At 72.4% G+C, this 56268-nt stretch carries 56 protein-coding genes (2 of these 56 cut by a window edge); 39 read left to right on the top strand and 17 right to left on the bottom strand.

Annotated elements, in window-relative coordinates:
• The 9 genes from Q9R26_RS04910 to Q9R26_RS04950 all read left to right on the top strand — a co-directional run.
• Positions 1-588, top strand: the 3' portion of a protein-coding gene (locus Q9R26_RS04910) for a hypothetical protein (protein WP_311226694.1). The gene continues 186 nt to the left of window position 1, outside the view; only the last 588 of its 774 coding nucleotides appear in the window; its start codon lies beyond the left edge, outside the window; the stop codon is at positions 586-588.
• 34 nt (positions 589-622) lie between these two features.
• Entirely contained in the window at positions 623-817 is a 195-nt protein-coding gene (locus Q9R26_RS04915) for a hypothetical protein (protein ID WP_017887924.1), read from the top strand.
• 54 nt (positions 818-871) lie between these two features.
• Positions 872-2557 carry a bifunctional 3'-5' exonuclease/DNA polymerase gene (locus Q9R26_RS04920; RefSeq protein ID WP_311226695.1) on the top strand — a complete coding sequence of 562 codons (1686 nt, stop codon included), beginning with the start codon at positions 872-874 and terminating at the stop codon, positions 2555-2557.
• Between the two features lie 23 nt (positions 2558-2580).
• Positions 2581-2889, top strand: a complete 309-nt coding sequence (locus tag Q9R26_RS04925) for a hypothetical protein (protein ID WP_311226696.1) — start codon at positions 2581-2583, stop codon at positions 2887-2889.
• 79 nt (positions 2890-2968) lie between these two features.
• Positions 2969-3790, top strand: a complete 822-nt coding sequence (locus tag Q9R26_RS04930; RefSeq protein ID WP_209132396.1) for a phosphatase PAP2 family protein — start codon at positions 2969-2971, stop codon at positions 3788-3790.
• A gap of 132 nt (positions 3791-3922) precedes the next feature.
• On the top strand, positions 3923-5518 hold the full coding sequence (locus Q9R26_RS04935; protein WP_311226697.1) for a protein kinase domain-containing protein: 1596 nt from the start codon (positions 3923-3925) through the stop codon (positions 5516-5518).
• Positions 5519-5577: 59 nt separating this feature from the next.
• Positions 5578-8790, top strand: coding sequence for a GH92 family glycosyl hydrolase (locus Q9R26_RS04940; RefSeq protein ID WP_311226698.1), 3213 nt, complete (start codon positions 5578-5580; stop codon positions 8788-8790).
• Positions 8791-8824: 34 nt separating this feature from the next.
• Positions 8825-9055 carry a hypothetical protein gene (locus Q9R26_RS04945; protein WP_311226699.1) on the top strand — a complete coding sequence of 77 codons (231 nt, stop codon included), beginning with the start codon at positions 8825-8827 and terminating at the stop codon, positions 9053-9055.
• Positions 9056-9119: 64 nt separating this feature from the next.
• On the top strand, positions 9120-9332 hold the full coding sequence (locus Q9R26_RS04950) for a hypothetical protein (protein WP_311226700.1): 213 nt from the start codon (positions 9120-9122) through the stop codon (positions 9330-9332).
• Between the two features lie 93 nt (positions 9333-9425).
• Here Q9R26_RS04950 and Q9R26_RS04955 read toward each other — a convergent pair whose 3' ends face one another.
• From Q9R26_RS04955 to Q9R26_RS04965, 3 genes are all read right to left on the bottom strand, one after another.
• Positions 9426-9953 carry a GNAT family N-acetyltransferase gene (locus Q9R26_RS04955; protein WP_311226701.1) on the bottom strand — a complete coding sequence of 176 codons (528 nt, stop codon included), beginning with the start codon at positions 9951-9953 and terminating at the stop codon, positions 9426-9428.
• A 22-nt stretch (positions 9954-9975) separates the two neighbouring features.
• Positions 9976-10914 carry an aldo/keto reductase family oxidoreductase gene (locus Q9R26_RS04960; RefSeq protein WP_182064430.1) on the bottom strand — a complete coding sequence of 313 codons (939 nt, stop codon included), beginning with the start codon at positions 10912-10914 and terminating at the stop codon, positions 9976-9978.
• Positions 10915-11005: 91 nt separating this feature from the next.
• Positions 11006-11761 carry an SDR family NAD(P)-dependent oxidoreductase gene (locus Q9R26_RS04965; protein WP_262139498.1) on the bottom strand — a complete coding sequence of 252 codons (756 nt, stop codon included), beginning with the start codon at positions 11759-11761 and terminating at the stop codon, positions 11006-11008.
• Positions 11762-11795: 34 nt separating this feature from the next.
• Between Q9R26_RS04965 and Q9R26_RS04970 the strand changes: the two genes are divergently transcribed.
• Positions 11796-12662, top strand: coding sequence for a putative RNA methyltransferase (locus Q9R26_RS04970; protein ID WP_311226702.1), 867 nt, complete (start codon positions 11796-11798; stop codon positions 12660-12662).
• 13 nt (positions 12663-12675) lie between these two features.
• Here Q9R26_RS04970 and Q9R26_RS04975 read toward each other — a convergent pair whose 3' ends face one another.
• Together Q9R26_RS04975 and Q9R26_RS04980 are read right to left on the bottom strand one after the other, a co-directional pair.
• A complete protein-coding gene (locus Q9R26_RS04975; RefSeq protein WP_311226703.1) occupies positions 12676-13209 on the bottom strand; it encodes a hypothetical protein in 534 nt (177 codons plus the stop codon).
• 91 nt (positions 13210-13300) lie between these two features.
• Complete coding sequence (locus tag Q9R26_RS04980; RefSeq protein WP_311226704.1) at positions 13301-13720, bottom strand: VOC family protein; 420 nt, start codon at positions 13718-13720, stop codon at positions 13301-13303.
• A 62-nt stretch (positions 13721-13782) separates the two neighbouring features.
• On the opposite strand from Q9R26_RS04980, the gene Q9R26_RS04985 reads away from it, so the two are divergent.
• The 7 genes from Q9R26_RS04985 to Q9R26_RS05015 all read left to right on the top strand — a co-directional run bounded on the left by Q9R26_RS04985 (position 13783) and on the right by Q9R26_RS05015 (position 22757).
• Positions 13783-14727: a WYL domain-containing protein gene (locus Q9R26_RS04985; RefSeq protein WP_311226705.1), complete on the top strand. Its 945-nt coding sequence runs from the start codon at positions 13783-13785 to the stop codon at positions 14725-14727.
• Positions 14728-14978: 251 nt separating this feature from the next.
• Positions 14979-15068 carry a potassium-transporting ATPase subunit F gene (locus Q9R26_RS04990; RefSeq protein WP_017887940.1) on the top strand — a complete coding sequence of 30 codons (90 nt, stop codon included), beginning with the start codon at positions 14979-14981 and terminating at the stop codon, positions 15066-15068.
• Positions 15068-16750 (top strand): potassium-transporting ATPase subunit KdpA, encoded by a 1683-nt coding sequence (gene kdpA, locus Q9R26_RS04995; RefSeq protein ID WP_311226706.1) that lies wholly within the window; start codon positions 15068-15070, stop codon positions 16748-16750. Before Q9R26_RS04990 ends, kdpA begins: the two co-directional genes overlap by 1 nt.
• Positions 16747-18843: a potassium-transporting ATPase subunit KdpB gene (kdpB, locus tag Q9R26_RS05000; protein WP_311226707.1), complete on the top strand. Its 2097-nt coding sequence runs from the start codon at positions 16747-16749 to the stop codon at positions 18841-18843. The genes kdpA and kdpB overlap by 4 nt, the downstream gene beginning before the upstream one ends.
• A gap of 2 nt (positions 18844-18845) precedes the next feature.
• Positions 18846-19448 carry a potassium-transporting ATPase subunit KdpC gene (gene kdpC, locus Q9R26_RS05005; protein ID WP_311226708.1) on the top strand — a complete coding sequence of 201 codons (603 nt, stop codon included), beginning with the start codon at positions 18846-18848 and terminating at the stop codon, positions 19446-19448.
• 121 nt (positions 19449-19569) lie between these two features.
• Positions 19570-22062 carry an ATP-binding protein gene (locus Q9R26_RS05010; RefSeq protein ID WP_262139484.1) on the top strand — a complete coding sequence of 831 codons (2493 nt, stop codon included), beginning with the start codon at positions 19570-19572 and terminating at the stop codon, positions 22060-22062.
• Positions 22059-22757, top strand: a complete 699-nt coding sequence (locus Q9R26_RS05015) for a response regulator (protein ID WP_182064419.1) — start codon at positions 22059-22061, stop codon at positions 22755-22757. Before Q9R26_RS05010 ends, Q9R26_RS05015 begins: the two co-directional genes overlap by 4 nt.
• On the opposite strand, the gene Q9R26_RS05020 is transcribed toward Q9R26_RS05015, so the two are convergent.
• Positions 22741-23586: a LuxR C-terminal-related transcriptional regulator gene (locus tag Q9R26_RS05020; RefSeq protein WP_182064418.1), complete on the bottom strand. Its 846-nt coding sequence runs from the start codon at positions 23584-23586 to the stop codon at positions 22741-22743. The genes Q9R26_RS05015 and Q9R26_RS05020 overlap by 17 nt on opposite strands.
• A gap of 110 nt (positions 23587-23696) precedes the next feature.
• Between Q9R26_RS05020 and hxlB the strand changes: the two genes are divergently transcribed.
• The 4 genes from hxlB (at position 23697) to Q9R26_RS05040 (ending at position 26831) form a co-directional block, all read left to right on the top strand.
• The gene (gene hxlB, locus Q9R26_RS05025) at positions 23697-24260 is read left to right on the top strand and encodes a 6-phospho-3-hexuloisomerase (protein ID WP_311226709.1); all 564 of its coding nucleotides are present in this window, start codon (positions 23697-23699) and stop codon (positions 24258-24260) included.
• 11 nt (positions 24261-24271) lie between these two features.
• On the top strand, positions 24272-24895 hold the full coding sequence (gene hxlA, locus Q9R26_RS05030; RefSeq protein WP_182064416.1) for a 3-hexulose-6-phosphate synthase: 624 nt from the start codon (positions 24272-24274) through the stop codon (positions 24893-24895).
• 128 nt (positions 24896-25023) lie between these two features.
• Positions 25024-26112, top strand: a complete 1089-nt coding sequence (locus tag Q9R26_RS05035; RefSeq protein WP_311226710.1) for a bifunctional GNAT family N-acetyltransferase/class I SAM-dependent methyltransferase — start codon at positions 25024-25026, stop codon at positions 26110-26112.
• Positions 26109-26831: an alpha/beta hydrolase gene (locus Q9R26_RS05040; RefSeq protein ID WP_311226711.1), complete on the top strand. Its 723-nt coding sequence runs from the start codon at positions 26109-26111 to the stop codon at positions 26829-26831. The genes Q9R26_RS05035 and Q9R26_RS05040 overlap by 4 nt, the downstream gene beginning before the upstream one ends.
• 71 nt (positions 26832-26902) lie before the next feature.
• On the opposite strand, the gene Q9R26_RS05045 is transcribed toward Q9R26_RS05040, so the two are convergent.
• Positions 26903-28258 (bottom strand): APC family permease, encoded by a 1356-nt coding sequence (locus tag Q9R26_RS05045; RefSeq protein WP_311226712.1) that lies wholly within the window; start codon positions 28256-28258, stop codon positions 26903-26905.
• Between the two features lie 157 nt (positions 28259-28415).
• Here Q9R26_RS05045 and Q9R26_RS05050 point away from each other — a divergent pair, with 157 nt between their 5' ends.
• From Q9R26_RS05050 to Q9R26_RS05060, 3 genes are all read left to right on the top strand, one after another.
• The gene (locus Q9R26_RS05050) at positions 28416-29180 is read left to right on the top strand and encodes a beta-phosphoglucomutase family hydrolase (protein ID WP_311226713.1); all 765 of its coding nucleotides are present in this window, start codon (positions 28416-28418) and stop codon (positions 29178-29180) included.
• Positions 29181-29253: 73 nt separating this feature from the next.
• Positions 29254-31764, top strand: a complete 2511-nt coding sequence (locus Q9R26_RS05055; protein WP_311226714.1) for a glycosyl hydrolase family 65 protein — start codon at positions 29254-29256, stop codon at positions 31762-31764.
• A gap of 179 nt (positions 31765-31943) precedes the next feature.
• Entirely contained in the window at positions 31944-32711 is a 768-nt protein-coding gene (locus Q9R26_RS05060; protein ID WP_311226715.1) for an SDR family NAD(P)-dependent oxidoreductase, read from the top strand.
• 12 nt (positions 32712-32723) lie between these two features.
• On the opposite strand, the gene Q9R26_RS05065 is transcribed toward Q9R26_RS05060, so the two are convergent.
• Positions 32724-33239 (bottom strand): DUF1697 domain-containing protein, encoded by a 516-nt coding sequence (locus Q9R26_RS05065; RefSeq protein WP_259578860.1) that lies wholly within the window; start codon positions 33237-33239, stop codon positions 32724-32726.
• A gap of 26 nt (positions 33240-33265) precedes the next feature.
• Positions 33266-33526 carry a hypothetical protein gene (locus tag Q9R26_RS05070; RefSeq protein WP_259578861.1) on the bottom strand — a complete coding sequence of 87 codons (261 nt, stop codon included), beginning with the start codon at positions 33524-33526 and terminating at the stop codon, positions 33266-33268.
• Between the two features lie 136 nt (positions 33527-33662).
• Here Q9R26_RS05070 and Q9R26_RS05075 point away from each other — a divergent pair, with 136 nt between their 5' ends.
• The gene (locus tag Q9R26_RS05075; RefSeq protein WP_017887957.1) at positions 33663-34115 is read left to right on the top strand and encodes a hypothetical protein; all 453 of its coding nucleotides are present in this window, start codon (positions 33663-33665) and stop codon (positions 34113-34115) included.
• Positions 34116-34149: 34 nt separating this feature from the next.
• Here the strand turns inward: Q9R26_RS05075 and Q9R26_RS05080 are convergent, their stop codons facing one another.
• Entirely contained in the window at positions 34150-35625 is a 1476-nt protein-coding gene (locus tag Q9R26_RS05080) for an NCS2 family permease (protein WP_111023334.1), read from the bottom strand.
• Positions 35626-35782: 157 nt separating this feature from the next.
• On the opposite strand from Q9R26_RS05080, the gene folE reads away from it, so the two are divergent.
• From folE to Q9R26_RS05105, 5 genes are all read left to right on the top strand, one after another.
• Entirely contained in the window at positions 35783-36394 is a 612-nt protein-coding gene (folE, locus tag Q9R26_RS05085) for a GTP cyclohydrolase I (RefSeq protein WP_311226867.1), read from the top strand.
• Entirely contained in the window at positions 36391-37371 is a 981-nt protein-coding gene (gene folP, locus Q9R26_RS05090) for a dihydropteroate synthase (RefSeq protein WP_311226716.1), read from the top strand. Before folE ends, folP begins: the two co-directional genes overlap by 4 nt.
• Positions 37368-38117, top strand: coding sequence for a pyrimidine reductase family protein (locus Q9R26_RS05095; RefSeq protein ID WP_311226717.1), 750 nt, complete (start codon positions 37368-37370; stop codon positions 38115-38117). Before folP ends, Q9R26_RS05095 begins: the two co-directional genes overlap by 4 nt.
• A 24-nt stretch (positions 38118-38141) precedes the next feature.
• Positions 38142-38795 carry an HAD-IA family hydrolase gene (locus tag Q9R26_RS05100; RefSeq protein ID WP_311226718.1) on the top strand — a complete coding sequence of 218 codons (654 nt, stop codon included), beginning with the start codon at positions 38142-38144 and terminating at the stop codon, positions 38793-38795.
• Positions 38796-39043: 248 nt separating this feature from the next.
• Positions 39044-39586, top strand: coding sequence for a type 1 glutamine amidotransferase domain-containing protein (locus tag Q9R26_RS05105; protein ID WP_182064402.1), 543 nt, complete (start codon positions 39044-39046; stop codon positions 39584-39586).
• Positions 39587-39624: 38 nt separating this feature from the next.
• Here the strand turns inward: Q9R26_RS05105 and Q9R26_RS05110 are convergent, their stop codons facing one another.
• Positions 39625-40221, bottom strand: a complete 597-nt coding sequence (locus Q9R26_RS05110) for a molybdenum cofactor biosysynthesis protein (RefSeq protein WP_311226719.1) — start codon at positions 40219-40221, stop codon at positions 39625-39627.
• An 89-nt stretch (positions 40222-40310) separates the two neighbouring features.
• Between Q9R26_RS05110 and Q9R26_RS05115 the strand changes: the two genes are divergently transcribed.
• Genes Q9R26_RS05115 through Q9R26_RS05130 form a run of 4 tightly spaced genes read left to right on the top strand, consistent with a single transcriptional unit; the run spans position 40311 to position 42955 of the window.
• Entirely contained in the window at positions 40311-41900 is a 1590-nt protein-coding gene (locus Q9R26_RS05115) for an AlkA N-terminal domain-containing protein (RefSeq protein WP_311226720.1), read from the top strand.
• Entirely contained in the window at positions 41897-42409 is a 513-nt protein-coding gene (locus Q9R26_RS05120; RefSeq protein WP_182064400.1) for a methylated-DNA--[protein]-cysteine S-methyltransferase, read from the top strand. The genes Q9R26_RS05115 and Q9R26_RS05120 overlap by 4 nt, the downstream gene beginning before the upstream one ends.
• Before the next feature lie 28 nt (positions 42410-42437).
• A complete protein-coding gene (locus Q9R26_RS05125; protein ID WP_071250100.1) occupies positions 42438-42698 on the top strand; it encodes a type II toxin-antitoxin system prevent-host-death family antitoxin in 261 nt (86 codons plus the stop codon).
• A complete protein-coding gene (locus Q9R26_RS05130) occupies positions 42695-42955 on the top strand; it encodes a type II toxin-antitoxin system RelE/ParE family toxin (protein ID WP_071250103.1) in 261 nt (86 codons plus the stop codon). Before Q9R26_RS05125 ends, Q9R26_RS05130 begins: the two co-directional genes overlap by 4 nt.
• Before the next feature lie 4 nt (positions 42956-42959).
• Here the strand turns inward: Q9R26_RS05130 and Q9R26_RS05135 are convergent, their stop codons facing one another.
• Together Q9R26_RS05135 and Q9R26_RS05140 are read right to left on the bottom strand one after the other, a co-directional pair.
• Complete coding sequence (locus tag Q9R26_RS05135) at positions 42960-43553, bottom strand: TetR family transcriptional regulator C-terminal domain-containing protein (RefSeq protein ID WP_311226721.1); 594 nt, start codon at positions 43551-43553, stop codon at positions 42960-42962.
• 9 nt (positions 43554-43562) lie between these two features.
• A complete protein-coding gene (locus Q9R26_RS05140; protein WP_262139463.1) occupies positions 43563-44129 on the bottom strand; it encodes a hypothetical protein in 567 nt (188 codons plus the stop codon).
• Between the two features lie 210 nt (positions 44130-44339).
• Between Q9R26_RS05140 and Q9R26_RS05145 the strand changes: the two genes are divergently transcribed.
• From Q9R26_RS05145 to Q9R26_RS05155, 3 genes are all read left to right on the top strand, one after another.
• Complete coding sequence (locus Q9R26_RS05145) at positions 44340-45161, top strand: alpha/beta fold hydrolase (protein ID WP_182064396.1); 822 nt, start codon at positions 44340-44342, stop codon at positions 45159-45161.
• An 18-nt stretch (positions 45162-45179) separates the two neighbouring features.
• A complete protein-coding gene (locus Q9R26_RS05150; RefSeq protein WP_182064395.1) occupies positions 45180-46052 on the top strand; it encodes a hypothetical protein in 873 nt (290 codons plus the stop codon).
• Positions 46053-46296: 244 nt separating this feature from the next.
• Positions 46297-47772 carry an APC family permease gene (locus Q9R26_RS05155; RefSeq protein ID WP_182064394.1) on the top strand — a complete coding sequence of 492 codons (1476 nt, stop codon included), beginning with the start codon at positions 46297-46299 and terminating at the stop codon, positions 47770-47772.
• Positions 47773-47881: 109 nt separating this feature from the next.
• Here Q9R26_RS05155 and Q9R26_RS05160 read toward each other — a convergent pair whose 3' ends face one another.
• Positions 47882-48613, bottom strand: coding sequence for a LysE family transporter (locus Q9R26_RS05160; protein WP_311226722.1), 732 nt, complete (start codon positions 48611-48613; stop codon positions 47882-47884).
• A 69-nt stretch (positions 48614-48682) separates the two neighbouring features.
• On the opposite strand from Q9R26_RS05160, the gene Q9R26_RS05165 reads away from it, so the two are divergent.
• Positions 48683-49615 carry a LysR family transcriptional regulator ArgP gene (locus Q9R26_RS05165; protein ID WP_311226723.1) on the top strand — a complete coding sequence of 311 codons (933 nt, stop codon included), beginning with the start codon at positions 48683-48685 and terminating at the stop codon, positions 49613-49615.
• Here Q9R26_RS05165 and Q9R26_RS05170 read toward each other — a convergent pair.
• Complete coding sequence (locus tag Q9R26_RS05170) at positions 49588-50367, bottom strand: DNA-formamidopyrimidine glycosylase family protein (RefSeq protein WP_311226724.1); 780 nt, start codon at positions 50365-50367, stop codon at positions 49588-49590. The two genes, Q9R26_RS05165 and Q9R26_RS05170, sit on opposite strands and share 28 nt — an antisense overlap.
• A 50-nt stretch (positions 50368-50417) precedes the next feature.
• Positions 50418-55199, bottom strand: coding sequence for a DEAD/DEAH box helicase (locus Q9R26_RS05175; RefSeq protein WP_311226725.1), 4782 nt, complete (start codon positions 55197-55199; stop codon positions 50418-50420).
• Positions 55200-55359: 160 nt separating this feature from the next.
• On the opposite strand from Q9R26_RS05175, the gene Q9R26_RS05180 reads away from it, so the two are divergent.
• A complete protein-coding gene (locus tag Q9R26_RS05180) occupies positions 55360-56034 on the top strand; it encodes a PadR family transcriptional regulator (RefSeq protein WP_027466765.1) in 675 nt (224 codons plus the stop codon).
• A gap of 71 nt (positions 56035-56105) precedes the next feature.
• Here the strand turns inward: Q9R26_RS05180 and Q9R26_RS05185 are convergent, their stop codons facing one another.
• A protein-coding gene (locus Q9R26_RS05185) for an alpha/beta hydrolase-fold protein (RefSeq protein ID WP_311226726.1) crosses the window boundary here: on the bottom strand, positions 56106-56268 show its final stretch. Its footprint extends 458 nt past the window's final position; only the last 163 of its 621 coding nucleotides appear in the window; its start codon lies beyond the right edge, outside the window — the gene reads right to left on this strand; it ends in the stop codon at positions 56106-56108.

Here is a 56268-nt window from a genome sequence, read left to right on the forward strand (position 1 = left end):
GCTGACGCCCTCGCGGAGCGGGGCCTCCCGCGCGCACTCGCCGAGGCCTCCGTCGCGGACGTCGACCGCAAGCTCGCGCGCTACGGACTGCACGGCACCGGGCTCGAGTGGCTCGTCGCCGTGGTGACCGGGCGCGTGGTGGCCGTGGGGCGCCTCCAGTTCGAACTCGGCGACCACCTGGCGGACGGCACGCCGGCCTGGGGCGTGCACGTGCCGGAGACCGGGCCGCTCGACCCGGTGGCCTGCCACCGCTCGTTCGCCCGTGCACCCGAGGTCCTGCGCGGCCTCGCACCGCAGCTCGCTGCCGACCGGTGGCAGTGCCGCTCCTGGATGCTCGATCCGGGTCTGCCGGCCGCGCTCGGTCCCGACGCCAACCTCGTGCGGTTCGCCCGGCGCTTCCGTCTCGTCCCGCCGGGGGAGCACGATGCGTCCGAGGGGGACGCCAGCGTCGCGAAGTTCGTCTTCGGGGTGCCGCTGGCGACCGCTCGGTCCGCGGCGCCGTCCGGTCGGTTGCGCGCGGCCGTGCTCGACCGGTGGGCGAGCGGTGGGCACTGGACCGAGCGGACCGGCACGGCGCCGGTCACGTGACCGCCCGCAGCCGCGGCCGCGTACCGTGCACGGCATGACGAAGCCCGATCACGACCACCTCGACGACGGCGTCGACATGACGTTCGAGGAACGACGACAGGACACGTTCCGCCGCATGTCCGGATCCGACGAGCACGACGCCGATCCGAGGGTCGAGGTCTCCCGTGCCGAGGACGGCGACGTCCGCATCGACGTCGCCGACACCGCGGCGGTCCGACCCGGCGAGTGACCCCCGTTCCGGCCCTGGTCCGCCGGGGTCGGTGGGGCACGGCATGATCGTGTCGTGCACCTCGTCCTCCGCCGCGTCGACGGCGGCGTCCTCGCGACGCCCCTGACCGACGCGGGGACCGCCCGGGGTGAGCCGACCCGCCTGGACGAGCCGGGCCTCCCGGCCTTCGTCGCGGCGCACGATGCACCGGGCGTGCGCTGGGTGTGGGACGACACCGCGCGCTGGTACCCGGCCGTGCTCGCCGCGGGTGGTCGGGTCGGTCGCTGTGTCGACCTGCGCCTCGGTCGTCGTGTCCTGCGGGCCGCGCTCGCGGCGCGGGGATCGGCGCTCGCCGCTCGGCCGGCCGACGCCCTGGACGCCCCGGTCGCGGAAACCCGCGTGGTCCGGCCGACGCAGGCCCAGCTCTTCGACGACGCCCTGTTCACGGCTTCCGTGCCCGACGACGAGGTCGATCCGGTGGCGGAGTTCCGCTCCCAGCTCGCCGCGGTGGCGGGGTCGAGCGCTCCGGGTGCGCTCCGCCTGCTGCTCACCGCGGAGTCGGCCGGTGCGCTCGTGGCGGCAGAGATGCTGCACGCCGGACTGCCGTGGCGTGCCGACGTGCACGAGCGGCTGCTCGAGGACGCCCTCGGGCCGCGCGTGCCCTACGGGGTGCGGCCGCGACGCCTCGAGGAGATCGCCGCCGTCGTGCGCGAGCGCCTCGACGACCCCGGTCTCAACCCGGACTCACCCGCCGACGTCCTGAAGTCGCTGCGCCGGGCCGGCCTGATGGTCACGAGCACGCGGAAGTGGGAGCTGCAGGAGATCGACCACCCCGTCATCGAGCCCCTGCTCGAGTACAAGCGCCTGGCGCGACTGCTCACCGCCAACGGCTGGACCTGGCTCGACGACTGGATCCGCGACGGACGGTTCCACCCGAAGTACGTCGTCGGCGGGGTCGTCACCGGGCGCTGGGCGGCCGACGGCGGGGGAGCGATGCAGTTGCCGAAGGGCATCCGCGGGGCGGTCATCGCCGACCCCGGGTGGAAGCTCGTGGTGGCGGACGCCGCGCAGCTGGAGCCCCGGGTGCTCGCCGCGATGTCCGGCGACCGGGCGATGGCCGCTGCCGGCGACGGGCGCGACCTGTACGACGGCGTGGTGGCCTCGGGTGCGGTGGAGACCCGGCAGCAGGCCAAGGTGGCGATGCTCGGTGCGATGTACGGGGCGACCCAGGGCGAGGGCGGGCGGCTCGTGCCACGCCTGGTGCGGGCGTTCCCGCAGGCACTCGACATGGTCGAACGTGCCGCTCGTGCGGGGGAGCGCGGTGAACCCGTGACGACGCTGCTCGGGCGGACGTCCCCGGTGCCGGAGGACTCGTGGTTCGAGGCCCGCAACCAGGCGTACACGGTCGAGGGCACCCCGGCGATGCAGCGTGCGGTGGAGTCCCGTGCCCGAAGTTGGGGGCGGTTCACGCGCAACTTCGTGGTGCAGGGGACCGCGGCGGAGTGGGCGTTCGCGTGGATGGGGTCGTTGCGGTCACGGTTGCTCGCCCGGTTCCCCGGGGCCGTGACCGACGGGCCGCACCTGGTGTTCTTCGTGCACGACGAGATCGTGGTGCACGCCCCGGCGGAGCACGCCGAGTGGGTGGCAGAGCAGATCCGGGAGGCCGCCGTCGATGCCGGGCGGCTGTTGTTCCAGGACTTCCCGGTGACGTTCCCGCTGTCGGTTGCGGTGGTCGGGGCGTACTCCGACGCGAAGGACTGAGCCGCGTCTGGTTCCCTAGGTTCGTGACGAACACCCCCCGACGCTCCGACCACCGAGGCGCCGCCGTGCTGCTCGTCGTCCTGGTGGTGGTCGCCTGGGCCGCCAGCGTCGCGCTGCCCCTGTACGCGTGGTCGCTGATGCTCCGTGTCGACGCTCCGGAGGAACGGGCCGTGCCGATCGTCCTCGCGTGGTTCGTGACACCGTTCATCGCCGCCGTCGGCCTGACGGTGGGGCTCGTCGTCCTGCAGCGGGCGCGGCGGGGTGCTCGAACGGGGCGCTCGAGCGGGGCGCTCGAACCGGACGCTCGAACGGGGCGCTCGAGCGGGGCGTGACGTGGCCCCGGGTCGGTGACCCCCGCTCCGCGTGGCGGCTGCCAGGGCGGCTCCCGGGCGGTTCGGGCACTGTGGACCGATGCACACCGAACGCAGCGCCGCCGCCGCCGACCGGCACGTCGGCGACGTCGACCTGACCCACTGGCGGTCCCGGGCCGGACGCAGGATCGCCGGAGCGTGGGCTGCGCTCGGCAAGCGGTACGGGGCGATGCCCCTCCTGCTCCTCACCCTCGCCGTCGGGGTCGGCATCGCCGTCCTCGCGACCTGGATCGCCTCCGAGGTCTACGACGCCGTCCGGGAAGCCGACGACGTCGCCGTGCTCGACCGACCGGTCCTCGACTGGGCGCTCACGCTCCGATCGCCCGCAGCGGACACGCTCGTCACCTGGTGGACCGACATCGCCGGCACGATCGGGATGCCGATCGTCGCGCTCGGCTTCCTGGTCGGCTTCACGATCCAGCGCCGTGCGTGGACGCCACTGGTGCTCCTGGTCGCCGCGAGCGGTGGTTCGCTGCTCATGACGATCGCGGGCAAGGACCTGATCGGTCGCGCCCGTCCGCCGCTGTCCGACGCGGTGCCGCCGTACGAGACGTCGCCGTCGTTCCCGTCGGGGCACACGCTCAACTCCACGGTGATCGTGGGAACGATCGTGTACCTGCTGCTCCTGCGGCAGTCGCGCGTCGTCACCCGGGTGTGGACGATCGTCGTGGGCACCCTGTTCGTGCTGTCGGTCGGGGCGTCCCGGGTGTTCCTCGGGCACCACTGGCTGACCGACGTCCTGGCGGCGTGGGCGCTCGGACTCGCCTGGCTCGCCCTCGTGATCACGGCGCACCGGTTGTACCTGACGGCGCTCCACCACGGTGCCGAGCCCGCGCCGGACGTCGACCGAATCACTTCGTGAGCAGAAGAGGTCGGGTCGTTCGCCCGCACCCGACGTCTTCTGCTCACGAAGTCGCAGGGCCCCGCTCCGCCCCGCCAGGCCCCGCGCTCGAACGGCAGAGCGCCGTCAGCCGCGACCGGTAGGTTGCCGGGCATGGAAGAACGGGTCTTCGGCGGCAGGTACCGCGTCACGGGCACGCTCGGACACGGTGGCATGGCGTCCGTGTACCGGGCGGTCGACGAGCAGCTCGGCCGCGAGGTCGCGGTCAAGGTGTTCCGCATCGGCCCCGTCGACCGCGGTGAACGCGCCCGCGCCGAGGCGGAGATCCAGACCCTCGCGACGCTGCGCGCGCCAGAGCTCGTCACGCTCTACGACGCCGCACTCGACGACGTCGACGGCGACTCGTACCTCGTCATGGAACTCGTGCCGGGCAGTGACCTGGCGACCCGTCTGCGCGAGGGCCCGCTCGACCCCGCGACCGCCGCCCGCCTGGGTGCGCAGGTCGCCGACGGCCTGGCCGCCGTGCACGTGCAGGGGATCGTCCACCGTGACGTGAAGCCCGCGAACGTCCTGCTCGAGAGCGACGGCCGGCACGTCAAGCTCGCCGACTTCGGGATCGCCCTGCTCCGTGACGCCTCACGGGTGACGGGTACGGGGACCGTGATGGGGACGGCCGCGTACCTGGCCCCGGAGCAGGTCCTGGCGAAGGAGATCACCGGCAAGGCCGACGTCTACTCGCTCGGGCTCGTGCTGCTCGAGTGCATGACCGGCCGCCAGCCGTTCCCGGGCAGCGCCGTCGAGTCGGCCACCGCCCGGCTCACCCGTTCGCCCGAGATCGACCGGCAGCTGCCCACGGCCTGGCGCACGCTGCTGCACGTGATGACCGCGCAGGACCCGGCGGAGCGACCGACGGCAGCCGAGGCGGCCGAGCGCCTGCGCGCGCTGGGCCGCGACGAGCCGACGAACGCGACGCAGCTGCTGCCCGGCGCACCCGGTGCGGTGACGGCTGCGGCCGCCGGCGCTGCGGGGGCCGCGGTCGGCGCCGGTGCTGCCGCAGCGGCGAACGCGGACGACCGGACGCAGGCGATGCCGGCGAGCGAACTGCCGAACGGCGGCGCGCGTCCGGGCGACGACGCCACCCGCGTCCTCGACACGCAGCGTCCGCACCCCGCCGACGACGTCTCGACGACCGTCCTCGGCGCCCAGGCGAACGGCCGCGGCGCATCGGGCCCGAGCGGGCCGACCCCGCCGCCGGTCACGCCCCGCCCGGTCCGGGGCGACCAACCGGAGGACCAGCCGGGGAAGAAGAAGCGCGGACCGCTCATCGCCGCGATCATCGTGATCGTCCTGGTGCTCATCGGCATCGGGGTCGCGGTGTTCGCTCTGAACGGCGACGACGACGGCACCCCGGCCCCGACGGACACCACGTCGACCGCCCCGACCGAGCAGCAGCCGTCCGAGGACCCGGGCGAGGAACAGCAGCCGAGCGAACCGGCCGAGCAGCAGCCGTCGCAGGAGCAGCAGCCGTCGCAGCCCGCCGAGGAACCCAGCGACGAGCCGAGCGAACCGACCGAGCCGGAGCAGCCCACGCAGGACCCGCCCGTCGGCCCGGAGCCGAGCACCCCGGCCTCGAACCCGGTGCAGGAGCCGCAGGACGGCACCGGCGCCGCCGACACCGGCGCGATCGACACCACGTCGGACACCGCTCCCGGCAACTCCGGCAGCGCCCCGGGACACAACAAGGGCTGACGAGCGGCACGGACACGCCGGGGTTTTCGTCCAGTCCCTGGAGCAAATAGGCTCGATCCGTGCGAGAACTGCAACGGAGCGGTGGTCCGACGACGGCCGTGGCCGCTCGGAACGGTGTCGGCTTCGGTTCCGCCGAGGCCTGGCTCGTCGAACGACCAGCGGATGCGTGCGTGGCCGAGGCGATCGTCCCCGGGTTCGCCGCGCGCACCATCGCCGCCGGTGACGAGCTGTCCTGGGTCTGGTTCCCGGAGCGGACCCTGCCCGACGGGGCGTCGGAACCGACGGAAGCGGACCTGCCGCACTTCTGGGATGCCACGGCCTTCGCCGTCGACGTCGTCTTCACCGACGGCTCGCGGCTGGGTGACCACGCCGGGGTCCGCGACCAGTACGGCGACGCGGTCACCCCGCACGCGCAGGACGCGGCCCGCAAGCTGTGGGTGGACCAGTGGAACCGTCGCGCGGTCGACCTCACGCCGTTCGCGGGGCTGGTCGTCGACCGCCTGGAGGCCCGGCTCGGCTCCGACGCACCGGCTGCGGCCACCGACGCCGAGCGTCCCGCACTGCGTGGCTGGCTCGACGCCGTCCGGATCGGTCCCGCGAGGCCGACCCCGACGTCCCCGCTCGGCCACGTCCGGACGACCCGTGGTACCCAGGCCTCCTCCCGGTTCTCCCGCGGCAACAACGCCCCGCTCGTCGGTGTCCCGCACGGCGGGGTGTTCGGCCTGCCGATGACGGACGCCTCGAGCAACCGCTGGCCGTACGCGTACCAGGAGCACGACCGGCTCGACGACCAGGGGCGGCTCCGCCCGGCGATCCAGGCCTTCGCGACGAGCCACATCCCGTCGCCGTGGATGGGCGATCGCGGGGTGTTCCAGGTGATGCCCTCGCCACTCAGCACCCCCGACGTCGAGCGGGCCGCCCGGGCGCTCGGGTTCGACCACGAGGACGAGCAGGACGGCCCACACCGCTACCGGGTCGCCCTCGACCACGGTGTGACCGCCGAGCTGACCGCGGGCGAGTTCGCCCTCGGGTTCCGGTTCACCGGTACCCGCAGCGTCGTGCTCGACCACCACGGCCGGGTGTCCGACGTCTCCGTGACGGTCACCGACGGTACCGCCGTGGTCGAGGCGCTCCTGGACGACCGCCCCGGCACCCCGCCGCACCACGTGCACCTGCGGGTCGCCGGGGTCACCGCCGACCACACGACGGTCGGCGAGCACGAGCTGCGCGGCTGGCTGTCCGTGGGGGAGGCCAGGGGCACGGACGCCCCGGTCGACGTCCTGCTCGGCATCTCGACCGTCTCGATGGAGGACGCCCGCGCGAACCTCGACGACGCCGGGTCGTTCGACGCCATGCGCTCTGGTGCCGAGGCGCTGTGGACCGAGAAGCTCGCGACGCTGACCTTCGACGGCGCGACCCCCGACCAGCTGACGAGCCTGTACTCCGGCCTGTACCGGTTGTTCCTCTACCCGAACCGCGCCGGGGAGACCGCCCTGACCGGCACCCCGCGGCACCGCTCCCCGTACGGCGCCGTGCTGGCGGACCCGATCCGGGACGAGCCCGGGCCGGAGATCGTCGAGGGCCCGTTCACCACCACGAACGGCTTCTGGGACACCTACCGCACGGCCTGGCCGCTCCTCGGACTCCTGACCCCCGAGACCGCGGGCGAGCTCGCGCAGGGCTTCGTCGAGCACCACCACGACGGCGGGTGGACGCCACGCTGGAGTGCTCCCGGCGCCGAGGACTGCATGACCGGCACCACGAGCGACACCGTCTTCGCCGATCTCGCGGTGAAGGGCGTGCGCGGCTTCGACCTGGCCGAGGCGTACCGGAGCGCGGTGCGGAACGCGACCGTCCCGCCGCGTGACGAGCGCGTCGGGCGCAAGGGGAGCCTCCCGGGCGCCTTCCGCGGCCACGTCGACACGGCGACCCACGAGGGGATGTCGTGGACCCTGGACGCGGCCATCAACGACTGGGGGCTGGCCGTCATGGCGGGCCTGCTCGCGTCACGGGCGCGGACGCCCGCCGACCTGTCCCGCTACGAGGCCGAGGCCGAGTGGTTCGCCCGCCGGTCGCTGCAGTACCGGCACGTCTTCGACTCCGAGCGCGGGTTCTTCATCGGCCGCGAACCGGACGGCTCGTGGCGGGTCGGCACCGAGTTCGATCCGCGCGACTGGGGCGACGACTACACGGAGACGAACGCGTGGGGCACCGCGTTCACGGCACCGCACGACGGCGCCGGCATCGTCGACCTGCACGGCGGGCCGGAGCGGTTCGACGCGGCCCTCGACGCGTTCTTCGCGACCCCCGAGACCGGCGCCCTGGCGCGGTCCGGCTCGTACGGGTTCCCGATCCACGAGATGACCGAGGCCCGCGACGTCCGGATGGGCATGCTCGGGCTGTCGAACCAGCCGGCGCACCACATCCCCTTCTTCCCGATGTTCACCGGGCGGCACGACGACGCGCACCGCATCGTCCGCGAATCGCTCGAGCGTCTGTTCGTCGGGTCCGACCTCGGCCAGGGCTACCCGGGCGACGAGGACAACGGCGAGATGAGCGCCTGGTACGTCTTCGCGACCATCGGCCTGTACCCGCTGGCGCCGTCGACCGGTACCTACGTGCTCGTGCCGCCGTCGGTCCGCAGGACGGTGCTGCGGCAGCCTGGGCCCACGCCGCCGGTTCCTGACCGACGCGCCAGCGGCGGGCAGGCCGTGCCGGTGGGGAGAGGATCGCCTACCGTCATCGAGATCGCCGCCGGCTCCGCAGGCGGGTACGTGGCGTCGGTGACGGTCGACGGCTCGCCCTGGACCTCGGTCACCATCCCGCACAACGTGGTCGTCGCCGCGTCGCGGATCGAGTTCACCCTGTCCGACGAGCCGCAGGGATGGGCGTCGGACACCCGTCCCGTCTCGGCCTCCGACGTGCACGGCCACCGGGACGCCCCGGTGGACGTCCTGCCGGTCGGGGCCTCGGCGCTCACCGACGACACCGGCCGCACCGTCACGGCGCTCGCCGTGGGGGAGTCCGTGTCCTTCGACGTGACGTGCCCGGCCGCGTCGTTGTACACCGTGACGGCGGCAGCGCCGGGGTCCTACTCGTGGCAGGTCGGCCTCGACGACGCCGTCACCGCTGTCGACGGCGCCGAGTTCACGTGGGCCGGCCAGACCCGGGTGTTCCGGATCCTCGGCGGTGGGTCGTCGTTCACGTTCACCGCCGGCACCGACCTGGCGCTGACGCAGCTCGAGCTCATCGCGGCCGACGGACAGCGTTGACCCGACGTTCACCGAGCGGGAGCATGCTCGCCCCATGTCGATGAGCGCACCGTTCGATCCCGAACAGCAGGGCCGGTCCATCCCCGTGGACGGCAGTGACGAGTCCGAACTCGAGATGGAGGCGGACCGCGGCGCGGACGTCGGCGACGACTCCGCCGACCCGAGCGTCTCGCCCGTCAGCCACCACGACGAGGACGAGGCTGGCGGCGGCCCGGTGTTCCGGCGTCCGCACGCCGGCGAGCGGCTGCACCCGGACGACCTCTGACCGTTCCGGGGCTCCTCCGGGGTTTCTTGGGCGATTGCCAAGCGGCTCGGGCATGCTCGTGCGCATGTCGATCGCGAACTCGTGGGACCCGTCCGGTGGCCGTGCAATCCCGGAGGACCAGGCGAAGGAGGACGGGCTCGAACTCGACGAGGACCCGGCGATGCTCGGGATCTCGTTCGACGTCGTGGGCGGTGCCTCCGCGGACCCCGCCGGGGTGTCCCCGGTCGACGTAGACGTGCCGATACCGCGGTCTGCGGACTCCGCCTCCGACGACTAGCGCGCGCCTGGTCGAATCGGGCGTACCTGGTCCGGAGTTTCGACCAGGTACGCCCGGAAGCGCCTTGCATCGCGCGCGTTCTGGGAAGGAACGTCAGCGTGCGCCGACGCCGGGGATGCGGTACTTGAACCCGACGTGCGAGCCGGTGAAGCCGAGGCGCTCGTAGAACCGGTGCGCATCGGTCCGTGCAGCGTCCGAGGTGAGCTGCACGATCGGCGTCCCGAGCTCAGGCGCCGCGACGTCGGTGACCCAGCGCATCAGGGCACTGCCGATGCCGCCGGAGCGGAGTGCACTGCTGACCCGCACCGCCTCGACGAGCAGCCGCGTCGAACCGCGGCGGGCCATCCCCGGGATCCGGGTGAGCTGCAGCGTGCCGACGAGCCGACCGTCGGTGTCCTCGGCGACGAGCAGCGCGTTCGCCGGGTCGTCCGCGATCGATCGGAGTGCCGCGGCGTACTGCGGGCGGTCCTCCGGGGCGGCGACGTCCCCGCGGGCCGCACTGATCGGGTCGTCGGAGAGCAGCGCCATCAGTGCGTCGAGGTCGCTGTCGACCGCGTTCCGCACCACCACCGAACCGGCGCGGGCGGACAGGCGGACGGGCAGGGTGAGGTCGTGGAGCACGACCCCACCCTGCCCGATCGACTCACGGAACGGTGTGCCCCGCGGCGGTGAAGATGCGGTACCACTCCTCGCGCGAGAGTTCGACGTCCGAGCCGGCTGCCGAGTCCCGCACGCGCTGCGGGTTCGTCGTGCCGAGGACGACCTGGAAGTGCGCGGGGTGGCGGGTGATCCACGCGACCGCAATGCCGGTCGGGGTGACACCGTGTGCGGCGGCGACCTCTTCGAGCACGTCGTTCAGCTCGGCGTACTGCTCACGGTCGCCCAGGAAGACCCCGTCGAAGAAGCCCTTCTGGAACGGCGACCAGGCCTGCAGCGTGATGTCGTTGATGCGCGAGTAGTTGAGGATGTCGTTGTCGCGGGAGATCGACTGCTCGAGGCCGCCCATGTTCGCGGTCAGGCCCTGCGAGATCACGTTGGCGTGCGTGATGCTCAGCTGCACCTGGTTGAACGCGAGCGGCTGGCGGACGTGCTTCTTGAGCAGGTCGACCTGGCCGGGGGTGTGGTTCGAGACGCCGAAGTGGTGCACCTTGCCGGCGGCGTGCAGCTCGTCGAAGGCCTTCGCGACCTCTTCCGGCTCGACCAGGGCGTCGGGGCGGTGCAGCAGCAGGACGTCGACGTACTCGGTCTGCAGTGCCTCGAGCGACTCGTGCACGGACTCGAGGATGTGCTCGTACGAGAAGTCGAAGTAGGCGCCCTTCGGCGTCGGTCGGATGCCGACCTTGGTCTGCAGCACGATCTCGGCGCGCTCCGCGGGCGACAGCGTGACGGCCGCGCCGAACCGCTCCTCGCAGCCGTGCCATTCGCCGTAGACCGCCGCGTGGTCGAACATGTTCACACCCGCATCACGCGAGGCGCTGTAGAGCGAGCGGATGTCCTCGTCGCTCATGTCGTTGATCCGCATCAGTCCGACGACGACGTCGGAGGCGGTGAGGTCTGTCTGTGGCAACTCCAGTGTCTTCACGCCGTCGATCCTGCCAGCCGGTCCCCGGCACAGGCAGGCCCTGCCAGTACCTCAGGCGCGTTCGGACCCCCGCCGTCGGCACACGTCGACCTCAGTGGACGGAGAACCCGCCGTCGACCGCGATGGACTGCCCCGTGACGTAGGCCGACCCGGGCCCGGCGAGGAACACCGCCGCCGCGGCGAAGTCCGACGCCAGCCCGTTCCGGCCGACCAGCGTCCGTGCGGCGAGGGCCGCCACCGTCGCCGGGTCGGAACCGAGCCGCTCGTTGAGCGGAGTGCGCACGAAACCGGGGACGAGGACGTTGGAGGTGACCCCCTGCGCGGACCAGGCCTCTGCCTGGGACCGGGCCAGCGCCTCCAGGCCGGCCTTGGAGACCCCGTACGCGCCGCTGGCGGCGAAGGGGCGGTGGGCCTGCTGTGAACTGATCGACACGATCCGTCCGTACCCACGGGCCGCCATGCCGGGTGCGAGCCGCTGCCCGAGCACGAACGGCGCGTCGAGGTTGACGGCCATCGTGGCGTCCCAGGTGGCCTCGTCGAGTTCGGCCATCGGTGGCCGGAGGTTGATGCCGGCGGAGTTCACGAGGACGTCGACGTCGCCGGCCGCATCGGCGAGCGCGTGTGCTCCGGCGCGCGTGGACAGGTCCGCGACGACGCCGTCGGCGGACCCGCCAGCAGCGCGGACGTCGTCGACCGTCGCGTCGATGGCGGACCTGGTCCGGGCGGCGACGAGCACGTGGGCACCCGCGTCCGCGAGCGCGGTGGCGATGGCTCGGCCGATGCCGGAGCTGCCTCCCGTCACGAGTGCGGTGCGTCCGTCGAGGCCGAAGAGCTGCTGCAGCGACATCCGGTCAGGCTACCGAGGCCCGTACGCTGGGCCGGTGCGTGACGACCTGCTGCCGATGCTCGCCTGCCCCGTGTGCGCCGAGCCCCTCGGTCGCGTCGACGGCGGCCAGGTCGGCTGCTCGAACGGTCACCGGTTCGACGAGGCGAAGCAGGGCCACCTGACGCTCCTGCCCGCGAAGCGGCGGGCACTCACCGCGGACACCACCGAGATGGTCGACGCGCGGCTGCGGTTCCTGGGGCGCGGGCACTACGCGCCCGTCGAGCGGGCGCTCGCCGCGATCGTCGCGGACGCCACCGCGCCCGGCATCGTGCTCGACGTCGGTTCGGGTCCGGGGACCTACCTGGCGCATGCGCTGCGCGCGGCGGACGGGAGGCCCGTGGTCGCGCCGGACGCGCTTGCACCTGTCGGCTGTCAGCCGACTCGACGACTGGGGGTGGCGTTGGACCTGTCGGCCGTCGCGATCCGACGTGCGGCACGCATCCACGAGCGGGCGGGGGCCGTCGTCGGTGACGTGACCGAGCGCCTCCCGGTCGTCGACGGCGCCGCCGCGGTCGTGCTGGACGTCTTCGCACCCCGCAACCAGACCGAGTACGCCCGCGTCCTGCACCCCGACGGCGTGCTCGCGGTGGTGACCCCGCGGACCGGCCACCTGGCGGAGCTCGCCGAGGCGACGATCAGCGTGGACCCGGAGAAGGAGCGCCGGCTGCACGACTCCCTGACGCCGTCGTTCGTGTTGCGGTCCTCCGAGGACCTGACGTGGACGATGGAGCTGTCGGCGGAGGACGTCCACGACGTCGTGCACATGGGACCGAGCCACCACCACGTCGCGGCGGAGCAGGTGTTCGCGCCGACGAGTGTGACCGCGACCGTGACGGTCAGCACGTGGAGCCGCTCGGGCTGATCCTCCGACCTGATCAGCGCTCGCCGACGTCCCGCGGACTGCCCTGTTCGGCCCACCGACGGGCGGTGTGGGCTCGCCCGCGCGCACGGTCGACGGCCATCCCGGTCCGGGCGAGCAGGAGCACGGCGCCCACGCTCCCGGCTCCGATCGGCGTCACGAACAGTCCGAGGTCGATCCCGGGCATCCGCCACCAGTCGATCGACCAGGCGGCGACGAGTGCGAACCCGAGCAGGAGCGCGCCCGTCCACCACCACCGCCCGGGGATCCGGACGGTACCGAGCCCGGCGAGCACGAGGAGCGCCCAGCACCCCTCGGGCGCGAAGGACCGTGGGTCGTTCGTACCGCAGCTGGACACCGCGCACTGCCACTCGACCTGGTCGGCCACGCCCGCGTACCAGTGGAACAGCAGCGCGGCAGCGACGACGGCGATGAGTGCGACCGGTGGCCCGGCCCACCGCCACGCGCTGCCGACCCGGGAGCGGCGTCGGCGGGCGGCCGTCCATCCGTCCCCGAGCTCGTAGCCGGGCATCGGACGGAACTCGGGCATGCCAGCACGCTACCGGCGGCCGGTTTCCGTGGGGAAGCGGTTCACAAACCGAGCGTCGGTGCGGCCGGGCCGTCCCGACCGCACCGCCGCGTCACTCGGTCGGGGCCGCGACGTCGAGCTGCCAGACCACGCCGAACCGGTCGCACAGCTGCCCGGCCAACGGTGCCCAGGCCGAGGGCTCGAGGGGCTGCCGGACCTCGGCGCCGTCGGACAGTGCGGCCCAGTACCGCTCGATCTCGGCGGTGTCGTCGCCGTGCACGAACACGTAGAAGGCGTTCGATCCCTGGTCGTAGGGCTGGCCGGGCCAGACGTCGAAGGCCATGATCCGGAAGCCGCCGTCGGTGGACACCTGGCCGAAGACGATGCGGTCGGCCCAGGCCGGGTCGTCCAGGGCGCCCATCTGCCCGTACGTGGCGGCGGTGACCTCGCCGCCGAAGACCGATGCGTAGAAGTCGAGCGCCGCGCGGGCGTCGCCGTCGAAGTTGAGGTGGGTTGTCGTTTCGATGCTCATGGGACGAGGATGACGGGCAATGCGGTCAGATCGTGTCCGCTTCTCGGACGAAGATGGACGACATGGCCGGACCCTCCGCACGCATGCTCGCGCTGCTCTCCCTGCTGCAGGTGCACCGTGACTGGCCGGGCGACGAGCTGGCCGGACGGCTCGAGGTCAGCTCCCGCACCGTCCGCCGCGACGTCGATCGGCTCCGCGGCCTGGGGTACCGGGTCGAGGCGCTCCGCGGCCCGGCCGGTGGCTACCGGCTCGAGGCCGGCTCCGACCTGCCCCCGCTGCTGTTCGACGACGACCAGGCGGTGGCGATCGCCCTGGCGCTCGCCGTGGCGCCGGCATCGGGGGCGGACGTCGCCGAGTCGGCGGCCCGTGCCCTCGCGACCGTTCGGCAGGTGATGCCCGCGCGCTTGCGGTCCCGGGTCGACGCGGTGCAGGCCGTGACCGCGACGAGCCGGACCATCACCGACCCGGAGGTCCTGGTGGCGGTGAGTGAGGCCGTTCACCTTCGCGAGGTGTTCCGCTTCGGGTACGGCGAGGACGAGACCCCGCACCGGGTGGAACCGCACGCCGTCGTCGTCCGGAACGGTCGCTGGTACCTGCTCGACTGGGATGCCGACCGCGACGACTGGCGCACCCACCGCATCGACCGGATCACGCCGCGGATGCGCACCCGTGTCCCCTTCACGCCGCGACCGATCCCCGGTGGCGATGCGGCGGCGTTCGTGTCTGCGCGGTTCAAGGGGTCCGCGGTCGACGACGTGTGGCCCTGCACCGGTTCGGTGTCGATGACCGCGGGCGATGCTCGGACGATCGCGCCGTACCTGCCCGAGGACGCCGTGGTCGAGCAGCTCGAGGGCGACCGCGCCCGCGTCACCCTCGGGTCGTGGTCGTGGGACGGACTCGCTGGCGTCGTTGCGGGGTTGATCGTGCCGGTGCGGGTCGAGGGGCCGGACGAGCTGCGCGGTGCGGTCTCCGAGCTGTCGAGACGACTCGCGACGGCGGCCGGTTGAGCTGGGTCGGTCGCGCGCGTTAGGGCGGCGCATGCGTCGGCCAGGGCGGCGTGAGGGAACCGTTAGGAGCGGTCTGGAGGCGCGGCGCAGGACCCAGCATCGGTTCGGCACCACTCGTGGTGCCGGTCCGCGTCACCCGGCGCGGACACCGCAGATCTTCTGGAGTCCCTCGTGTTCGACGTGTTCGTCGTCGCCGGTGTCCTCGCCGTGTTCGGCGTGGTGGCACTGATCGCCAAGGGGGTGGAACGGCTGTGATCGGCATCACCATCGCGGCCGCCGTCCTCGGCATCGCCGCAGTCGTGTACCTCGTCTGGGCGCTCGTGCGTCCGGAGCGCTTCTAGTGGGCGCCGCGGACGTCTGGGCGGGCATCGCCCAGGTCGCCACCCTCGTCCTGCTGCTCGTCGTCGCGTACCGCCCGCTCGGTGACTGGATGGCGAAGGTCTTCACGCCCGTCCGTCACAACCGGGTCGAGCGCGGGGTCTACCGGCTGATCGGGGTCGACCCGGACGCCGAGCAGTCCTGGCCCGTGTACCTGCGGGGCGTGCTGCTCTTCAGCGTCGTCGGGCTCCTGCTCGTCTACCTGCTGCAGCGCATCCAGGTCGTGCTGCCCGGCGACCTCGGGCTGCCGGCCGTCGGACCCTCGCTCGCGTTCAACACCGCGGCGTCGTTCGTCGCGAACACGAACTGGCAGTCCTACTCGCCGGAGGTCACCGTCGGCTACGCCGTGCAGATGGGCGGCCTCGCGGTGCAGAACTTCCTGTCCGCCGCCGTCGGCCTCGCCGTCGCCGTCGCCCTGGTGCGCGGGTTCGCCCGCCGGAAGTCGGGCACGCTCGGCAACGTGTGGGTGGACGTCGTCCGCGGACTCGGCCGACTGCTGCTGCCCGGGGCGTTCGTCTTCGCGATCGTGCTCGTCGCCGGCGGAGTGATCCAGTCGTGGGGGAGCGGCACCGACGTCACGACGCTCGTCGGTGGCACGCAGCACATCCCGGACGGGTTCGTCGCCTCGCAGGAGGCGATCAAGGAGCTCGGCACGAACGGTGGCGGCTACTTCAACGCGAACTCGGCGCACCCGTTCGAGAACCCGCAGGCGTGGACGAACCTCGTCGAGGTGTTCCTCATGCTCGTCATCCCCTTCTCGCTGCCCCGCACGTTCGGCCGGCTGGTCGGCGACGACCGCCAGGGCTACGCGATCCTCGCCGTGATGGGCGCGATCTTCCTGGTGTCCCTGTCGGTGATGTCGATCGCGGAGCTCGGTGGCGCCGGTGCCGCGACGCACGCCGCAGGGGCCGCGATGGAGGGCAAGGAGACCCGGTTCGGGATCCTCGGCACAACGCTGTTCGGCACGACCTCGACCGCGACCTCGACCGGTGCGGTGAACGGCATGTTCGACAGCTTCACGCCCATCGGCGGCATGATGGCGATGCTCAACATGATGCTCGGCGAGGTCACCCCCGGCGGCGTCGGCTCCGGCCTGTACGGCATGCTCGTGCTCGCCGTCATCACGGTGTTCATCGGCGGTCTACTCGTCGGTCGCACGCCCGAGTACCTCGGCAAGAAGATCCGCGCGAAGGAGATGACCTTCGCGGCGCTGTACATCCTCGTCACGCCGACGCTCGTGCTCGTCGCCACCGGGCTCTCGCTCGTGATCCCCGGCGTCCGCGAACAGGTGCTCGGCACGTCGATCTACAACCCCGGCAACCACGGACTCTCCGAGTTGCTCTACGCCTTCACCTCGGGTGCGAACAACAACGGCTCGGCCTTCGGCGGGCTCACCGCGAACACGACCTGGATGAACTCCTCGCTCGGCGTCGTGATGCTGCTCGGCCGCTTCGTGCCGATGGTGTTCGTCCTGGCGCTCGCCGGGTCGCTCGCCGCCCAGGACCGCGTGCCGGAGACCGCGGGCACGCTGCCCACCCACCGCCCGCTGTTCATCGGGCTGCTCGGCGGCGTCGCCGTCATCGTCACCGCACTCACCTACTTCCCGGTGCTCGCACTGGGTCCGCTCGCAGAAGGACTGTCATGACCACCGTGACCTCCGAGCACGAGGCGACCACCGCCCCGGAGCCGGCCACCCGCTCGTCCGCGTTCGGGCCCCGCCAACTGGTGGCGGGCCTCCCGGGCGCCCTGCGGAAACTCGATCCGCGACTCATGTGGCGGAACCCTGTCATGTTCATCGTCGAGGTCGGCGCGGCGCTGACGACGGCAGCCGCCGTCGTCGAGCCGTCCGCGTTCACCATCGCCATCGCCGTGTGGCTCTGGCTGACCGTCGTCTTCGCCAACCTGGCGGAGTCGGTGGCCGAGGGCCGGGGCAAGGCCCAGGCCGACACGCTGCGGAAGACCCGCTCGACCACGAGCGCCCGACGGGTGCTCGGCTACACGCAGGCCGACGCGGCTGCGACCGCGAACGAGACCGAGGAGGTCGCGTCCGTCGACCTGGCCAAGGGCGACGTCGTCGTGGTCGTCGCCGGCGAGGTCATCCCGGGCGACGGCGACGTCATCGACGGCATCGCCTCGGTCGACGAGTCGGCCGTCACGGGCGAGTCCGCACCGGTCATCCGCGAGTCCGGCGGCGACCGCAGCGCCGTCACCGGAGGCACCCGGGTGCTGTCGGACCGGATCGTGGTGCGCATCACCTCGACGCCGGGTGAGACCTTCATCGACCGGATGATCCGCCTGGTCGAGGGTGCGGCACGGCAGAAGACGCCGAACGAGATCGCGCTGAACATCCTGCTCGCCTCGTTGTCGATCGTCTTCGTGATCGTCTGCCTGACGATGCAGCCCATCGCGGGACTCGTCGGTGCGACGGTCAGCGTGCCGGTGCTCATCGCCCTGCTCGTCTGCCTCATCCCGACCACCATCGGAGCCCTGCTCTCCGCGATCGGCATCGCCGGCATGGACCGGCTCGTGCAGCACAACGTGCTGGCGATGTCCGGTCGTGCGGTCGAGGCCGCCGGGGACATCACGACGCTGCTGCTCGACAAGACCGGCACGATCACCTACGGCAACCGTCGGGCATCCCGCGTGGTGCCGGTGCCGGGGGTGTCGGAGGCCTCGCTCATGGAGGCCGCCGCGCTGTCGAGTGCTGCCGACAGCACACCGGAAGGACGCTCGATCGTGTCGCTCGCTGCGGACGCCGGGGTGACGCCGATCCTGCCGGACGGGGCTGTCGAGGTGCCGTTCACGGCGCAGACGCGCATGTCCGGTCTCGACCTGCCGGACGGGTCGCAGATCCGGAAGGGTGCTGCTGCTGCAGTGCTCGCCTGGGCCGGAACCCCCGAAGCCGGTGTGACGGCTGCGATCGACGCGACCGTCGCCGAGGTCTCCGACCAGGGCGGGACCCCGCTCGTGGTCGGCCGCCGCTCCGCGGACGGTGTGGTCACGCTGCTCGGTCTCGTGCACCTGAAGGACGTCGTCAAGGACGGCATGGCGTCGCGCTTCGCGTCACTGCGCGAGATGGGCATCCGCACCGTGATGATCACCGGCGACAACCCCCGCACCGCGAAGGCCATCGCCGCCGAGGCCGGCGTCGACGACTTCCTCGCCGAGGCCACGCCGGAGGACAAGCTCGCGTACATCAAGCGCGAGCAGGAGGGCGGCAACCTCGTCGCCATGACCGGTGACGGCACCAACGACGCCCCGGCCCTGGCCCAGGCGGACGTCGGCGTCGCGATGAACACCGGCACGACGGCGGCGAAGGAGGCGGGCAACATGGTCGACCTCGACTCCGATCCGACCAAGCTCATCGACGTCGTCCGCATCGGCAAGCAGCTGCTCATCACCCGCGGTGCCCTGACCACCTTCTCCATCGCGAACGACGTCGCGAAGTACTTCGCCATCATCCCGGCGATGTTCCAGGCGGCGTTCCCGGGGCTCGCGGCGCTCAACATCATGGGGCTGCACAGCCCGTCGTCCGCGATCCTGTCGGCGGTCATCTTCAACGCGCTCGTCATCGTGGCGCTCATCCCGCTGTCCCTGCGTGGCGTCAAGTACCGCGCGGCCGCAGCATCGTCGATCCTCGGCCGCAACCTGCTCGTCTACGGGCTGGGCGGCGTGGTCGTCCCCTTCATCGGCATCAAACTGATCGACCTCGTCGTCGGTCTCATCCCGGGGTTCTAGTCATGGCATCTGCACGTTCCACCTTCCGTTCCGCCGGTGTGGCCATCCGCCTCACCCTCGTCGCCACCGTCGTCCTGGGCGTCGGCTACCCGCTCGCCGTCTGGGGCGTCGGACAGGCGGCGTTCCACGACCAGGCCAACGGCTCGATGGTCACGGACTCGTCCGGCACGGTCGTCGGTTCCTCGTTGATCGGGCAGTCGTTCACGGGCGAGCAGGCCGACCGCTGGTTCCAGTCGCGGCCGTCCGCCGCCGGCGAGGACGGTTACGACGCCGGTGCGTCCTCCGGCTCGAACCTCGGGCCGAACAACCCCGACCTGCTCAAGGCCGTCGAGGAGCGCCGTGCGGCGCTGGCGAAGGCCGACGGGGTCCCCGCCGCGCAGGTGCCCGCCGACGCCGTGACCGCGTCCGGTTCGGGCCTCGACCCGGACATCAGCCCCGCCTACGCGGCCCAGCAGGTGGCTCGAGTGGCTGCGGCGCGGGGCGTCTCGGAGGACTCGGTGCGGGCGCTCGTGCAGTCGCACACCGAATCGCGGCAGCTCGGGTTCCTCGGCGAGCCGGTCGTGAACGTGCTCGCGCTCAACCTGGCGCTGGCGAAGGCGTCCTGAGCGTGGGTGACCCCTCCGCAAGACACCGGTGCTCGCGCGTCGAACACCCGCAATCCGCGGCGCGACAGGTGAACACCGGTGTTTTGCGGAGACCGGCCGACCGACGCGAGAGGATGAGCACGTGAAGCGCGGGAAGCTGCGGGTCCTGCTCGGTGCGGCGCCCGGTGTCGGCAAGACCTACACGATGCTCGAAGAGGGGCGTCGCCTGCTCGACGAGGGTCGCGACGTGGTCGTAGCCGTCGTCGAGACGCACGAGCGCGCCGCCACCGCAGCCCTGGTCGACGGGCTCGAGGTCGTGCCCCGCCGCACCGTCTCCCACCGCGGGGTGGAGCTCGACGACCTCGACCTCGACGCCGTCCTCGCCCGGGCCCCCGAGATCGCACTCGTCGACGAGCTCGCGCACACGAACGCCCCCGGTGGTCGCCACGACAAGCGCTGGCAGGACGTCGAGGCGCTCCTCGCCGCCGGGATCTCGGTGGTGAGCACCGTCAACGTGCAGCACATGCAGTCCCTCGGCGACGTCGTGCGCGAGATCACCGGCACCGTGCAGCGCGAGACGGTCCCCGACGCCGTGGTGCGCGCGGCGGACCAGATCGAGGTCGTCGACCTCGCCCCGGCGGCCCTGCGGGAGCGGTTGTCCGACGGCCTCGTGTACCCGGCGGCCCGGATCGACGCGGCGCTGTCGAACTACTTCCGCCTCGGCAACCTCACCGCACTGCGCGAGATCGCCCTGCTCTGGCTCGCCGACGAGGTCGACGACGCGCTCAAGGCCTACCGCGCCGAGCACGGCATCGAGCACCGGTGGGAGACCCGGGAGCGCGTGCTCGTCGCCTTGACCGGAGGCCCCGAGGGCGAGACCCTGCTGCGCCGCGGTGCCCGGATCGCCGCCCGCAGCGCCGGCGGCGAGCTCGCCGCCGTGCACGTCACGACGAACGACGGCCTGCGCGAGCGGCACCCCGGCGCGCTCGGCAAGCAGCGGACCCTGCTCGAGCAGCTCGGTGGCACCTACCACCAGGTCGTCGGCGACGACGTGCCGAGCACGCTGGTACGGTTCGCGCGGTCGATCGACGCCACCCAGATCGTGATCGGGGTCAGCCGCCGCAGCCGGCTCGCGGCCGCCATGACCGGTCCGGGGATCGGCAACACCGTGATCCGCGAGTCCGGCGACATCGACGTCCACGTCGTCACGCACGAGCGCGCCGGCGGCGGGATCACCCTGCCCAAGCTCGGCGGCAGCCTGTCACGCGGCCGGGTGGTCGCCGCGTTCGTCCTGTCCGTCCTGGTCGGGCCGCTGCTCACCTGGGTACTGTCGATCGGCAGCGACCCGGACGCCATCACGGTGGACGTGCTGGCGTACCAGCTGCTCGTCCTGGTCGTGGCGCTGGTGGGTGGGATGTGGCCGGCGGTGTTCACGGCCGTGCTGTCCGGGCTGAGTCTCGACTACTTCTTCGTGCAACCCCTCTACATGGTCACCGTCCAGCAGCCGTGGCACCTGTTCGCCCTGGTCATGTACGTGATCAGTGCGGTGCTGGTCAGTTTCGTGGTCGACCGGTCCGCTCGCCGATCACGTGCCGCCCGTCGGGCCTCTGCCGAGTCCGGGCTCCTGATGGGCATCGCCGGCAGCGTGCTCCGCGGCGACGACGCCCTGCAGGCGCTGCTCGACCGCACCCGTGAGGCCTTCGGCTTCGCCGGCGTCCGGATCCGCCAGGGCGACGAGGTGCCGGCGACCTCCGGCGAGTTCGGCGCGACGCCGGACGCGTCGACGACGCTGGCGTCCGGCGCCGTGCTCGAGTTCGCCGGCGCGCCCGACGACCCGACCCAGCGCCGGCTGCTGCGGGTCGTCGAGCAGCAGCTCGACGCCGCCGTCGAGCACCGCGAGCTGACACGCACCGCCGTCGGCGCCGAGCGCATCGCCGCCGCCGACCGGGTCCGGAGTGCGCTGCTCGCGGCCGTCGGCCACGACGTGCGCCGACCCATCGCAGCGGCCTCCGCCGCCGTGCAGACGCTGCGTGCGCCCGACATCGACCTGTCACGGGCCGACCGGGAGGCGCTGCTCGCGACCGCCGACGAGAGCCTCGGTCAGCTGGCGGTGCTGTTGGCGGACCTGCTGGACGTCAGTCGTGTCCAGGCCGGTGTCCTCGCGGTCACCCCGGCTGCGATCGCGCTCGAGACGGTGGTCGCCCCTGCACTCGACGAGCTGGAGCTCGGCCCCGACGACGTCGACCTCGACCTACCCGCGGACCTGCCGCCGGTGCTCGCCGACCCGGTCCTGCTGCAGCGCGTCGTGGTGAACCTGCTCGCGAACGCCGCCCGGTACGCGCCGGACGGCACCCACGTCCGGGTCGCCGCGAGCGCGTTCGCCGGCGGGGTGGAGCTCCGCGTCGCCGACCACGGCCCCGGCATCCCCGAGGACCGCCGTGACGAGGTGTTCCAGCCGTTCCAGCGACTCGGCGACACCGACAACGAGACCGGCCTCGGGCTCGGCCTGGCGCTCGCGCGCGGGTTCACCGAGGGCATGGGCGGCACGATCGAGGTCGACGACACCCCCGGCGGTGGGCTCACCGTCGTGGTGCGGCTGCCGATCGCCGGGCACGTGGGAGTGGAGATCCGATGAAGGTCCTGATCGCTGACGACGACGCGCAGCTCGTCCGCGCGCTCTCGGTGACGCTCTCGGCGCGCGGGTACGACGTCGTCACGGCTCGGGACGGGCGCGAGGCGATCGACGCCGTCATCACCGAGCGCCCCGACCTGGTGCTGCTCGACCTCGGCATGCCCCGGCTCGACGGCATCGGTGTGCTCGAGGGCGTCAGGGCCTGGTCGCAGGTGCCCGTCCTCGTGCTCTCCGGGCGGACCGACTCGTCCGACAAGGTCGACGCGCTCGACGCCGGAGCCGACGACTACGTGACGAAGCCGTTCCAGATGGACGAGCTGCTCGCCCGGCTGCGGGCGCTCGGACGGCGGCGGGTGGTGGCGTCGGAGGAGACCCCGACGATCGCGATCGGACCGCTGCTCGTGGACCTCGTCGCGAAGCAGGTCACCCCGGCGGAGGGTCCCGCGATCCGCCTGACGCCCACCGAGTGGCGCCTGCTCGAGGTCCTGGTCACGAACCCGGACCGCCTGATGACCCGCGAGATGCTGTTGACCGAGGTCTGGGGGCCGACGCACGGCAACGACTCCGGGTACCTGCGGCTGTACATGGCGCAGCTGCGGCGGAAGCTCGAGCCGGATCCCGCGCACCCCCGCTACCTGGTGACGGAGTCCGGCATGGGGTACCGCTTCGCTCCCGGCGGCGTCACGCCCGCGAACTGAACGCCGCGAGCTCCGCCCGGGTCCGGGCGCCGTGCTTCCGCAGCAGGTTCGCGACGTGGTACTTCACGGTGTTGACGCTGATGCCGAGTCCCTCGGCGATCTCCCGGTTGCCGACACCGGTCGCCACGAGCCGCAGCACGTCGCGCTCCCGCGGGGTCAGGTCGCCGTCGTCGACCGCGTCCACCTCGGTTGGCCGCGGGTCGAGCGGCAGTGAGATGTCGAGCACGGACCCCCAGCCGGGCGTGCTCGCGACCTGCACCCGCCCGTCGAGCGTGACGACCCGCTCCGCGATCGGCCGCATCGCGTCGTCGTGCACGTCGAGCGTGCCGGAGCCGTCGTCGCGGAGCTGCATGAGCAGGTTCCGGCCGTCGCAGTCCCACTGGATGCGCACCCGCTTCGCCGCACCGTCGTCGACCAGGGCGAGCACCGCGGTCCGGACGATGGCCCGGGCCGCGTGGGCGACGTCACCCGGGAGCGCACGGCCGGTGGCCGGCGGCTCGACGAACTGCACGTCGAGGTCGCCGAACCGAACGAGCGGTCGCAGGTCGGCGCGCAACCGCGAGAACGCGCCGGTGACGGGTTCGAGCAGGGTGCTCCGCTGCTGGTCCGTGACGGTGCGCAGGTCGACCAGGGCGGCCGAGGCGATCTCGACGGCCTCGGCCCGGGCGGCCGCGTCGGTGACCCGCGACGACCGGAGCACGGCGAGGACGGACTCGAGGGTGAGCGCGTGCCGGTCCGCCTGCTCGGCGACCGTGCGGGCGTGCTCGGCGGCAGCGAGCCGGATGGCGGAGCCGCCCCGGGCCTCCAGGCTGTCGACCGATGCGTCCATGGAGGTGACCGTACCCGTCCCACCCGAGCGGACGGGCCCACCCGATGGGATGGGGCCCCTGCCGGGGCGGGTAGCGGCGGGTACCGGCGCGCGACGGAAGGATCGAGGGCATGGCAGCAACCTCCGTCTCCGCAGCGCTCGACCTGGTCGTCCGCGAAGTCGGCGACCTGGCAGCCCGCCTCGACGACGCCCCGGCCCAGCGCGCACTCGACCTGATCGAGGGCGCCGACCGGGTGTTCGTCCACGGGGCGGGTCGATCCGGCCTCGCCCTCCGCATGACCGCGATGCGCCTCATGCACCTCGGGCTCGACGCACACGTCGTCGGCGAGGTCACCACCCCGGCGATCCGCCAGGGTGACCTGCTCCTCGTCGCGAGCGGCTCGGGCACGACCACCGGCATCGTGCAGGCCGCGCGGACCGCGCACGAGGTCGGCGCATCCGTCGTGGCGCTCTCGACCACCGACGAATCCCCGCTCTCCGAGCTGGCGGACGTCACGATCGTCCTGCCCGCCGCGACGAAGACCGACCGCTCCGGCACCGCCTCGGCCCAGTACGCCGGTGGCCTCTTCGAACAGGCGGTCGCCCTGGTGGGCGACGCCGTGTTCCACGCCCTGTGGACCCGAGGCGGGCAGTCCGCCGACGACCTCTGGCCCCGCCACGCCAACCTCGAATGAAAGGCACACCCATGCAGCTCCAGTTCGCCATGGACACCCTGACCACCGAAGCCGCCCTCGAGCTCGCCGCCGCGGCCGCGCCGCACGTCGACGTCCTCGAGCTCGGCACGCCCCTGATCAAGAGCGCCGGTCTGTCCGCCGTCACCGCGATCAAGGAGGCACACCCGGACAAGATCGTGTTCGCCGACCTCAAGACGATGGACGCCGGTGAGCTCGAGGCCGACATCGCCTTCTCGGCCGGTGCCGACCTGGTCACCGTCCTCGGTGTCGCCGGCGACTCGACGATCGTCGGTGCCGTCAAGGCCGCGAAGCAGCACGGCAAGGGCATCGTCGTCGACCTGATCGGCGTCTCCGACAAGGCCGCCCGTGCCCGCGAGGTCGTCGCACTCGGCGCCGAGTTCGTCGAGGTCCACGCCGGGCTCGACGAGCAGGCGGAAGAGGGCTTCACGTTCTCGACCCTGCTCGACGCCGGCAAGGAGTCGGGCGTCCCGTTCTCGATCGCTGGCGGCGTGAACGCGTCCTCGGTCGCCTCGGTGCAGGAGGCCGGTGCCCGCATCGCCGTCGCCGGCAGTGCGATCTACAGCGCGTCGGACGTCGGCGCAGCAGCCGCCGAGATCCGCGCCGCGATCAAGTAGCGCGTCCCGGTCGCCCTTCCCGGGCGACATCGAGTGAGCAGAAGACGTCGAGTGTGAAGACCACACCCGACGTCTTCTGCTCACTCGCGGCACGTCCCGCGCCGTCCGCAGGGCGGTAGCGTCGAGGCGTGACGATCACGCTGCGCCGGGTGACGGCGGACGACTGGGAGACCTGGCGGCCGGTCCGACTCGCGGCGCTCGCCGACTCCCCGGGAGCCTTCGGCTCGACGCTCGCCGACTGGGCAGACGCTCCATCGCACCGGTGGCGGGCCCGGCTCTCGATGCCCGGAGCGCTCGACCTGCTCGCCCAGACCGAGGACGGTTCCGTCGTCGGCATGGTGAGCGGGGTGACGGGCGAGGACCCCGGTACCGCTGGACTGATCTCGATGTGGGTCGACCCAGCCACCCGGGGCCGGGGGATCGCCGCTGCGCTCATCCGTGCCGTCGCAACCTGGGCTGCGGGCACCGGAGCGCACCACCTCGAGCTGTCGGTTGCGCCGGACAACACCGCGGCCCGCCGCACGTACGAGCGCTGCGGCTTCACCGCGGTCAGCGAGCCTGGGGACGCCCTGCCTGACGGGCGGCGCGAGGTCGTGATGCGCCGTGACCTCACCGCCGAGCGCACGCTCGACGCCTACGAGCGCGCGGCCGATCGCTACGCGGAGCGCACGGACGACCACCGCGCCGGCCTCGTCGACGACCTGCTCGCGCTCGTCCCCGTCGGGGCGCGGGTGCTCGAGCTCGGGTCCGGCCCGGGGCGGGACGCCCTCGCGCTCGAGGCCGCCGGGCTCGTGGTCGACCGGACGGACGGCGCGCGGTCGTTCGTCGAGGCGCTGCAGAAGCAGGGGCACGAGGCACGCCTGCTCGACGTGCGCTCGGACGCGTTCGGCGGCCCGTACGACGCCGTGTTCGCGAACGCGGTGCTCCTGCATGTCGCACGGACGGAGCTCGGGGACCTTCTCGCTCGCCTCCGTGAGGCCGTGCAGCCAGACGGCGTGCTGGCCGCGACCGTGAAGCACGGCGACGGCGACGCGTGGAGCACCCGGAAGCTCGACCACGCCCGGCACTTCACCTACTGGGCGCCAGAGCCCCTCGCCGAGCTCGTCGCCCGCTCCGGGTGGACCGACGTCGACGTCCGCGAGACGACGCGTCCGGAGGCCGACGAGCGGTGGCTCACCGTCATCGCACGACGCCCCCAGGAAGCAGGGACGCCATGAACCGAGCACTGCGCTGGACCACCTGGATCGTCGCGGTCGTCGTGCTGCTCGCGGTGGTGTTCCTCGTCTGGGCCCACATCGTGATGCAGGGCACCCGCAGCGCCGCCCTGCAGGTCTGGCGCGACGACCGGATCGCCGTCCGCGACGCCGGAGACTCGGTGGTGATGACCCCGACCGGCCAGGCCGACGGGGTCGGGATCGTCTTCATCCCGGGCGCGAAGGTCGATCCGTACGCCTACATGGCCACGTTCCGTCAGGTGGTCGCCAACGGCACGACCGTCGTCATCACGAAGCCGACGCTGAACCTCGCGTTCTTCGACACCCGAACGCTGTCGACGTTCCAGGCGCACGCGCCCGAGGTCGCGCACTGGGCGGTGGGCGGACACTCCCTCGGCGGGGTCCGCGCGTGCCAGCTCGCCCAGGACGCCGACGGCCTGCTGCTGCTCGGCAGCTACTGCGCGGACGACATCAGCCGCTCGTACATCGACGTGCTGAGCATCTCCGGTTCGCGTGACGGCCTGTCCACACCGGCCAAGGTCGACGCCGCGCGGGACGAGCTGCCGTCGACCGCCACCATGACCGAGATCCAGGGTTCGAACCACGCCGACTTCGGTGCCTACGGCGACCAGCCGGGCGACCGCACGGCGACCATCAGCCGTGCTGATGCCCGCCAGCAGATCTCGGACGCCATCGAGGCCTGGGTGCGCGACCTGCGCTGACCACGCGGGCGGACCGGCGGACGCACCACGGGCCTCCAGACGGTCTGCCTGGAGGCCCGTGGTGCGTGACGTCAGTGGATCACGCCCGCCTCGTGGTCGCGTCCGGAACGGCGCCCGGTGAACCGGGCGACGAAGTACAGGACCACGCCGACGGCGAGCAGGACCGCGGCGTAGAGCCAGACCTGACCGCTCTGCTGCGTCAGCAGCAGGATGCACGACAGCACCCCGAGCACCGGGACGAACGTCCAGACCCTGAAGTGGTCGTGCTCGACGTGGTCGCGACGGAGCACCAGGACGGCGCCGTTCGTGCTGATGAACACGAAGAGCAGCAGGAGGACGACAGTCTCGGCCAGAACGCCCACGTCACCCACCAGGGTCAGGAGCATCGCGACGACCGTGGTGGCGACGATGGCGGTCCACGGGGTCTTGCGGTTCGGCAGGACCTTCGCGAGCAGGGCAGGCAGGAGCCGCTGCTCGGCCATGCCGTAGGTCACTCGGCTCGACATGATCATCGTGAGCAGCGCGCCGTTCGCGACGGCGACCAGGGCGATGAGGCTGAAGACCCAGTCGGGGATCGGGACGCCGGTGGCGGAGACGACCGCGAGCAGCGGGCCGCTGGACTCGGACAGCTCCGAAGCGGGCAGGGCGATCGCGCTGGCGAGGGCGACGAGGACGTAGACGACGCCGGCGGTGGCGAGGGCGCCGAACAGGGCCTTCGGGTAGACGCGGCGGGGGTCGCGGACCTCTTCCGCGATGTTGGCGGACGTCTCGAAGCCGACGAACGAGTAGTAGGCGACGATCGCGGCGCTCAGGGTCGCCAGGGCCGGGTTCGCCTCGGCCGGGAACGCGCCGATCCGGGACACGTCGCCGCCGCCACCGCCGAGCATCACGGCCACGACGACGATCACGATGACGAGACCGGAGACCTCGATGATCGTCATCACGACGTTGCTCTTCAGCGAGTCGGAGATGCCACGGGCGTTCAGGCAGGCGATCAGGGCGAGGAAGACGATCGCGGTGGGCACCGGCGGCAGGTCGACGAAGGTGCCGAGGTAGTCGCCGGCGAAGGCGAGCGACAGGCCCGCGGCGCTCGTGACGCCGGCGGCGAGCATGCTGAACCCGACCAGGAACGAGACGATGGGCACCTTGTAGGCGCGTTCGGCGAAGACCGCGGCACCGCCGGCCTTCGGGTACTTCGTCACGAGTTCGGCGTAGGAGCCCGCGGTGAGCAGGGCCAGCAGGAGCGCGAGCACCAGCGGCGCCCAGAGCGCGCCGCCGACGTCCTTCGCCAGCGTCCCCATCAGGGCGTAGATGCCGGCGCCGAGCACGTCGCCGAGGATGAAGAGGAACAGCAGTGGCCCGGTGATCGCCTGGCGGAGCTTCGACTGCGTGCCGTCGTGGGGTGCGGCCGTGGTGTCGCTGGTCATGGTGGTGCCTTCCGTCCGGGTCAGCGTGCCGATGCGCGTCTCCGAGTGTTCACAGCCGGTCTCCCGACCGGGTGCGGCGCGTCCGAACACCGGGACTGGAGCGGTCCTAGACTCGTCGGGAGCCATTCGTCCACCACCAGTCCCCGGAGGACCGCAGATGACGACGCAGGACCAGCGCACGCCCGCGCGACTCAGTGACCAGCGCGCGCTCCTGTTCGACCTCGACGGCGTGCTCACCCCGACCGCCGACGTCCACATGCGCGCGTGGAGTCGGCTGTTCACGCCGTACCTGGCCGCGCACGGGGTCGCGCCGTACACCGAGCAGGACTACTTCACGTTCATCGACGGCAAGCCCCGCTACGACGGGGTGCGCTCGCTGCTCGAGTCGCGTGGCATCGACCTGCCGCAGGGCACCCCCGACGACGCGCCGGACACCGACACCGTCTGCGGGCTCGGCAACCGGAAGAATGCCGAGTTCACCGCCGAGCTCGACGAGCACGGCGTCGAGCCCTACCCGGGGTCGCTGCGGTTCCTGACGGCCGCGATCGCCGCCGGCATGTCCGTCGCGGTCGTCTCGAGCTCGGCGAACGCCACGTCGGTGCTCCGGACGGCGGGCATCCTCGACCGGTTCCCGGTGGTCGTCGACGGGCTCGTCGCCCGCCAGGACGGCCTGACCGGCAAGCCCGCGCCCGACACCTACCTCGACGCGGCCACCCGGTTCGGGCTCACCGCCGCCGAGTGCGTCGTGGTCGAGGACGCCACGAGCGGGGTCGAAGCCGGCCGCAACGGTTCGTTCGGTCTCGTCGTCGGTGTCGACCGCGGCGCCGGGGCGGACGCCCTGCGCGAGCACGGTGCCGACGTCGTGGTGTCCGACCTCGCCGAACTCATCGACGAGCTGCCCGCACCGATAAGCACGACGTAGGCCACCCGGCCGGACGCTCCCTGCCTGCCGGCCGTACCGACGTACCCATCTCCCTCCCTTCCCACGGAGCAGCATGAACCCCATCACCTCGGACCCCCTCGACCGCGTCCGTTACCCGATCGACGAGTGGGCCCTCGTCGAGACGGAGTACACCCCCGACGAGCAGGGCGTCGCCGAGACGAACTTCGCCGTCGGCAACGGGTACCTCGGCCTGCGCGGCAACCTCGACGAAGGCCGTGGCGGCGTGCAGTACGGCACGTACGTCAACGGGTTCCACGAGACCTGGCCGATCCGGCACGCGGAAGACGCCTTCGGCTTCGCGAAGACCGGGCAGACGATCATCAACGCGCCCGACGCCAAGGTCATCCGCCTGTACGTCGACGACGAGCCGCTCGTCCTGGCCGAGGCCGACATCCTCCGGCACACGCGCCGCCTGGAGTTCCGGGGCGGGTACCTGTTCCGCGAGACCGAGTGGTCGACGCCGTCGGGCAAGCGGGTGCTCATCCGATCGCGCCGACTCGTGTCGTTCACCGACCGGCACCTGGCCGTCATCGACTACGAGGTCACCGTGCTCGACGCGGACGCCTCGATCCTGCTGTCCAGCCAGATCCTCAACCGCCAGGACGTGCAGGACGAGTACCACGCCGGCATGCGGGCCGCGGCGAACGCCTTCGACCCCCGCAAGGCCGAGTCGTTCACCGAACGGGTGCTCGTGCCGAAGCTCAAGCGCAGCACCGGCGGTCGCTCGGTCCTGGGGTACCAGGCGTCCAGCTCCGGCATGACGATCTGCGTCGGTGTCGAGCACCACATCGAGACCGAGAACAGCTGGGACGAGTCGTCGTCGATCGAGGACGACCTGGCGAAGCACGTCTACCGGGTGCAGGCCCGTGCCGGTCAGCCCATCCGGCTCGTGAAGCACGTGGTCTACCACACCTCCCGCGGGGTCCCCGTGCGCGAGCTCGCCGACCGGTGCGACCGCACGCTCGACCGGGCGCACGCCGAGAACGTCGACGAGACCTTCGCCAAGCAGCGCGACTGGCTCGACGACTACTGGGCCCGCAGCGACGTCGAGATCGCCGGCCAGCCCGCGATCCAGCAGGCCGTCCGCTGGAACCTCTTCCAGCTCGCCCAGGCCACCGCCCGCACCGACGGCCACGGCATCGCCGCGAAGGGCGTCACCGGCTCCGGGTACGGCGGCCACTACTTCTGGGACATGGAGATCTACGTCCTGCCGTTCCTGTCCTACACGGCGCCGATCGTCGCCCGGAACGCCCTGCGCTTCCGCTACAACATGCTCGACGCGGCACGTGCTCGAGCCCGCGAGCTGAACCAGCGCGGCGCACTGTTCCCGTGGCGGACGATCAACGGCGAGGAGTCCAGCGCGTACTACGCCGCCGGCACCGCGCAGTACCACATCGACGCCGACATCGCGCACGCGCTCATGCAGTACGTGCGGGCCTCGGGCGACCGTGAGTTCCTGAAGCGCGGAGCCATCGACGTGCTCGTCGAGACCGCCCGGCTGTGGGCCGATCTCGGGTTCTGGCGGTCCAACGGCGACAAGAAGTTCCACATCGACGGTGTGACCGGACCGGACGAGTACACGACCGTCGTCGACGACAACCTCTACACGAACGTGATGGCCCGGGCGAACCTGTGGTTCGCCGTCAACGCGTGCCGCGAGCTCGCCGCGGACGACGCCGAAGAGTACGACCGCATGGTGCGCCGGACCGGTCTGCAGCCGGACGAGCTCGTCGAGTGGGAGCACGCCGCCGAGTCGATGGAGATCCCGTTCGACCCGCACCGCGGCATTCACCCGCAGGACGCCCAGTTCCTCGACAAGGAACTCTGGGACCTCGAGAACACCCCCGAGTCCAAGCGCCCGCTGCTGCTCCACTACCACCCGCTGGTGATCTACCGGTTCCAGGTGCTCAAGCAGGCCGACGTCGTGCTCGCGCTCTTCCTGCAGGGGCACGAGTTCACGGCGGCGGAGAAGCGTCGCGACTTCGACTACTACGACGCGCTCACCACCGGTGACTCGACCCTGTCCGCGGTCGTGCAGTCGATCATGGCGGCCGAGGTCGGGTACCACGACCTCGCGGACCAGTACTTCCAGACCGCGCTCTACGTCGACCTGGCGGACCTGCACGGCAACACCTCGGACGGCGTGCACATCGCGTCGACCGGAGGCATCTGGGGCGCGCTCGTCAACGGCTTCGGTGGCATGCGCGACCACGGTGGACGCATGACCTTCAACCCGCGGCTGCCGAAGCACTGGGATCGTCTGTCCTACCGGCTGACGGTCAGCGGTTCGCGCGTCCGTGTCGACCTGGAGCAGGAGACCATGACGCTCACGGTCGAGACCGGGTCGGGCTTCACGGTCTGGGTGCACAACCAGCAGTGGGACATCGAGGCGGGAGAGCCCACCGTGGTGCCGCTGCCGCACCACGGGCCGCGGATGTCCGGGCACGCCCCGACCACGAGCGACATCCAGGGCACGCTGCGTGCGGACGGCTCGGTGATCACCGCGTCGATCCCGACGATCTCCCTGGAGCGCGACTTCGACCTCGACGACTCGACCGGCTGACGCCAGTCCCTGCGCTGCACGTCGCCCCGGTTCCGCCTCGCGGTACCGGGGCGACGTGCATCCCGGGCCGCTGCCGGCACCTCCGAGCGCGTCCAGCCGCACCGGGGCACCGTGGTCTGCCGTGCCCCTCGGGCCGATGGCGTCTCCCGGGCACGGTTCGTGCAACGAGAGGAGACATCATGGGCAACCGGTTCGAGGGCAAGGTCGCGATCGTGACGGGCGCGGGTTCCGGCATCGGCGAGGCGACGGTCCGGGCGTTCATCGACGAGGGCGCGTCGGTGGTGCTGACCGACAGCGTCGAGGAGAAGGTCCGCACGGTGGGTGACTCCCTGCCGACGGACCGAGTGGTCGCCCTGCACGCCGACGTGGCGAGCCCGGAGGACTGGGAGACCGTCGTCTCGGCGGCGATCGACCGCTTCGATCGGCTCGACGTCCTGGTGAACAACGCCGGGACCTTCAGCTCCGGGGACATCACCGACATCAGCACGGCCGAGTGGCGCCGCGTCATCGAGACCGACCTGTCCGGGGTGTTCTACGGCACCCGGGCGGCCCTGCCGTTCCTCCGTGAGACCAAGGGTTCGATCGTGAACACCTCGTCGGTCTCCGGTGAGGACGCCGACTGGCGGATGAGCCCCTACAACGCGGCGAAGGGTGGCGTGACGAACTTCACCAAGGCCGCGGCGCTCGACAACGGGCAGTTCGGGGTGCGCGTGAACGCCGTCGCTCCGGGGCTGATCTGGACCGCCCTGACCCAGGAGCAGGCGGAGGACGAGTCGCAGCAGTCGAAGTTCGAGGAGCGGATCGCCCTCGGTCGGGGCGGGCGTTCCGAGGAGGTCGCCGAGGCCGTGCTGTTCCTGGCCAGCGACGCGGCCTCGTTCATCACGGGCGCGGTCCTGCCGGTGGACGGCGGCACCATGGCCAGCAACGGGCAGCCGCCGCAGGCCTGATGCCGCCCCGGGTCACAGGAGCTTCCGCAGGGTGTTCGTGTTGCGGGTCGTCGTCGTGCGCTTGAAGCGTGCGGCGCCGGCCCGCTTCGCGAACACGGTGTCGGTGCTCGACCCCTTCGGACACGACCAGTAGACGACCCCGTTCCCGCGGGAGACCTGCTCGACCGAGTCGTCGAGTTCGAGGTCCGCGACCAACGCGTCGAGCGCACCGTCGTCGGACCCGAACACCACGTAGTCGTGCCGTGCGTCGGCACGCTCGAAGGGGAAACCGTCGACCACGGCCGCGAGGGCGTCGTGCCGGACGAGCACGATCCAGGCGTCGTACCCGAACCGGTCGCGCAGCCCCTGCTCGATCGACGTCTTCAGCGGCTCGGCGGGCACGTCGGCGGAGAACACGACGTTGCCCGAGGCGAGCACGGTGCGGACGTCGTCGAACCCGAGTCCCCGGAAGAGCTCTGCGAGCTCGGCGCTCCGGATCGTGATGCCGTTCACGTTGACCCCGCGCAGCAGCGCCACCCACCTGTCCATGTCCGGACGGTAGCGGCTCGGGCCCGTCACGTCCACGTCCGGGCCACGCCCCAGCCGGAGCCCTGCGGCACGATGTCGACCACCAGGGCCTCACCGTCGTCGCTGGTCGCCTGGAATCGCCAGCCCACGGTGCGCTCAGGCGCGTGGGTGATCGCTGTGGGCAGCTCGGCGCGCGTCACGGTCAGCCGGGTGGGGGTGTCGCTCACCCGCCAGCGCCGCCCAGCCCACACCAGCCGCGTCGGCGTGCCCTCGGCCCACCACACCGTGGCGGCCGTGTCGGTGATCATCATCGGGTCTCCTCGTTCGAACGTGTGTTCGAATGGTAGGTGTCGACCTCCGACGTCGCAACCACCGCCGATCGACCACGGCGGGTCGTGGACGAACCCCTCGAACAGCGCAGCCGCCGTCGTGTAGACGGGACCCATGACGAACGACGCACAGGGCCCCGACGCGCAGCACCAGGTTCCCGAGGGGGTGTCCGAGGCCACGGTCGAGGCGCTCGGCAGCCTGTCCGCCGCGGTCGAGGTCATCGAGCACGCCCGCGGCCTGCTCTACGGGTTCCACCGGCTGACCGGGACCGCTGACCTGAACCTCGGCGAGGCGGTCGAGCAGCTGCGGAAGGCGGGGCACACCGAGCTCGCCGAGCGCATCGACACCGAACTCGTGGGCCGCAACGTCATCGCCGGCCGCTGGACGTTCCAGATCGTCGAGGACTACGACGACGGCTACTACGCCCTCGCCAAGGAGCTCGAGCGCACCGCGCGCGACGAGCTCGTGCAGGGCCGCCGCCACCTGTTCGAGGCGGGCATGAAGGAAGACCGTCGCACCCAGGACCAGCGCCACCACGAGGCGACGCCGAGCGACCTGCCGGACTGACCACGGGCCTCCAGGCAACGCCCGGACGAAAGCCTCAGCCGACGCCGAGCAGCGCCTCCAGCGGCCCCCGCGCGAAGTACAGCAGGAAGCCCGCGGCGACCACGTAGAGCAGCCACGAGACCTCACGGCCGCGGCCGGACAGCAGCTTGATGAGCACCCAGCTGATGAAGCCGGCGCCGATGCCGTTCGCGATCGAGTAGGTCAGCGGCATGACGACGATCGTCAGGAACGCCGGCAGGGCCGAGCCGAAGTCCGTCCACGAGATGTCCGCCACCTGCGCGACCATGAGCGCACCGACGACGACGAGCCCGGCGGCGGCGACCTCGAGCGGGACGACCTGGGTGAGCGGCGTGAGGAACATCGACGCCAGGAACAGCAGGCCGGTGACGACGGACGCCATGCCCGTGCGGGCACCCTCGCCGATGCCGGAGGCCGAGTCGATGAAGACGGTGTTCGACGACACCGACGCGCCACCACCGGCGATCGCGCCGACGCCCTCGACGACGAGCGCCGACTTCAGACGGGGGAACGTGCCGTCCGGCTTCGCGACGCCGGCGGCCTTGGCCAGACCGGTCATGGTGCCCATGGCGTCGAAGAAGTTCGTGAAGACGAGGGTGAAGACGAGCATCGACGCGGCGAGCGGGCCGATGCGGGTGAAGGCGCCGAAGACGTCGGCGTGGCCGACGAGCGACAGGTCCGGCACGGCGAACAGCGCGCTCGGCAGGCCGGGGGCGTTGAGGTTCCAGCCGGTCTTCGAGTCCACCGACGTCGGCACCTGGAAGATCGCCTGCAGGATGATCGCGATGATCGTGGTCGCGACGATGCCGATGAGCAGCGCGCCCTTGACCCGGCGGGCCATGAGCGTGCCGATGATGATCAGGCCGATCAGGAACACGATGGTCGGCAGGGCGCCGACGGAGCCGTCCTCACCGAGCTGCAGCGGCGGCGACGCGAGCCCGGAGGACCGCACGAAGCCGGAGTCGACGAGCCCGATGAACGCGATGAACAGGCCGATGCCGACGGTGATCGCGGCCTTCAGCTGGGCCGGGACAGCGGTGAAGATCATCGTCCGGATGCCGGTCAACGCGAGGATCACGATGATCACGCCGTTGATGACGACCAGGCCCATCGCCTCGGCCCAGGTGACCTGGTGCACGACGCTGACGGCGAGGAACGAGTTGATCCCGAGCCCCGCGGCGATGCCGAACGGCAGGTTCGCGATGATGCCCATCGCGATGGTCATGACGCCGGCGACGAGTCCGGTCGCCGCGGCCACCTGAGCGTTCTCGAGCCATCCGCCACTGACGTCCTTGGCGGCCTGGTCGGCGCTGAACCCGCCGAGGATGAGGGGGTTCAGGATGACGATGTACGCCATCGTCACGAACGAGACGAGGCCACCGCGGACCTCGCGGGGGATCGACGATCCGCGTTGCGTGATGGAGAAGAATCGGTCGAGGCCGGTCGCGAAGCGGTTCCGGGGCGTGGTGTCGGTCTGCGGGGCGCTCACCACGAGAGTTTAAAGGACGCTGGGTTTCGGGCGTGTCACACCGGTCTCACAGGTTGCGACAGCCAGGAGGCCCGTTCCGCGCGGATCGCGCCCCTCGCGCTGGGCGTCTGCCCGCGTTCTCCGGCCAGGGCTGGTGTTGGATGAGCGGGTGACGTCACCCATGGACCGCGCCCGTGTGGAGGCCGCCGTCCGCGAGCTGCTGCTCGCCATCGGCGAGGATCCCGACCGCCCGGAACTCACCCGCACCCCCGCTCGCGTTGCCGACTCGTACGCCGAGTTCTTCTCCGGGATCGGCACCGACGCGGTCGCCATCGCCCGGGACGGCACCGTGCACGCCGAGGACGGCGAGCGCGGTCGGCTCGTGATCGTGCGCGACGTGAAGTTCCGCTCCGTCTGCGAGCACCACCTGCTGCCGTTCCTCGGGGTCGCGCACCTGGCGTACGCGCCGGGCGACCGGCTCATCGGGCTCGGCACGCTGGCGCGGGTGCTCGACGCGGTGGCCTCCCGCCCGCAACTGCAGGAGCGGCTCGGCGAACAGGTCGCCGCGACCATCGCCGAGGGGCTCGGCGCCCAGGGCGTCCTGGTGGTCCTCGACGCGCAGCACCAGTGCGTCACGACGCGTGGGGAGCGCCAGACCGGTTCGACGACGGTGACGGTGGCGGCGACCGGTTCGCTGGCCGACGCCGCGGGACGGGCCGAGGCGATCGCGCTCATCGGCGCGGGGCGTGGGACCGACGCCGGGCACGACGCGAGTGCCGGGGCAGACGCATGACCGGCCTCCCCGACGGCACGGCCGGCACGCCGCTGGCGCGTCGCGCCGGAACCGGCGTCGTGGGCCCACGGACCGACGCGGCCGGGCCCGGCTGGGTCGTGCCGGACCTGCGCCACCCGGTCCGGACGTTCGGCCGCCGCACCATCGACTTCGACCACCGCATCGCCGTGATGGCGATCGTGAACCGCACGCCCGACTCGTTCCACGACCGCGGCGCCACCTTCGAGCTCGACCGGGCCGTCGCCGCCTCGGTGCGTGCAGCCGAACAGGGCGCCGACTGGGTCGACATCGGCGGCGTGAAGTTCGCACCCGGTCCGGAGCTGCCCGCGTCCGACGAGATCGACCGGGTCGTGCCCGTCGTCGAGCAGCTCGCCCAGCAGTCCGACGTCGTCATCAGCGTCGACACCTTCCGCCCGGAGGTCGCTGCAGCGGCGATCGCGGCCGGGGCGACCGTCGTCAACGACACCACCGGCCTGTCCGACCCGCGGATGGCCGCCGTGGTCGCCGACTCCGACGCCACCGTCGTCATCACGCACTCGCTCGCCGAACCGCGGCGGCCCCTGCCGGCACCGCCGCAGTACGGCGACATCGCGGGCGAGGTCGTCGCGTTCCTGCGCGAACGGGTCGACCGGGCGCTCGCCGCGGGCATCCCCGAGTCGCGGATCATCGTCGACCCGGGCCACGACCTGCACAAGAACACCGTGCAAACGCTCGAGCTCACCCGTCGGCTGCCCGAGGTCGTCGCGCTCGGCTACCCGGTGCTCGCCGCGGTGTCGAACAAGGACTTCGTGGGGGAGTCGCTCGGACGCCCCCGCGGTGAACGGCTCTCCGGATCGCTCGCCGTCGCGACCGTGAGCGCGATGCTCGGCGCCCGGATCGTCCGGATGCACGACGTCGCAGAGAGCGTCGACGCGATGCGGATGGTCGAGGCCACGCTCGGATGGCGCACCCCCGTGGAATCGAGGCACAACACGTGAACGTCCTGCCCCCGTCGATCGCGGACCTGTCCGACGACGACCTGCTCGAGCTCTACACCGCCGACGCCGGGGGCCCCTGGCTCCGCGTGAACTTCGTCGCGACGCTCGACGGCTCCGCGTCGGCTGCCGGGGTGTCCGGGTCGCTCGGTGGTGCCGACGACCTGCGCGTCTTCGACCTGCTCCGGCGGGTGGCCGACGTCGTGCTCGTCGCCGCCGGCACCGTCCGCGACGAGGGCTACGGGCCGATGGTCCTGCACGACACCGACGTCGCCTGGCGGCGTGCCCACGGCATGCCGGACCACCCCGTGTTCGCGATCGTCACGGGATCGCTGTCGCTCGACCCGGGGTCTCGGGTCTTCACCGCGGCGCCGGTGCGCCCCGTCGTCCTGACGTCGGCGACGGCGGCTGCGTCGTCGAAGGCCCTGGCGCTCGCCGAGGTCGCCGACGTCGTGCCGTGCAGCGCGGACGACGACCCGGACTCGGTGGACGCCGGGCGGATCCGTGGTCTGTTGGCCGACCGTGGCCTCGGGACGATCCACTGCGAGGGCGGGCCGTCGTTCCTCGGGGCGCTCATCGCCGCGGACGCCGTCGACGAGCTGACCCTGACGATCGATCCGTCGCTCGAGGGCGGGGAGGGGCCGCGCATCGCCCGCGGGTCGTCGCCGGAACTTCGGCGGATGCGACCGGCGCACGTGCTGCTCGGCGCCGGCGGCGTGCTGCTCACCCGGTCCGTCCGGGCGCGCTGACTCCCGTGGGCTAGGGTCGGGCGCGTGATCGACATCGTGGCGTCCGGGGTCCTCTTCGACATGGACGGGACGCTCGTCGACTCGACCGCGGTGGTCGAGGCGACCTGGACCCGGTTCGGCCACGCGAACGGCATCGACCCCGACGAGATCCTCGCGTTCTCGCACGGTCGGCAGGCGATCGACACCCTGCGGCGCTTCCTGCCCGACCTGCCCCTGGCCGAGCAGCAGCGGATCGCGGCGGAGCTCGTCGCCGAGGAGACCGCGAGCACCGAGGGCATCCTCGAGATCCCCGGGGCCGTCGCCTTCGTGCAGCGACTCGTCGAACTCGGTGTCCCGGTGGCCCTCGTGACGAGCGCCCCGCGTGACCTCGCCGCGGGCCGGATGGCGGCCGCCGGGTTCGCCGTGCCCGAGGCCTTCGTGCCCTCCGAGGACGTCGAGCACGGCAAGCCCCACCCCGACGGCTACCTGCGCGGAGCTGCCCTGCTCGGCGTCGACCCGGCCGACTGCGTGGCGTTCGAGGACGCCCCGGCCGGACTCGAGTCCGCCATCGCCTCCGGCGCGACCACGGTCGTCGTCGGTCCCCTCGAGCACCCGGTGACGGCCGGCCTGCACCGGGTGCGCGGGTACGACGGGCTGACCGTCGAGCGCGACGGCGACGCCTTCCGCATCCACGGCTGAGCACGGCGCCCGGCCCGCCCGGCTGCGGGTCTGCGGCCGGTCAGGACACCCCGTGCGGCCCGCGCCGAGTGGTCGGGAACCGTCGGTTGCGCCGCCGCCAGCCGACGCTTCGTGACCGCTCGGCGGCCCCGAGCGGGGTGTTGCGACCGCCCGACCGGACACCCGAGCCGGCCCTGGAGGCCTGTTCAGCCGACCCCGACGACCCTCGGGTGTGCGGCCGGAACGACCGGGCCGCGGAAGGAGCGATCATGGCAACCCTCGACGGCAAGAAGGTCCTCGTCATCACGACGAACTACGGCGTGGAGCAGGACGAGATCGTCGTCCCCACCGAGCAGCTGCGTGAGCGCGGTGCCTCGGTGACCGTGGCGGCCAAGGAGACCGGCACGATCCAGACCCTGGTCGGCGACAAGGACCCGGGGCAGACCCTCGAGCCCGACACCACCCTCGCCGGTGTCGACGCGAACGACTTCGACGCCCTCGTGATCCCCGGCGGCACGATCAACGCCGACACGCTGCGCCAGGAGTCCCGCGCGGCGAGCCTCGTGCAGGCCTTCGCCGAGGCGAGCAAGCCGGTCGCGGCGATCTGCCACGGGCCCTGGACCCTCGTCGAGGCGGGCGTGCTGTCGGGCAAGACCGTCACGTCGTTCCCGTCGCTGCAGACCGACCTGCGGAACGCCGGAGCCGAGTGGGTCGACCAGGAGGTCCAGGTCGACGGCGGCTTCATCACCTCCCGCACCCCGGACGACCTGCCGGCGTTCGTCGACGCGATCGAGAGCGCCCTCACCGCCTGAGCACCGCGCCGCCGAGCCACGGTTGCACGACGCCCGCGTCAGCCGAGCGCCACGGGGCGGGCCGTGCGGAGCACCGCGGGTCCGAGGGTGAGCACACCGTCGGACTCCGGGTCGCACCGCACCCCGCCCCGGCCGCGCATCGCCCGGAACGCCCCGGGGGCCACCTCGTGGTCCATCCAGGCGCAGGGATTCGCGGCGCGGTAGCCGCGGAAGCGGACAGCGCGGCCGAGGCCGCCGTCGCTGCCGTCGGGTGTCATGCTCTCCAACGAGAACGGCTCGCCCCGCAGCGCCTCGACGTCGGCGCCGCGCAGGAACACGTTCCGCCGGGTCGCAGCGGGGTCGACGGTGGCGCCGATCGCGTGACCGACGGCTTCGAGCCCCTCCAGGCCGATCACCGTGACCGAGGCGTGCACGTGCGCCCGGGCCGCGAAGTACCGGTCGCCGACGATGCCCAGCCCGGCCCGCAGCTCGACCCGGTCGCGTGATTCGTCCGGATCGTCCCCGCCCACCGGCAGCGCGCCGTCGGCCGGGCGCCCCTCGTACCGGTGCCGCGGTGAGACGAGCAGCAGCGCGACCTCGACCTCGGTCCGGAACGGCAGGTCGTCGAGACCGGCCACGTCGTCTGCGGAAGTCACCCGGCCAACGCTAGCCGGGCCTCCCGGCCGTGCGCTGCTCCGTCCGATTCCCGCCAGTCGACGTCGGCGGCGCATGTCAGGCTGAGCCCATGACCAGCCCGGACACCGACGCGCAGCCCGACGCGCTGCACGCCGAACGGCACCGCGCCGTCGCATCGCGCGACGCGCGTTTCGACGGCCAGTTCGTCACCGCCGTGCACTCCACCGGCATCTACTGTCGACCCAGCTGCCCGGCCCGCACGCCGAAGGTCTCGGGCGTCACCTTCTACCGCACGAGTGCCGCAGCACACCTGGCCGGCTTCCGCGCCTGCAAGCGCTGCCTGCCCGAGGCGACCCCTGGCAGCCCCGAGTGGGACCTGCGCGAGGACGTCGCCGGCCGGGCCATGCGACTCGTCCTCGACGGTGTGGTCGAGCGCGACGGCGTCCCCGGGCTCGCCGCGCGCGTGGGCTACTCGGAGCGGCAGCTCAACCGCATCATGACGGCCGAGCTCGGCGCCGGACCGAAGGCGCTCAGCCGGGCCCACCGGGCGCAGACCGCGCGGACCCTGCTGACCTCGTCCGACCTGCCCGTCGCCGACGTCGCGTTCGCCGCGGGGTTCGCCAGCGTCCGGCAGTTCAACGACACCGTGCGCGAGGTCTTCGCCGTCACCCCGACGGAACTCCGCGCACGTCGGTCCGGGCGAGGTGACGCTGATCCCGTTGGTGACGGCGGACTGCACGTGCACCTGCCGGCCCGAGCGCCCTTCGACGTGCAGGGCCTGCTCGACTGGCACGCGCTGCACGCCCTGCCGGGTACCGAGCAGGTGGACACCGACCCCGCCGGCCGGGTCACGTCGTACGGGCGGCTGGTCGACCTGCCTGGAGGCCCGGGGTGGTTCAGCGCGTCGGCCGCCGTCCCCGACGTGGCCGGGCGGGGCACCGGCATCGACCTGCGCGTGCGGGTCACCGACCTCTCCGACCTGCCGGCGCTCGTGGCGCGGGTGCGTGCGCTGTTCGACCTCGACGCCGACCCGGTCGCCGTCGACGCCGTCCTCGGAGCCGTGCCCGAGCTCGCCGGCCCCGTCGCTCGGGTGCCCGGCCTCCGGTTGCCCGGCGCGGTGGACGCGCACGAGATCGTGTTCCGCACCCTGATCGGGCAGCAGGTCTCGGTGGCCGCGGCGCGCACCGCGCAGACCCGGCTCGTGGCCGCACTCGGAGCAGCGGTGCCCGACGCGATCCGGCCCGGCGGGCTGCTGTTCCCGTCCGCGGCGGTGGTCGCCGAACGCGGGCACGAGGTCCTGCGCGGCCCGGCCGCCCGCGTCGACACGATCCTGCGGGTGGCTGCGGCGCTCGCCGACGGGTCCCTGGTGGTGGACGGTGGGCAGTCCCTCGGCGACCTGCGCGACGGACTCCTCGCGGTGAAGGGCATCGGGCCGTGGACCGCCGACTACGTCGCGCTCCGGGTCCGGCACCACCCCGACATCTTCCTCCACAGCGACCTCGCCGTGCGGAACGGTGCACAGGAACTCGGGCTGCCCGGTACGGCGGGTGCGCTCTCCCTATGGTCGGAGCAGGTGGCCCCCTGGCGGAGCTACCTCACGATGCACTGCTGGCGACCGATCATCGACCGCGCGATGACCGCGACCGCCGGCGCCCGTGCAGCCCGTGCCCCCGAGGACCCCCGGAAGGACGACCGATGACCGACGCAACCATCCAGACCCTGGACACCCCTGATGGGCCGTTCACCGTGCTCGAGGACGCCGAGGGCAGGGTCCTCGCCTCCGGGTGGACCGACTCCGTCGAGCGGATCCTCGCCCGCCTGGCCGACCGCCACCGCCCCGACCGCGTGCTCGACGGCGTGGTCGCCTCGGCCGAGGCCGTCGACGCCTTCTACTCCGGCGAGGTCGAGCACGCCATGCAGGTACCGGTCCGGCAGTTCGGCACCGAGCTCTTCACCGAGGGGTGGCGCCAGCTCCGCCGGATCCCCGCCGGCGGCACCCTGACCTACACCGCGTTCGCGGCGGCGATGGGTCGGCCCGACGCGGTGCGGGCGGCGGCGAGCGTGTGCGCCCGGAACGCCCCCGCGCTCTTCGTCCCGTGCCACCGGGTGTTGCGTTCGGACGGCACGCTCGGGGGCTTCGCGTGGGGGCTCGACGTCAAACGGTCCCTGCTCGAGCGGGAGTCGGTGGGCACCACGGCACTCGTCTGACTTGTACAAAACGCTCTAGAATGTACAGGTGAGCGAAGTGTCGATCTCCGAAGCCCGTGGCCGTCTCGCGTCGATCATCGACGACGCCCGACACGAACCCGTCTACCTGACCCGGCGCAACAAGCGCGTCGCGGCCGTGGTCGATGCGGCCGTCCTCGACCGGTTGCTCGAGGCGGCGGAGGACCTGGACGACCTGAAGGCGGTGGAAGAGGCCCGACTCGAGAACGAGCGCATCGGCGGCGAGAACGTCAAGTGGGAGGACCTCAGGCGCGAACTCGGTCTGGGATGACCTACGACATCGAGTTCGAACCGAGTGCGGGGCGTGCCATCCGCAAACTGCCGCCACATGCCCGACGACTCGTCGAAGGGGTTCTCGCGATCCTGGCTGACGAGCCACGTCCACCCGCGGCTCGTCGACTCGTCAACAGCCCGGAATGGCGTGTCCGGGTCGGTGACTACCGCGTGATCTACCTGATCGACGATGGACGGCTCGTGGTCGTCGTCGTGCGCGCCGGGCACCGGCGCGAGGTCTACCGAGGTCGCTGAGGCGTCAGGCGATCGCGCCGCGCAGGCTGTCCACGTGCAGTTCGACGAGCGCCAGGACCCGCTCCGGCGCCCGTGCCGTCGGGTCCCACGTGTGCTCGACCGCCAGCCCGTCGATCAGCGCGTGCAGTCGGTCCACCTCGTCGGCCAGGTCGCGATCGGCGCCGAAGCCGCCGTCCGCACGCAGGATCTCCAGCGCCCGGGTGCACACCCGGCTGACCCCGTCGTTCAGGCGTCGGGCACTCGCGGCCAGGTGTTCGTCGGTGCGCGCGAGCACGCCGAGCTGCACCTGCGCCAGGATCTCGGTCGTGCGCTCGGCGTCGAGCGGCAGCACCTGGGCGAGGACGTCCAGTGCGAGCGCCCGACCCGTCGAGCGCAGGGCCGTGAGCCGAGCGACGACGCGTTCCTCGATGATCGTCAGGCAGTGCTCGCGCAGGGCGTCCTGCGTCGGGAAGACCCGCCGGAGCGATGCGGGAGCGATGCCGGCCTCGTCCGCGACGTTCCGCACCGACAGCGCGCTCAGGCCGTCCCGCTCCAGGATCCGCAGGCACGCCGCGGCGACCAGGGATCCCCGTTCCTCGAGGTCGACACGGCGGGGCACCGGGTCAGCCTACGGCCGGCTCGCTGCTCCGGCCGGGCTCGCGGCTGCGGTGGTGGCCCGGCGTGGCCAGATCGTGTAGCTGATCGCCCAGAGCAGTTCGACGCCCAGGACCACCCCGAGCAGCGCGACCGTGCCCTGCAGTTCGTTCGTGCGATCCGGGTCCCCGACCACGAGGACGAGTCCGCCGATGATCCCGCCGGCGATCAGCACGGCGAGCCCGGTCCGCAGCACGTCACCCCAGCACCGGGCCGTGTACCGCCGTCCACTCAGCCGTTCCGGTGCCGGACCGCCGGCGAACCGGTGCGTGAACCGGACGTCCGCCCACGCGATCATCCGGTGCCCGTACGCGACCGAGAACCCGATGTAGACCGCCGCGAGCCCGTGGTGCCACGACGCGGTCCCGCCGCCGAGCAGGTCGACCGTGACGACGGCGAGCAGGACGAGGTCGATCACGGGTGCTGCGACGAGCATCGCCGCGCCCAGCCGAGGGCGTCGCAGCAGGTACCGGGTGGTCAGGCCGCCGAGGATCGCGACCCAGAAGGCGATCTCGCACGCGACGATGGCGATGAGTGTCACGGGTTCCCCCTGCAGTGGCGGTGATCGGTTGAGTACAGGTGTACTCAAACAGCATGGCACGTCGGTCCGGTGGTGTCGAGCGGCGCGGTCCTGCCCCTGGAAGCGGGGGGAGACACGGGCTCCCACGCCTGCGACACTCGGAGGACCGGTAATCCGCACGGTCCCCTCCGAGGCCCGACGCATCGCCGTCGACAGCCCGCAAAGGACCCCATGCTCCCTCCAGTCGACCGAACGGTCGTCTCCTCCGACGGCACCACCATCGCCGTCTCCGAGGCAGGGGACGGGCCGGCGGTCGTCGTCGTGGGCGGTGCCTTCGACCACCGCGGGACCCCGTACCTCGACCGCGTGGTCGCCGAGCTCGGCTCGACGTGCCGTGTGGTGACCTACGACCGCCGCGGTCGCGGTGCCAGCGGTGACTCCGCCGCGTGGGCCATCGAGCGCGAGGTCGACGACCTCCGTGCCGTCGTCGAGAGCATCGGCGCACCGACCACCGCCGTCGGCATCTGCGTCGGCGCCGGTGTCGTCCTGCACGGGCTCGCCACCGGGCTGCCGGTCGACGGTGCCGTCCTGTGGGAACCGCCGTACCGCGCCTCGGTCGACCCGCACGCCGACGACGTCGTGTTCGCCGACCTGCTCGACGAGCACGTCGGTGCCGGCCGCCGGGCCCAGGCCGTCCGCGGGTTCCTGACCCAGGTGCTCGGGGTCCCGATGGGTCAGGTCACGGCCCTGCGGCTCAAGGGGTCGCTCTGGCGCTCCCTGGTCGTCGACGCCCACGTGCTCAGCCGCGAGGTCCGCGTGCTGAACGGCCTCGCCGTGCCCGAGCGCGTCGCTGCCGCCGTGGGTGTACCGGTGCTCGTCGGCGCCGGTGGCGACGGACTCGAGTGGATGCGTCGTGCGGCCCGCGCCCTCGTCGACGCCGTGCCCGGATCGGAGTACGCCGAGGTGCCCGGGCAGGGACACGTCCCCGCCCCGGCGGCCCTCGGAGCCCTGATCGACCGCGTCCGGAGCCGGATCGCCTCGCCCAGCAGCTGACTGCGAGAGGATGGGTGGGTGAACGCACCCCGCCTCGGTCTCCTGCTCGACGTCGACGGCCCCATCGCCAGCCCGGTCTCCCGCACCATCGCGATCCCGAGCATCGTCGCGGACCTCGTCGCGCTCGCCGCCGAGGGCATCCCGATCGTCTTCAACACCGGCCGCAGCGACGCGTTCATCCGCTCCGAGGTCGTCGGCCCGCTGCTCGCCGGTGGTCTCGCCGAGGGCGGGCGGGTCCACGCCGTCTGCGAGAAGGGCGCCGTGTGGTGCTCGATCGGTCCGCAGTACGACGGCGGCATGGGCGAACTGACCGTCGCCGACGACCTGGCGCTGCCGCGGGACTACGCCGACGAGATGCGCGAGCTGGTCCGCGACGAGTACGCCGACCTGGTGTTCTTCGACGAGACGAAGCGCGCCATGGTGTCGATCGAGCAGCGCGTCGAGGTGCCGAACGCCACCTACCTGGCCCGCCAGCCGGAGTTCGACGCGAAGGCCATGGCCGCGCTCGAGCGCCGCGGGCTGGGTGTCCGCCGACTCGACGACGTCCGGCCCGACGCCGACGGTGCCGTGCAGTGGCGCATCGACCCCACGATCATCTCGACCGACGTCGAGTCCGACCGCAGCGGCAAGGACCTCGGCGCCGAGCGCTCGCTCGAGCTCCTGGCGCAGGACGGTGCGCTCCCGGTCACCTGGCGCACCGTGGGGGACTCCCGCAGCGACTACGCCATGGCGGACTGGCTGCACGCCCACGGCCACGAGGTCGCGCACGTCGACGTCCGTCCCGCCGACGGGGTGCCGGCCACGCCGTACCCGGTGCTCACCGCGCCCGACGGCGTGATCCACGACGAGGCCGGCGCCCGGTTCCTGGCGGACTGGCGCGCGGGCCGCTGACGCGACCGCAACCGCACCCCGCTGACGCAAGCGCACCTCGCTGACACCGGCGCAACGCGCCCCGCTGACGCGACCGCGGCCCTGGACGCACCCGTCGGCTGGCCGAGCGGTGCATGCCGGACCGCCGCCGCGCCTCCCGGCCGACGCCGGACCGGGCCACCGTCCGGGCGGACGCTTTGCGTGACACAGTGGTACACCAGTACCCTTCCGAGGTCCGCCGCCAGCCGATGACGGGATCCACCCCATGGCAACGAAGCTCCGCATCAAGTCGATCGAGGCCTCCCTGGCCGACTCCGAGGAGCAGGGCAGGTCCCTGAAACGCTCCCTGAGGACGTTCGACATCGCCGCGATGGGGATCGCGGTCGCCGTCGGCGCCGGCATCTTCTCGGTCGGCGCGAACGCCGCCGCGAACTTCGCGGGGCCCGGCGTCATCATCTCCTTCCTGCTCGCCGCCGTCACCTGCGGCCTGGCGATCATGTGCTACGCCGAGTTCGCGTCGACGATCCCCGTCGCCGGCTCCGCGTACACGTTCACCTACGCCACGATGGGTGAGCTGCTCGCCTGGATCGTGGGTTGGGACCTCATCCTCGAGACCCTCACGGCCAGCGCCGTGATCGCGAAGTACTGGGGCATCTACCTCAGCACCGCGTTCGACGTCTTCGGCATCACCCTGCCGAGCACGATCCAGCTCGGCCCGATCCCCTTCACCTGGGGGCCGGTGCTCATCGTCGGGATCTTCACGGTCCTCCTCGCCTTCGGAACCCGCCTGTCGTCGCGGGTGTCGGCGGTCATCACCGTCATCAAGGTCGCGATCGTGGTGTTCGTGATCGTCGCCGGTGCGTTCTTCGTCAAGGCCGCGAACTTCACCCCCTTCATCCCGCCGGCGGAGCCGAGCAAGGGTGCCGAGGGCAGCGTCTGGACCCAGTCGCTCGTGTCGTGGTTCACCGGCGCCGAGCCCGCCCAGTACGGCGTCTTCGGCCTGCTCGCCGCGGCGTCCCTGGTGTTCTTCGCCTTCATCGGCTTCGACGTCGTCGCCACGAGCGCGGAGGAGACCGAGAACCCGCAGAAGACCCTGCCGCGCGGCATCTTCATCGGGCTCGGCATCGTGACCCTGCTCTACGTCGGTGTCAGCATCGTCATCACCGGCATGGTCTCGTACCAGCGACTGGCGGAGGAGAAGGCGCCGTCCCTGGCGTCGGCGTTCGACATCGTCGGGCTGCCGTGGGCCGCGGGCATCATCGCCATCGGCTCCCTGATCGGGCTGACCACCGTCGTCATGGTGCTCCTGCTCGGGCTGTCCCGCATCGTCTTCTCGATGAGCCGCGACGGCCTGCTGCCCCGCTGGTTCTCGAAGACCAACCCGAAGACGCAGACCCCGGTGCGTGTGCAGGTCGTCGCCGGTGTCGTCGTGGCGCTGCTGGCCGGGTTCACCGCGGTCGACAAGCTCGAGGGCATGATCAACATCGGCACGCTGTCCGCGTTCGTCCTGGTGTCGATCGGCATCGTCGTGCTGCGTCGTTCGCGGCCCGACGCCCCGCGGGCCTTCCGGGTGCCGTGGTCGCCGGTGCTGCCGATCATCTCGGCGGTGCTGTGCTTCTGGCTGATGCTGAACCTCGAGGTCGAGACCTGGCTGCGGTTCGTTGTCTGGTTGGCCATCGGCTTCGTCATCTACTTCGGCTACAGCCGTCGCCACAGCCGCGTCGGCCAGCGCATGCAGTAGGGCCGGGTCGGCTGGCCCGCAAAACACCGGTGTTCGCACGTTGCACACCCGCACAACGCGGTTCGACGTGTGGACACCGGTGTCTTGCAGCCTGGAGCCCGCCGCGCCGCTACGCGCCGACGAGCAGCAGCACGCCGAACGCGAGCATCACGACGGCGACCAGCCCGTCGAACACCCGCCAGGTCAGCGGCTTCTCGAACAGCGGCCGCAGCAGGCGTCCGCCGAACCCGAGCGCACCGAACCACAGGCAGCTCGCCGTGACGGCACCGATCGTCCAGAGCCACCGGTCGTCCGCGCCCTGCTGGTTCGCCACCGACCCGAGGAACACCAGCGTGTCCAGGTAGACGTGCGGGTTCGCCCACGTGAAGACGAGCATGGTCAGCACGGCCGTCCGCATGGTCGCCACCTGGCCGGGAGGCGCGGTGCGCGTCCGCCCCGCCGCCTCCGTCGTGCCGGTGGGCGCGTTGACCGCCGCGCCCGCGCCCGCGCTGGCGCCCACCACACCGTCGTCGGCCGCTTCATCGGCGACCCGCATCGCGTCCCCCGAGGGCCGCAGTGCACGCCGCGCCGCGAGCACCCCGTACGTCAGCAGGAACGCGGCACCGATGAACCGGACCACCAGGAGCGCCACGGGGAACCGTTCGACCACGGCGCCGACACCGAGCACCCCGGCGACGATGAGCAGCGCATCCGAGACCGCGCACACCACGACCGCCGCGGCCACCACCCGGAGTCCAGCGCTGACCGCGAGCCGGAGCAGGTACGTGTTCTGCACACCGATCGCGACGATGAGTGCGAGTCCGGTGCCGAGGCCGGAGAGCAGGGGCAGGAGTGTGGTCACGGCTCGACGCTAGGACGGGGCTGCGGTGTAGTACAGCTCATGTTCCTGCACCGCCGTAAGCTCAGCTGCATGACCCGGTTTCAGCGCGAGCACCTCGAGACCCTGCTCGCCGCGGTCGACCACGGCACCCTCGACGCCGCGGCCCGTGCGTTGTCGATCACGCCCTCCGCGGTGTCCCAGCGGATCAAGTCGATGGAGCAGCAGGTCGGGCGGGTGCTGCTCCAGCGCACGACCCCCGTGCGCCCCACCGCCGACGGCGAGGTCGTCCTCCGACACGCACGGCAGGTCCGGCTGCTCGACGAGGAGACCTCGAGCGCGCTCGGTGGCGGAGGGCCCGCCGTGCCGTCGATCTCCCTGGCGGTGAACGCCGACTCGCTCGGCACCTGGTTCCTCGATGCCCTCGCGCTCGTCCGTGCCGACACCGAGGTGGTCTTCGACCTGCACCGCGAGGACCAGGACCGCACCGCCGAACTGCTCCGCGCCGGCACGGTGATGGGCGCCGTGACGGCCGAGGAGGACCCGGTGCAGGGCTGCTCGTCGGTGCCGCTCGGCATCGACCGGTACCGCGCCGTGGCGTCTCCGGCGTTCGTCGCCCGCTACCTCGGCGACACCGGCACCGAGCGGCGGATGCTCCGACGACTCGACGAGGTCCCGCTCGTCGACTACGACCGCGACGACGACCTGCAGCAGGGGTACCTGCGCCAGGTCCTCGGCCACGCTCCCGGCGGCCCGCGCCACTTCGTCCCGACGTCGGCGGACTTCGCCCGGGCGGTGACGCTCGGGTTCGGCTGGGGGCTGTTGCCGGAGGCGCAGTGCCTCGAGGCGATCGACCGCGGTGTCCTGGTCGAGCTGGCGCCCGGCCGGAGTGCCGACGTCGCGCTCTGGTGGCAGCGGTGGAACCTGGCGTCACCGCTGCTCGAACGGGTCACCGATGCCGTCCGTGCCACGGCGGCGGAGCGGCTGCACCCCGCGCCTCAGGTCTGGCAGCGCGGGCACCAGTAGGTGTCGCGCAGCGTGTGCTCCGAGTCACCGAGCTCCCCGTGCCGGATCGGCGTCCGGCACCGCAGGCAGGGCTTGCCGCGGCGGTTGTAGACCCAGAAGCGCGAACCCGGCCGGTCGACGCCGGTGGTGACGCGGGCGCTGCGGTCGCGGTTCGCCACGATCAACCGCTGCGCCATCGTGATCATCCGGGCCGGGTCCTGCACCTCGCCCACCGGGCGCGTCGGCAGCACGCCGCGCAGGAAGCAGAGCTCGTTCCGGTACACGTTGCCGAGTCCGGCGAGCACCCGCTGGTCGAGCAGTGCCAGCCCGACCGGGCGCTCGGGGTCCTGCGTCAGGTTGGCGAGCGCCAGGTCGGCGTCCCAGTCGGGGCCGAGCAGGTCGGGCCCCAGGTGTCCGACGACCTCGGACTCCTGGTCGCGCGGCACGACCTCGAGCACCCCGAGGGCGAAGCCGACGGTCGAGACGCCCTCGGCGTCCAGGATCACCCGTGCCTGGTGCGCCGGACGACGCCAGCGGTCGCCGGGGGCGTAGACGTCCCACCGGCCCTCCATCTTCAGGTGCGAGTGCACGGTCAGGTCACCGATGCGGTGCAGCAGGTGCTTGCCGCGGGGGACGACCTCGTCCACGGTCCGCCCGGCCAGGTCGAGGGTCGCGAAGGCGGGGACCCGGAAGTCGCTCTTCGTCAGGACCTTGCCCGCCAGCGCGGTGTGCAGGCGGCGGGCAGCCCGGTAGACGGTGTCGCCCTCAGGCACCGCTCACCCCCGGCACGTGGTCGCTGCACTGCCGGGAGGCACGGCTCGCCTCACACACGGAGCCGCAGCCCCTGCGGGGTCGCCGTGAACCCCGCCTCCCGCAGTGCGCTGCCGAGCGGTGTCTCGAGCACGAAGTCCCCGTCGACCCGCTCGACCGAGAGCTTCCGCAGCCCGGTCCGCACGATGCCGGCGATCGAGGCGGCGGCGGCGGCGAGGTCGGCCGCGTCGTCGGTGAACGTCAGCACCGACTTGCCGCCGCGCTCCACGTACACGGTGAGCTCGCCGTCGACGGTCGTCACCAGTGCGCCCGCCTTCCGGCCCGGGCGGTGGCCCCGTGTGGTCTTCGAGGCGCTCGCAGCGCCGCTCGCAACACCGTTCGCGGCGGTATTCGCCGCGCCGGCGATCTCGGCCTCGTCGGCCGCGACACCGTGGTCTGCGTCGCCCGTCGGCCACGGCAACGAGGCCCCGAACGGGTTCGCCGGGTCGGTCGCGGCGAGCGTGAGTGCCTCGCGCTTCCGGTCCGGATCGTCACGCTCGTCGTCGCCGAGTTCGCGGGCGTAGGTGCGCAGCCGGTCGACGGTCGGGCCGGTGGCGAACTGGGCGGCACCGAGCCCCTCGACGAAGTACCCGCGACGAGCACGGCCGGACTCCTCGAAGCGAGAGAGCACCCGGTACACCCCGGCGAAGCCACCCCGGACGCCCTCGACCTGCACGGCACCGCGGGTGACGACGCCGTAGCGTTCGAGCAGCTGTTCTGCGGTCGCGGCGGCCCGCACGGTCGAGTCGGACTCGGCCAACGGCAGGAGTGACCAGCGACCCCCGACGGACGGCGGTCCGGACTGCGTCGGCATGGTCGGACGCCGACGGCCGCGGTAGGCCCGAGCACGCGGAGCACTCGAGCTCTTCGCCTTGCCGCCGAGCATCGAGCGCAGCGGGGCGAAGGTGTCGTTCGTGATCTGTCCGGCCCAGACCAGGTCCCACAGCGCGGTGGTGAGCGCCTGGTCATCACTGCTGCCCACGGCCTGGCCGAGCTGCCGGAAGAAGTACGCGCCGCCACCGGCCAGGGCGCCGAGCACGTCCCGCTGCAGCTCGGTCGTCTCGTCGCCGGAGGGCTCGGCGAGCGTCGTCGCCGCGGTGTCGGCCAGGTGCAGGCGCACCCACCCGTCGTTGCCGGGCAGGGTGCCCCCGCCGGACCACAGGACCTCGCCGGTGGCGGTCAGTTCGTCGAGCATGCTCGTCGAGTAGTCGGTGACGCGCGACGGCAGCACCAGGGTCTCCCACGCGCTGGCGGGCAGGGCGACCCCGGCGAGCTGGTCGATCACCTGCAGGACCCCGTCGACGCCGCGGAGCCCACCGCGGGTCCCGGGGGTCTGGACGTGCTGCCAGGCGGGCAGGAAGCGGGCGAGGGTGTCCGGCGAGACCGGTTCGACCTCGTGCCGCAGGGCTGCGAGGGACTTCGTGCGGATCCGTCGCAGGACCTCGGCGTCGCACCACTCGGCACCCTGGCGGTCGGGGCGGAACTCGCCCTCCACCACCCGGCGGTCGGCGACGAGTCGGCGCAGGGTGTCCTGCACGACGGCGATGCCCAGCCCGAGACGACCGGCGGCCTCCTGCGCGGAGAACGGTCCGTGCGACCGGGCGTAGCGGCCGATCAGGTCACCGAGGGGGTCGGCCACGGGCTCGACGAACGCCGTGGGCACACCGATCGGCAGCGGCACCCCGAGGGCGTCGCGCAGACGGGCGGCGTCCTCGATGACAGCCCAGCGCGTCGCCCCGGCGTGCGAGAACGAGAGCACCCGGCGGTCGCGCTCCAGGACCTCGAGCGTGCTGCGCAGTGCAGCGATGGCCGCTGGACGGTCGGCGGCGTCGGCGAGCCAACTCCGGTCGACCGCTTCGTCGAGGTCGAGCGCGCCGACGAGCCGCAGCACGTCGACGAGCCCCTCGGCGTCACGGGCACGGCGGTCCGGCGAGAGCCGCTGCAGGTCGCGCTCCACCGAGGTGATGACCGACGGGTCGAGCAGCTCGCGCAGCTCCGCACGGCCGAGCAGCTCGCCGAGCAGGGTCGAGTCGAGCGACAGGGCCGCTGCGCGGCGTTCGGCGAGCGGGGTGTCGCCCTCGTACATGAACGCCGCGACGTAGCCGAACAGGATCGACCGGGCGAACGGCGACGGCTGCTCGGTCTCTGTCTCGACCAGACGGATCCGGCGTCCGGCGATGTCGTCGGCGATCCCGAGCAGCGCGGGCACGTCGTAGACGTCCTGCAGCACCTCGCGCACGGTCTCGAGCACGATCGGGAACGTCGGGTACTTCTGCGCGACCTCGAGCAGCTGCGATGCCCGCTGCCGCTGCTGCCAGAGCGGCGACCGCTGTCCGGGGTTCCGTCGGGGCAGCAGCAGGGCACGCGCCGCGCACTCCCGGAACCGCGCGGCGAACAGTGCCGAGCCGCCGACCTCGTCGGTGACCAGGGCCTCGAGGTCGTCGCGCTCGAACACGAACAGGTCGGCACCCGGCGGCTCAGCGTCGGTCTCCGGGATGCGGACGACGATGCCGTCGTCGGCCGCCATCGCGTCACCGTCGATGCCGTGCCGTTCGCGCAGCCGTGCGGCGACGGCCAGGGCCCACGGCGCGTGCACCTGCATGCCGTAGGGCGAGTGCAGGATGAGCCGCCAGTCCCCGAGCTCGTCGCGGAACCGCTCGACGACGAGCGTGGTGTCGTTCGGCACGTGACCGGTGGCCGCGCGCTGGTCGCGCAGGAAGGTCAGCAGGTTGGTGATCGCACGCTCGTCCAGTCCACCGGCGGCAACGCGGGCGCGGGCGTCGTCGTCCGAGGCGCCCTCGACCTCGCGCACGAACGCACCGGTCGCCCGGCCGAGCTCGGCGGGTCGGCCGATGCCGTCGCCCTTCCAGAACGGCACGCGTCCGGGCTGCCCGAACGCCGGGCTCACGACGACGCGGTCGTGGGTGATCTCCTCGATCCGCCAGCTCGTCGCACCGAGGGCGAAGACGTCGCCCACGCGTGACTCGTAGACCATCTCCTCGTCGAGCTCGCCGACGCGGGACGCCTTCTCGCCGACCATGAAGACGCCGAACATGCCGCGGTCGGGGATCGTGCCGCCGCTCGTCACCGCGAGTCGCTGCGCACCGGGGCGCCCGGTCAGGGTGCCGTGCACGCGGTCCCAGACCAGCCGTGGCCGCAGTTCGGCGAACTCGTCGCTCGGGTACCGGCCCGTGACCAGGTCGAGCGTCGCCTCGAACGCCGACCGGGGCAGGCCGCTGAACGGGGCGCTCCGCCGCACGAGCTCGAACCAGTGCTCGACGTCGAGGGTGTCGATCGCCCCGGCGGCCACGGTGTGCTGCGCCAGGACGTCGAGCGGGTTCGCCGGCACCGAGATCGACTCGATCTGACCCGTGACCATCCGCTCGACCGTGACCGCGCTGTTGACCAGGTCGGCACGGTGCTTCGGGAACAGCACGCCGCGGGAGATCTCACCCACCTGGTGGCCGGCGCGACCGACGCGCTGCAGGCCGCTCGCGACCGACGGCGGCGCCTCGACCTGGACGACCAGGTCGACCTCGCCCATGTCGATGCCGAGCTCGAGTGAACTCGTCGCGACGACGCACCGCAGCCGACCGGACTTCAGGTCGTCCTCGATGATCGCGCGCTGGTCCTTCGACACCGAGCCGTGGTGTGCGCGGGCGAGCACCGGGACGGAGGCGTCCGAGCCCCCGCCGCCCGTCTGCCCGGACCCGCCGATCAGCTGCGCCGGCGGTCGCCCGGCCCCCTGGGGCGCGACGGCGTGCGCCGAGGTGCGGGCCGGGGACTGTGGTCGGCCCCGCGCCGCGGGGAGCCCGTCGTCGTCAGGGGACGCCCCCGCCGGCACCAGCAGGCCGTCACCAGCGGCGGCGAGCACGCGTTCCTCGTGGATCTCGTTGAGCCGCGCCGTGAGCCGTTCGGCCAGCCGCCGCGAGTTCGCGAACACGATGGTCGAGCGGTGTTCCTCGATCAGGTCGACGACACGTTCTTCGACGTGCGGCCAGATCGACCCGTTCGTCGGCGACTCGGACGCGTCCGCGCCGACCGGTGGTGCCCCGAGCTCGGACATGTCGTCGACGGGGACGACGACCCGCAGGTCGAAGGTCTTCTGCGCTGGCGGCGCGATGATCGTCACCGGTGCCCGGCCGCCGAGGAAGCGCGCGACCTCTTCCGGCGGGCGGACGGTCGCGGACAGCCCGATGCGCTGCACGGGCTTCTCGAGCAGGTCGTCGAGGCGCTCGAGCGACACGGCCAGGTGTGCACCGCGTTTGGTCGAGGCGACCGCGTGGACCTCGTCCACGATGACGGTGTCGACGTTCACCAGGGTCTCGCGCGCCTGCGAGGTGAGCATCAGGTAGAGCGACTCCGGCGTGGTGATGAGGATGTCCGGTGGCTGGCGCAGGAGCTTCTGGCGGTCGGACGACGGGGTGTCACCGCTGCGCACCCCGACCGTGACGTCCGGCGGTTCCGTGCCGAGGCGGCGTGCGGTCTGGGTGATGCCGACGAGCGGGCTCCGCAGGTTGCGCTCGACGTCGACGCCGAGGGCCTTGAGCGGCGAGACGTAGAGCACCCGCGTGCGCTGCTTCGCCGGCGGGCGGTCCGTCGCGCTGATGAGCCGGTCGATCGACCACAGGAACGACGCCAGGGTCTTGCCGGAGCCGGTCGGGGCGATCACGAGTGCGTGCTGTCCGGTCGAGATGGCGTCCCACGCCCCGGCCTGCGCCGGCGTCGGTGCGTCGAAGGCGCCGCGGAACCACTCGGTGGTCGCGGGGGAGAAGCGCTCGAAGACGTCCGTCATGGTCCGTCCCATCCTGCCCGCCACCACCGACAGCAGGCCGAGCGCGCGTACCCCTTGACAGAGCGATAGTTACCGACCTATCGTAAACACATCGCGATACGACGAATACGATCAGGTCAGACCGGTCGCGAGCCGACTCAGCACGATGAAAGGACTCCTCATGCGCCCCTCGTATGACGACGACAGCAACACGTCCCCCCGCGACCAGCGCGGGTTCGGCCCGCGCGGCCCCCGCTTCGGCGGCGCGCGGCAGCACCACGGCGCCGGGTTCCCCGGCCGTGACCGCGGTGACCACGACCACGGCGGCCGCGGCTTCGGTGGTCGCGGGTTCGGCCCCGGCTTCGGCCCGGGCATGGGCTTCGGCCCCGGTTTCGGCGGGCCCGGCTTCGGCCGCGAACGCCGTCGCCGCGGTGACGTCCGCCTCGCGATCCTCGGTCTGCTGGCCGAGGGCCCGCAGAACGGGTACGCCGTGATCAAGACCATCGCCGAGCGCACCGGCGGCGCCTGGAAGCCGAGCCCCGGCTCGGTCTACCCGACGCTCCAGCAGCTCGTCGACGAAGACCTCGTGGTCTCGTCGGGCGACGGCCGCAAGACGCTCTTCGAGCTCACCGACGCCGGCAAGGCCGAGACCGAGGCCAAGGCCGACGAGATCGCTGCGGCACTCGACGGGGCCCCGGGCATCCCGGACGCCCAGCGCGAGTTCTTCGAGGCGCTGCGGAAGACCATGGGCGTCCTGCAGATGTACCGCAGCACCGCGACCGAGGAACAGGCCAAGGCCGCCACGGCCAAGGTGGACCAGCTCCGCAAGGACCTGCTCCAGATCCTCGCCGACTGACGGACGTCACCCGTGACGGACAGGAGGCCCGGTGCCAGCTGGCACCGGGCCTCCTGTCCGTCGTCGTGCGCCTACACCGCGTCGACGAAGGCCGCCACGTCCGCCAGCTCCGCCGTCGACACGGCGTGCGGCAAGCCCGCGTAGGAACGGTCGGTCACGTCGGTGTGCGCTCCGGCCCACGCCTGCGTCCGGGCGGTGGCCTCGGGCGGGATCACCGGGTCGAGGTCGCCGTGC

The organism is Curtobacterium sp. BRB10 (assembly GCF_031844325.1).
Classification (GTDB): Bacteria; Actinomycetota; Actinomycetes; order Actinomycetales; family Microbacteriaceae; genus Curtobacterium; species Curtobacterium poinsettiae_A.

Coding starts and splice junctions, on each gene's coding strand:
- Q9R26_RS04915 (WP_017887924.1), top strand. CDS start 623: ATGACGAAGCCCGATCACGACCACCTCGACGACGGCGTCGACATGACG.
- Q9R26_RS04930 (WP_209132396.1), top strand. CDS start 2,969: ATGCACACCGAACGCAGCGCCGCCGCCGCCGACCGGCACGTCGGCGAC.
- Q9R26_RS04935 (WP_311226697.1), top strand. CDS start 3,923: ATGGAAGAACGGGTCTTCGGCGGCAGGTACCGCGTCACGGGCACGCTC.
- Q9R26_RS04945 (WP_311226699.1), top strand. CDS start 8,825: ATGTCGATGAGCGCACCGTTCGATCCCGAACAGCAGGGCCGGTCCATC.
- Q9R26_RS04950 (WP_311226700.1), top strand. CDS start 9,120: ATGTCGATCGCGAACTCGTGGGACCCGTCCGGTGGCCGTGCAATCCCG.
- Q9R26_RS04965 (WP_262139498.1), bottom strand. CDS start 11,761: ATGTCGCTGCAGCAGCTCTTCGGCCTCGACGGACGCACCGCACTCGTG.
- Q9R26_RS04975 (WP_311226703.1), bottom strand. CDS start 13,209: ATGCCCGAGTTCCGTCCGATGCCCGGCTACGAGCTCGGGGACGGATGG.
- Q9R26_RS04980 (WP_311226704.1), bottom strand. CDS start 13,720: ATGAGCATCGAAACGACAACCCACCTCAACTTCGACGGCGACGCCCGC.
- Q9R26_RS04985 (WP_311226705.1), top strand. CDS start 13,783: ATGGCCGGACCCTCCGCACGCATGCTCGCGCTGCTCTCCCTGCTGCAG.
- kdpB (WP_311226707.1), top strand. CDS start 16,747: ATGACCACCGTGACCTCCGAGCACGAGGCGACCACCGCCCCGGAGCCG.
- kdpC (WP_311226708.1), top strand. CDS start 18,846: ATGGCATCTGCACGTTCCACCTTCCGTTCCGCCGGTGTGGCCATCCGC.
- Q9R26_RS05015 (WP_182064419.1), top strand. CDS start 22,059: ATGAAGGTCCTGATCGCTGACGACGACGCGCAGCTCGTCCGCGCGCTC.
- Q9R26_RS05020 (WP_182064418.1), bottom strand. CDS start 23,586: ATGGACGCATCGGTCGACAGCCTGGAGGCCCGGGGCGGCTCCGCCATC.
- hxlB (WP_311226709.1), top strand. CDS start 23,697: ATGGCAGCAACCTCCGTCTCCGCAGCGCTCGACCTGGTCGTCCGCGAA.
- hxlA (WP_182064416.1), top strand. CDS start 24,272: ATGCAGCTCCAGTTCGCCATGGACACCCTGACCACCGAAGCCGCCCTC.
- Q9R26_RS05040 (WP_311226711.1), top strand. CDS start 26,109: ATGAACCGAGCACTGCGCTGGACCACCTGGATCGTCGCGGTCGTCGTG.
- Q9R26_RS05045 (WP_311226712.1), bottom strand. CDS start 28,258: ATGACCAGCGACACCACGGCCGCACCCCACGACGGCACGCAGTCGAAG.
- Q9R26_RS05050 (WP_311226713.1), top strand. CDS start 28,416: ATGACGACGCAGGACCAGCGCACGCCCGCGCGACTCAGTGACCAGCGC.
- Q9R26_RS05055 (WP_311226714.1), top strand. CDS start 29,254: ATGAACCCCATCACCTCGGACCCCCTCGACCGCGTCCGTTACCCGATC.
- Q9R26_RS05060 (WP_311226715.1), top strand. CDS start 31,944: ATGGGCAACCGGTTCGAGGGCAAGGTCGCGATCGTGACGGGCGCGGGT.
- Q9R26_RS05065 (WP_259578860.1), bottom strand. CDS start 33,239: ATGGACAGGTGGGTGGCGCTGCTGCGCGGGGTCAACGTGAACGGCATC.
- Q9R26_RS05070 (WP_259578861.1), bottom strand. CDS start 33,526: ATGATCACCGACACGGCCGCCACGGTGTGGTGGGCCGAGGGCACGCCG.
- Q9R26_RS05075 (WP_017887957.1), top strand. CDS start 33,663: ATGACGAACGACGCACAGGGCCCCGACGCGCAGCACCAGGTTCCCGAG.
- folE (WP_311226867.1), top strand. CDS start 35,783: ATGGACCGCGCCCGTGTGGAGGCCGCCGTCCGCGAGCTGCTGCTCGCC.
- folP (WP_311226716.1), top strand. CDS start 36,391: ATGACCGGCCTCCCCGACGGCACGGCCGGCACGCCGCTGGCGCGTCGC.
- Q9R26_RS05105 (WP_182064402.1), top strand. CDS start 39,044: ATGGCAACCCTCGACGGCAAGAAGGTCCTCGTCATCACGACGAACTAC.
- Q9R26_RS05115 (WP_311226720.1), top strand. CDS start 40,311: ATGACCAGCCCGGACACCGACGCGCAGCCCGACGCGCTGCACGCCGAA.
- Q9R26_RS05120 (WP_182064400.1), top strand. CDS start 41,897: ATGACCGACGCAACCATCCAGACCCTGGACACCCCTGATGGGCCGTTC.
- Q9R26_RS05130 (WP_071250103.1), top strand. CDS start 42,695: ATGACCTACGACATCGAGTTCGAACCGAGTGCGGGGCGTGCCATCCGC.
- Q9R26_RS05145 (WP_182064396.1), top strand. CDS start 44,340: ATGCTCCCTCCAGTCGACCGAACGGTCGTCTCCTCCGACGGCACCACC.
- Q9R26_RS05155 (WP_182064394.1), top strand. CDS start 46,297: ATGGCAACGAAGCTCCGCATCAAGTCGATCGAGGCCTCCCTGGCCGAC.
- Q9R26_RS05165 (WP_311226723.1), top strand. CDS start 48,683: ATGACCCGGTTTCAGCGCGAGCACCTCGAGACCCTGCTCGCCGCGGTC.
- Q9R26_RS05175 (WP_311226725.1), bottom strand. CDS start 55,199: ATGACGGACGTCTTCGAGCGCTTCTCCCCCGCGACCACCGAGTGGTTC.
- Q9R26_RS05180 (WP_027466765.1), top strand. CDS start 55,360: ATGCGCCCCTCGTATGACGACGACAGCAACACGTCCCCCCGCGACCAG.